Here is a 56,992-nt window from a genome sequence, read left to right as displayed (position 1 = left end):
CCCGCAGCACGATGGAGAACTCCAGTTCACTGTCGGTGATCCGGCAGCTCTCGGCGATGGAGGTGAAGGGACCCACGTAGGAGTTGCTGATGACGGTTCCGGAACCGATGACGGCGGGGCCGACGATGCGGGAGTTGACGATCCGCGCGCCCTCCTCCACCACCACGCGGCCGATGGTCTCCGACGCGGTGTCCACGTCGCCGTCGATCCGGCGGTCCATGCCCTCGAGAACCATGCGGTTCACCTCGAGCATGTCGCCGACGTTGCCGGTGTCCTTCCAGTAGCCCGTGATGACCGTGGAGCGCACGTCGGCGCGGGAGTCGATCAGGTGCTGGATGGCGTGGGTGATCTCCAGTTCGCCGCGCCAGGACGGTTCGATGGCGCGTACCGCTTCGTGAATTAGGGGGGTGAACAGGTAGACGCCGACCAGCGCCAGGTCGCTCTTGGGCCGGTCGGGTTTCTCCTCCAGGCTGACGACCTGGCCGGAGGGGTCGAGTTCGGCGACGCCGAAGGCGCGTGGGTCGGCCACGCGCGTGAGCAGGATCTGGGCGTCGGGCCGGTTGCCGCGGAACTCGTCGACGAGGTCGGTGATGCCGCCGACGATGAAGTTGTCGCCGAGGTACATCACGAAGTCGTCGTCGCCGAGGTAGTCCCGGGCGATCAGTACCGCGTGGGCCAGCCCGAGGGGCCGCTCCTGGGGGATGTAGGTGACCTTGAGGCCGAACTGCGACCCGTCACCCACGGCTTCCTCGATCTCCGCGGCCGTGTCCCCGACGATCATGCCCACGTCGGTGATGCCGGCCTCGGCGATCGACTCCAACCCATAGAAAAGCACGGCCTTGTTGGCCACTGGCACCAGTTGCTTGGCCGACGTGTGTGTGATCGGCCTCAGTCTTGTTCCTGCGCCGCCGGACAGCACGAGAGCCTTCATTCGGTTCACCATAGTCGTGATCCGGCGGATGTGAACATCACTTCTTTTAGTTGTCGATGCGCGGAGTTGCGACCGTCTTCACCGCGCGGCCCCCTGGGGAGCGGTCAGTCCTCGCCCCTGACGATGTTCCAGTCCGGCTCGGAGCGCGCGGTCCGGGTGGTGGCCCGGTCCTCCACGGCGGGGAGGCAGGTCCGCATCGCGGCCTTGCCGCGCAGGCGGCGTGCCTTCGACCAGCCGGTCTCGGGCCGACGGGCGACGGGCTTGTCACTGGTCTCCATGGACGTCACGACTCATCATCTTCCTTCTGCGTTCCGCTGCTGTTCGAGTCCCCCTGAACAAACCGAACAAACACGAGTCGTGACGTCTCGGCCGCGCTTCGAAGTCCCTTCCGTCGCAAGGCTGTTGCTCCCAGGCATACGACGGTCCCGCGCACAGTGCGTGCGCGGGACCGGCCGGTCGGGTGCTGTCCTCAGGTGTTGGGACGCGCGGCGCTGATGTCGCCCAGCGCCGAGTCCGGGTCGCGCTCCATGGCCATGTCGCCCAGGGAGACGATGCCCACGGGGTGGCCGTGGTCGACGACCGGGATGCGGCGCACGGAGTGCTCGCGCATCAGCTGTACCGCCTGATCCAGGTCGGCGTCGGGGCTGACGGTGACCAGGTCGTCACTGCACGCGCCGGCCACGGTGGTCTGCTCCGGGTCGCCGCCCTGGCTGATCGACCGGACCACCAGGTCACGGTCGGTGACCACACCGCGCAGGTCGTCGCCGTCCGTCACCAGGACGACGCCGAGGTCCTCGTCGCGCATGATGCGGGCCACCTCGGCGACGGAGGTCTGCGGCTCGACCGCGGCCGGATCGCTGGTCATGATGTCGCGGACATGCTGAGCCATGACGTTCCACTTCCTTCGGCTCGGGTTCTCCGTCTTGCGCCGCCCGGGTACCCGGCGAACCGGCCCGGTCACCAGGTGATCGTGGACGGTGTTCACCTCCCGAGGACCAGTTCCGCCCACACCTGCTTGCCGCCGCTGACCGGCAGGGTCCCCCACGTCGCCGACACGGCCTCGACGAGGAGGATGCCCCGGCCGCCCGTGGCCTCCCAGCCGATGCTGGCCGGCCGGACCGGGCTGCGCGGGGAGGCGTCGGCGATGGCGACGCGCAGGCGGTTGTTGATGAGCGTGAGGTCCATGCGGACCCGGCCGTCGGTGTGGACGAGGGCGTTGGTGACGAGTTCGGAGACGACGAGGAGGACGGCGTCGATGTCCTCGGTGACGCCCCAGGAGCGCAGGGTGCGCCGGGCGAAGCGGCGGGCGTGCCCGACCGCCTGCGGGACGCGCCACACCGTCCAGGTCTCCCGCAGCGGGCGCAGGTCCATGCCGTCGTAGCGCAGGAGGAGCAGGGCGACGTCGTCGCTGCGCGGGGCGTCGCCGAGGAGGGCGTCGGCCACCAGCCCCAGGTCGGCGGGGGCGGCTTCGGCCAGCCGGCCGGCGAGGCGGTCCATGCCCTCGTCGATGTCGGTGCCGGGCGTCTCGACGAGGCCGTCCGTGACCAGGGCGATCACGGTGCCGGGCGGCAGCCGGAGCGGGCCCATGGGGAAGTCGGCCCGGGTGATCACCCCGAGGGGCGGGCCGCCCTCGGCCTCCGCGATCTCGGTACGGCCGTCCGGGTAGCGCAGCACCGGCGGCAGGTGCCCGGCGCGCACGCACCAGGCGGAGCCCTCCTCCAGGTCGATGTCGACGTAGGCGCAGGTGGCGAAGAGGTCGCTCTCCATGTCCATGAGCAGCCGGTTGGCGTGCGCGACCACCACGTCGGGCGGGTGCCCTTCGACGGCGTAGGCGCGCAGGGCGGTGCGCATCTGGCCCATGAGGGTGGCGGCGCCCGCGCTGTGCCCCTGGACGTCGCCGATGATCAGGGCGACGTGGTTGTCGGGCAGCGGGATGACGTCGTACCAGTCGCCGCCGAGTTCGAGTCCGGCCGTGCTGGGCAGGTAGCGGGCGACGGCCACCGCGCCCGGCAGCCGGGGCAGGCGGCGCGGCAGCAGCTGGCGCTGGAGCATGCCGACGAGTTCGTGTTCGGCGTCGAAGGCACGGGCCCGCACCAGGGCCTGTCCGGCGAGGCCGGCGCAGGCGGTGAGCAGGGCGCGCTCGTCGGTGCCGAAGTCGTGCGGGGCGTCCCAGCCGATCAGGCAGGCTCCGGCCATGCGGTTCCCGGCGGGCAGCGGCAGGACGGCGAGACCGCCGGGGCCGACCTCGGCCAGGGAACGTTCCAGGGGGCTGCCGGCGGGCCAGATCCGGGCCCGGCCCTCGCGCAGCGCGGCGGCGAGGGTGGGCATGGCGCGCACGGGCGCGTCGGGCCACTCGCCCCGCCACTCCGTGCGCCACAGCTCGGGCCAGACCTCGGGTTCGGGCGGGTCGAGGACGGTGACGACGAGCCGGTCGCTCTCCAGCTCTGCGAGGGCGATCCGGTCGGCCCTCAGCGGCCGGCGCAGGGCGGCGACCACGGCGTTGCCGACGTCCCGGACGGTGACGGCGGTGGCCAGCGCGGTGGCCAGGCGCTGGACCCGGGCCACGTCGGTGACGTCGGAGCGCAGCGTGGAGGCGTCGGCGACGGTGCCCACGAGCCGCGCGGGGTGGCCCTCGCCGCCGGGCAGGAGACGCCCGCTCAGCCGGAGCCACTTCGGCGGCCCGGTGGGCTGGAGCACGCGGAACTCCAGCTCCCGGTCGCCGATGGACATGTGGTCCGCCTCCACGACGGACATCAGCGAGGGCAGGTCCTCCGGCACGGTCATGCCGAGCAGGGTCTCGACCCGCCCGTCGAACTCCACGGGGTCCAGGCCGAACAGGTCCAGCAGCTCGTCGCCGACCCGGACGCGGCCGGTGTCCATCGCGAGGCTGAAGGCGCCCGGCGGCAGTTCACCGCCCTCGGCGAGCGCGGCCGGAGCGGTGACGGCGACCGCCTCGGAGATGAGTTCCAGGCACGTGCGGTCGTCGGTGTTGAACCCGGCGGGGCTCTCGCTCACGGCGAGCAGGCAGCCGCCGCCGTTGTGCACCGGCAGGGCGACCAGGTGGAAGTCCCGGGACGGCACGCGCCGCGCCTGGGCGTGCTCGGCGAGTTCGGCCGGGCCCATCGAGACCGGCCGCCCGGCGCGGTGGGCCTCGGCGACCGGGGACCGCCCGGCGCGCGGGTAGCTGTCGCGCAGCCCGTACAGCGTCCTGGGCACCCCGGCCGACTCGACGAGGCAGAGCAGTTCGCCGTCCTGACCGGGCGTGTACACGGCGACGAACGCGGCACCGGCGAAGACGAGCGCCTGTTCGAGGGCACGGTGCACGCGTTCGGGCGACCCCTGATCGACCGCGATCGCTTCGAGGGCACCTACGGCACGCAGCGTTCGCGTTCCGCGCTCTTGGGCGCCCTCACTGACCACGTTGGCCATTAGAGCGCTTATGAGACACCTGCGCAGCCCCTGTGACCGTTCCGTGGAGGCGGGCCGGTGCAGGCGCTCGAAAGCCACCGAACATGTCTTTACCCATGCGTTCCGCACGGTGTTCTCGTGACAGGCGTGACTGTCCGGGCCCGTCGCGTGGCTGGAAAGCTCGGTGCCCGTCACGGAGGGGGACGCATGGACAAGCGGTACGAGGTGTACGCGCTCGCCGACCGGCATTTCTACGAGACGCCGGACCGGCTGGCGCGGGGCGGGCAGGAGGCCGCGCAGGGGGCGGCCGCGCACCTCTACGAGACGGCCCGCCGGCCGGTGCCCGAGGGCTGGGAGGCGGCGCGGATCGGCGACTGGCTGACGATGACGCCGCTCGGCCCGGACGGGAAGCCGGCCGAGGGCCCGGCGCAGGGCTGGAAGATCCACGCCTCGGCGACCCGCGCGAACGCGGAGCAGATCGCCGGGATCGTGTGGGACTACTGCGTCGAACGGCGGATCCCCTTCAAGTTCGTGCCGGGCCCGCACCTGCTGCACCTGCGCAACACCAAGTACGCGCCGCGCGACGGCAGCGGCAAGTTCGTCACCGTCTATCCGGCCGGCGAGGAGCAGCTGCACGAGGTGCTGCGCGAGCTGGGCGCGCTGCTGGAGGGGTTCGAGGGGCCGTACATCCTGACCGACCTGCGGTGGGGCGAGGGCCCGCTGTACGTCCGGTACGGCGCCTTCGCGCGCTCGTTCGTCGTGGACGACCGGGGCTCGCTGGTCCCGGCGGTGCGGGACGGCGAGGGGCGGCTGGTGCCGGACCGGCGGGCGCCGTCCTTCCAGGTGCCGGAGTGGGTGACGCTGCCGGAGTTCCTCACGCCTCATCTGGACGCGCGCAACAACACCACGACGGGCGACCTGCCGTACCGCATCGAGAAGGCGCTGCACTTCTCCAACGGCGGCGGTGTGTACGCCGGCACCGACACACGCGACGGACGCAAGGTCGTGCTCAAGGAGGGCCGGCCGCACGCGGGGCTCGCCTCGGACGGCGCCGACGCGGTCGCCCGGCTGGAGCGGGAGAAGCAGGCGCTGGAGCAGGTCGCGGGCACGGGTGTGGTCCCGGAGGTGCGCGACTGGTTCGAGCTCGGCGGCCACCGTTTCCTGGTGATGGACTTCCTCGAGGGCCGTCCGCTCAACTCGTTCTTCGCCGAGCGGCATCCGCTGCTCGCCCAGGACCCCGAGCCGGAGGCCGTCGCCGCGTACACGGCGTGGGCGCTGCGCATCCACCGCAGGGTGGAGGAGGCCGTGGCGGCGGTGCACGCGCGCGGCATCGTCTTCAACGACCTGCACGTCTTCAACATCATGGTCGCGCCGGACGAGGAGTCGGTCTTCCTCCTCGACTTCGAGGCCGCGGCCCCGGTCGGGGAGAACGGCCGCCAGGTCGTCGCCCACCCGGGGTTCTTCGCGCCGCCCGACCGCCGGGGCGCCGACGTCGACCGCTACGCCCTGGCCTGTCTGCGGCTGGCCCTGTTCCTGCCTGTCACCACGCTGTTCGTGGTCGACCGCGGCAAGGCGGCGCATCTGGCCGAGGTGATCGGGGAGCAGTTCCCGGATGTGCCGCGGGAGTTCCTCGACGAGGCGGTCGCGGAGATCACGCGGGAGGTGTCCGGCCGTACGGTGGCCGCTCCCTCCTCTTTGGTGGACCCCGGCGACTGGCCGTACAGCCGTGACTCGATGGTCAAGGCGATCCTGGCCTCGGCCACCCCGGAGCGCGACGACCGGCTCTTCCCGGGCGACGTCGCCCAGTTCTCCGACGGCGGCGGGCTCGGGATCGCCCACGGCGCGGCCGGGGTGCTCTACGCACTGGACGCGATCGGCGCCGAGCGGTACGAGGAGGGCGAGCGCTGGCTGCTGGCCCGGACGGCGCCGGCCCCGGTCGGCACACCGCTCGGCCTGTACGACGGGCTCGCGGGCGTCGCCCTGGTCCTGGACCGGCTCGGGCACCGGCAGCGGGCGCTGGACCTGGTCGAGGGCATCCTCGCGGAGCGGTGGCAGAACCTCTCCTCCGACCTGCACGGCGGACTGGCCGGACTGGGCCTCGTCCTGGGCCACTTGGCGCACACCACCGGGGAAGCGGTGCTGCGCGAGCGGGCCGACGAGGCCGCCCGGATCCTCGTGCGACGGCTCGCCGAGCCGCTCCCGGCCACACCCCGGCGGCGCGCCGGACTGCTGCGGGGCGCGACCGGTCCGGCGCTCCTGCTGCTGCGGCAGTACGAGTGGACCGGCCGGGCGGAATGGCTTCAGGCGGCGGCCGTGGCCCTGCGCCGGGACCTGGAGTCCTGCGTGACCCGCGAGGGCGGTGCGCTGGAGGTCGACGAGGGCTGGCGGACCCTGCCCTACCTCGGCGACGGCAGCGCGGGAATCGGCATGGTACTCGACGACCTCGTGGCCCACGCCCCGGAAACCGCCGGGGAGTTCGGCCCGGCCCGCTCCGGCGTGCTCACCGCCGCCACCTCACGCTTCTACGCGCAGCCCGGGCTGTTCCAGGGCCGCGCCGGAATGATCCTGCACCTCGGCCGCACGACCGAGCCGGGCGCGACCCCGGACCGGCTGGCCGGACAGATCGCCGGACTCGGCTGGTTCGCGATGGCCTACGAGGGCCAACTCGCCTTCCCCGGCCACCAGATGATGCGGCTGTCCATGGACCTCGCCACCGGAACGGCAGGGTGCCTGCTGGCGCTCGGCGCGGCCCTCGACCCGGCGACCGGCGCCCACCTGCCGTTCCTCCCGCCGCCGAACCGGCGGCCCACCTGAACGCGGCTCCGCGTCCCGCGGAGTCGTGACACCACCCCGTCCCCACGGATGACCACGGACGGACACCCAACGGAAGGACACACCATGGCACTTCTCGACCTCCAGACGATCGAGTCCGAGGAGCGGACGGACGGCGGCGGCGCCAGCACGGTGAGCCTGCTCTCCTGCATCAGCGCGGCGAGCGTCCTGCTCTGCCTCTGACCGACGTCCGGTCATGGCCCCGGGCGGTCCTCTCCCTTCGGGGAGGGGCCGCCCGGGGTCCGTCCCGTCCCGTGAAAGGCCCGTATGAGCACGCGTGGTGACGACGACCCGGCGACCGGACACGCCCGCACGCTGCTGCGCACGGCCACCCGGTACAGCGGTGCCCGCTGCGCGGCCCTGTGCCTGGTGAGCACCGCCGCCACCGGTGCCGGGCTGCTGCTGCCGGCCGCGCTGGGCCGGGCTCTCGACCTTCTGCTGGCGCAGGCCCCGGCGACGCGCTGGGTGCTGTACTGCGCCGGCCTCGTGCTGCTGCTCGCCCTGCTGGACGCGGCCCAGACCGTGCTGACCGGGACCGTCGACGCCCGCAGCACCGCGTGGCTGCGCCGCCGGCTGACCGGACACGTCCTGGGCATCGGCCCGCGGGCCGCCGACCGCTTCGGCTCGGGTGACCTCGTCGCGCGCCTGGTCGGCAACGCCGCCGAGGCGGGGACCACTCCGGCGGCCCGTGCGGCGCTGCTCGCCGCCCTCGCCGGTCCCGTCGGGGGTGTGGTCGCGCTCGGCCTGATCGACTGGCGGCTCGCTGCCGTCTTCCTCGCCGGGGCGCCCGTTCTGACGTTCCTGCTGCGCGCCGTGGCCCGTGACACCACTGAGAGCGCGACTCGTTACCAGGGGGCCCAGGGCCGGATCGCCACCGCTCTGGCCGAGGCCGTCGAGGGTTTCCGCACCGTCCGGGCGGCGGGTACGGAGGGCCGGGAGACGGCTCGGGTGCTGCGGCCGCTGCCCGGCCTGTCCGAGGCCGGGCACCGCATGTGGCGGGTGCAGGGACGCGCCGCAGCACAGGCGGTCGCCGTGGCACCGCTGCTCCAGCTCGGGGTGGTCGCCGTGGCCGGTGTGCTGCTCACCAGGGACCTGTTGTCGGTGGGCGAGGTGCTCGCGGCCTCGCGGTACGCGGTGCTCGCGACGGGCGTCGGCGTCCTGGTCGGCCGGCTCGCGGGCCTGGCCCGGGCCCGGGCGGCGGCCCGGCGCCTCGGCGAGGTCCGGGCCGAGCCCGCCACCGGGTTCGGCGAACGGCGGCTGCCCGACGGGCCCGGACGGCTGGAGCTGCGCTGCGTGACGGCCCGGCGCGGCGGACGCGCCGTGCTCGACGGAGTGGACCTCGTCGTACCGGGCGGCACGACCCTCGCCGTGGTGGGCCGGTCGGGCGCGGGCAAGTCGCTGCTGGCCGCGCTCGCCGGGCGGCTGGCCGACCCGGACGCGGGCGAGGTGCTCCTCGACGGGGTGCCGTTGCGCGAGCTGCCGCACGACGATCTGCGGCGCGCCGTCGGCTACGCCTTCGCCCGCCCGGCCCTCCTCGGCGACACGGTCGAGCAGGCGATCGGCCTCGGACTGGCATCACCCTCCCCCGACCGCGTCCGTGCGGCGGCCCGCACCGCCCTCGCGGACGACTTCGTCCGCCGCCTCCCGGACGGATACGACACGGCCGTCGCCGACGCCCCGCGCTCCGGCGGCGAGTCCCAACGGCTGGGCCTCGCCCGGGCGTTCGCACACGGCGGCCGGCTGCTGATCCTCGACGACGCCCTCTCCAGCCTGGACACGGTGACGGAACGCCACATCACCGACGCCCTCCTCGGCGACGGCCCGGGCAGCACACGGCTGCTGGTCGCCCACCGCAGCGCCACGGCCTCGTGCGCCGACGCGGTGGCCTGGCTGGACGAGGGGCGGGTGCGGGCGGTGGGACGGCACGAGGAGCTGTGGCGGCTCGCGGAGTACCGGGCGGTGTTCGGGGAGGGGACGGACTCCGCGTACGCCGGGGCCGGGAGCGGGGCAGAGGCATGACGGGTATGACGGACAGCCCCGTGCGGGGTGGGCTGCCTTCGCGTGGCCTTCGGTTCCTGCTGGCCCGGTGGCGGGTCCTCCTGCGGCTCACCGCCTGGTCGGTGCTGGAGACCGGGCAGACCTTCCTCATCGGGTACGGGCCCGCCCGCGCCCTGGACGACGGGTTCCTGCGGGGGCGGCCGGATGTCGGGCTGGCCTGGCTGGCGGTGGCCGGGCTCGGTGTCCTGGCCGGGGCGTACGGGACCGCACGGGTGTACGCGGCCGTCGCCGCGCTGGTCGAACCGTTCCGGGACCGGCTCGTGGAGCGCGTGGTCGCGCGCGGAGTGCGAACCGGTGACGCGGGCTCCCTGTCCGGGCTCACCCAGCAGGTGGAGATCGCTCGGGACACCTTCGCCGGGCTGGTCATGGTCTCCCGCTCCTTCGTGTTCACCGCCGCCGGTGCCCTGGCCGGGCTGTTCACGCTCGCCCCGCCGCTCCTGCTGGTCGTCGGGCCGCCCCTGGCCGCGGGGGTGGCGCTGTTCGCGGCGACACTGCGGCCGCTCGCCCGGCGGCAGGAGGCGTTCCTCGTCGCGGACGAGGCCTTCGCGGGACACCTGGGCACCGTCTGCCCGGGCCTGCGGGACATCACGGCGACCGGCGCCGAGGCGCACATCGCCGCCGCCACCGGCGAACGGGTCGAGGCGGAATTCCGGGCGGCACGCTCCCTGGCCCACTGGGGCGTACTGCGCGTGGCGTCCCTGGCGCTGGGGGGCCAGCTCCCGCTCGTGCTGCTGCTCGCCACCGCCCCGTGGCTCCTGGCCCACGGCGTCACCACGGGCGCCCTGGTCGGCGCCCTCGCCTATGTCACCCAGTCCCTGCTGCCCGCCTTGCGCAACCTGATCCACGGGCTGGGCACCAGCGGTTCCCGCCTGACGGTGGTGCTGCGCAGGCTCGCCCCGGCGGGTTCCGCCGAGAACGACGGCACGGGCGGCGACGGAACGCGGTCGCGGGCGGGCAGTCGGCCCGCGGATACGACGAACGGGAGTACGGGGCAACGCCGCGCAGACACGGCGAACCCACGCGCGGAGCACCGTCCCCCGGACACGGCACAGCAGCGCCCGGAACCCCGCCCCGCGCCCGGCACCCGCGCCGACAAGCCCCGCGGCGGGCTCCCGGGAGCCGTACGGACCGCCGACGGCACACTCCACACGCCCCTCGCATCGGCATCCGCATCCGCATCCGACGGCACAGCCCGCACCCCCACCGCGTCCGACAGCACACCGCTCACCCCCACCGCCGACGGCCGGACCATCCCCGCCGGCCATGCGCCGCCCGTTCCCTCTCCGCCCGCCCTGTCCCTCTCCTCCGTCACCTTCGCCTACGGCCCCGCCAGCGCCCCCGTCGTCGAGGACCTCGACCTGACCCTCCCGGCCGGCTCGCACCTGGCCGTCGTCGGACCCAGCGGTGCCGGCAAGTCCACCCTCACCGCCCTCGTGGCCGGGCTTCTCACGCCGGACCGGGGCACCATCGCGGTGGGCGGACACCCCGTGCCCGGGCCGGAGGCGGCCGCCGCGCGGGTGCTCATCCCGCAGGAGGCGTACGTCTTCGGCGGCACGCTGGCCGAGAATCTCGCGTACCTGCGTCCGGAGCCGGTGCCTGAGGAGGAACTGCTGGCCGCGGCGGCGGCGGTCGGCCTCGCCCCGCTGGCCGGCCGGCTCGGCGGCCTCGGCGCACGGGTCGACCCGTCCGCCCTGTCGGCCGGCGAACGGCAACTGGTCGCGCTGACCCGGGCCTACCTGTCGTACGCCCCGCTCGCCCTGCTCGACGAGGCGACCTGCCATCTGGACGCCGAGGCGGAGGAGCGCGCCGAGCGGGCCTTCGCAGCGCGGCCGGGCGGGACCCTGGTGGTTGTCGCCCACCGCATCAGCTCGGCCCGCCGCGCCGGCCGTGTGCTGGTCATGGACGGCCGGAGCACGGCCTGCGGCGGCCACGAGGAGCTGATGCGGTCCTCGGCGCTGTACCGGGACCTCGTCGGGAGCTGGGCGCCCGCACCCTCCCGGCGGCGGTCAGAGCCAGCCCTGTCCCTGCGAGATGCGGATCGCGTCGATGCGGTTGCGGGCCCCGGTCTTGCGGGTGATGGCCGCCATGTAGTTGCGCACGGTCCCGTGGGACAGGTGCAGGCTCCCGGCGATCTCCGCGATGGAGGCTCCCTCGGCCGCGAGGGATAACACGCTCAGCTCTCTGCGGGTCAGCGGCATCTCGGCCGCCTTGAGGAAACCGAACCCCAGCGAGTCGTTGACGAAACGTTCCCCCTGGGCGACCCGGCGGATTCCGCGCAGCAGGTTCTGCGGCGAACCCTCCTTGTCGACGTAGCCGAGCGCCCCCGCCTCGGCCGCCCGTTTCAGCAGTCCGGGCCTGTTCGCGGTGGCGAGCACGAGCAACCGCGGGCGCGTCCGGTCCGGGCCCGGCCGGCACAGCTCCCCCAGCGGCGGGATGCCGTAGGTGTCCGAGCACTCCAGGTCCGCCGCGCAGACGTCCGGCCGCACGGACGGCAGCAGTCCGGGAGCGCCTCGCCACGACGTGTCGTGCACCACGAGATCGGACTCCCCCCGCAGCCACTCCGCCAGCACCGATCGCACCAGACACTCGTCGTGCACCAGAAGCACCCGGATCACTGCCACCCCCTCGGCTCGCCGTACGCCATTCGTGTTGAGCGCGTGCCCCATTGTTCGCGACCGTGACCCTGCGTGGGCGCGGAGAACCGGCCATCAGGGTGCGTGGGGGCGCACGCGCGGCGCCCGTACACCCCGCCGCGCTTCGACTTCGGCGGCATGGGTCGCGGCGGTCGGGGTACGCGGGCGCCCTCTCCGGCGCCCGCGTGTGTGTGACCGACGGTAACCAGGTCCGTCCCCGTGCCGCTCGTCGTGCGCGAAGGGCCGCCAGGGAGGAGATTTGTTCGTGGGCCCGGTCGCGCGGCCGTGCGAGGAGGTGGTCGGCGTGTCCGACGGACAGTCGTCCGCGCAGGCGCCGGCAGCCGCCAGGACGCCGGTCGGCCGACCCCTGCTGTCCTTGGCGCTGGCCTCGATGATGGACGAGGTGCACGCCCACTCCGGTGCGGTCTACCTGCTGGCGCAGGACCAGCCGGTGCTGGAGATGGCGGTGATGGCGGGGCTGCCCCGGGCCTTCGCCGCGCCCTGGGAGCGGGTGGGACTGAGCGCGCCGATCCCCGTCGCCGACGCGGCGCGCGAGCGCAGACTGGTGTGGGTCGGCGGCGAGGAGGAGATGGCCCGCCGCTATCCGCGGATCGCCGTGGTGCTGCCCTATCCGTTCGCCCTGGCGGCGGTGCCGGTGGCCACCGAGTCCACCGTGTACGGCGCGGTGTTCGTGACCTGGCCGGGCGGGCATCCGCAGGAGCTGTCCGACCGGGAGCGCGACGGCCTGACCGCGGCCTGCGGCCGGCTGGCGGTCCGGCTGGAGCGGGCCGCCGAGCACAGCATCCCGCCGCACCCCGAGACCGATCTGGTCGCCTCGCCCCTGGTGGGCGGTATGGCCGGCACGCTCGGCACGGTGGAGGCGGCCCGGATGGTGAGCCGGCTGCCCTACGGGCTGGTCTCACTGGATCTGCACGGGCGGATCGGCTTCGTCAACGCGGCGGCGGCCGAGCTGCTGAACGTCCCGGTCAGCCGGCTGCTCGGCACACAGCTGTGGGCGTCGGTGCCGTGGCTCAACGACCCGGTGTACGAGGACCGTTACCGGGCCGCGCTGATGAGCCAGCACACCGCCTCGTTCGTGGCGCTGCGCCCGCCCGGCGAGTGGCTGTCGTTCCGGCTGTACCCGAGCACGACGGGCCTCAGCGTCCGGATCACCAGGTCCCGGGCCGTGACGGAGATGAACCGGGCCGCCCCGCCGTCCGACGGGACGCCGACCCGGCTGGTCACCATGTCGCAGGTGCTGGACCTGGCCAGCGCGCTAACCGAGGCGGTGGGGGTGCAGGACGTGGTGCAGCTGGTCGCGGACGAGATCGCCCCGGCCGTGGGCAGCCAGGCCCTGGTCGTGCTGGGCTCGCGGGCGAACCGGCTGCGGGTGCTCGGGCATCGCGGGTACCGGGACGCGACCGTGGTGGAACGGTTCGACGGGATGCCGCTGACCGAGCCGACCCCCGGCACACAGGTGCTGCGCACGGGCGTGCCCGCCTTCTTCGAGTCGCAGGACCAGCTGGAGCGCCTGTACCCGGCGCGGGTCGCCACGCCCGACGGGTTCGCGGCCTGGGCGTATCTGCCGCTGATCGCCCAGGGCCGGCCGGTGGGGACGTGCGTGCTCTCCTACGCCGAGCCGCACCACTTCCCGACGGAGGAGCGAGCGGTGATGACCAGCCTGGCCGGGCTGATCGCCCAGGCGCTGGAGCGGGCGCTGCTCTACGACGCCAAGCACCGGCTCGCGCACGGCCTCCAGGAGGCGCTGCTGCCGCACTCCCTGCCGTCGCTGCCCGGCATCGAGGCGGCAGCCCGCTATGTGCCGGCCACGCAGGGCATGGACATCGGCGGCGACTTCTACGACCTGGTGCGCACCCAGGGGATGGCGGCGGCGGTGATCGGGGACGTGCAGGGCCACAACGTCACGGCGGCCGGGCTGATGGGGCAGGTCCGCACCGCGGTGCGCGCGTACACGACCGTGGGCCAGGCGCCCGAGGAGGTCATGCGCAGCACCAACCGGCTGCTGCTCGACCTGGGGGCGGACCTGTTCGCCAGTTGCCTGTACCTGCGCCTGGACCCGGCGCACGGCCGGGCCGTGATGTCCCGGGCGGGTCATCCGCCGCCGCTGCTGAGACGTCCGGACGGGCGGGTGCGCGTTCTCGACCTGGCCGGCGGCCCGCTGCTGGGCATCGACGCCTCCGCGGTGTACCCGACGACGGAGGTCGCCCTCGCCCCCGGCTCCCTGCTCGTCCTCTACACCGACGGGCTGGTCGAGTCCCCCGGCACCGACTTCGAGGAGGCCCTCGCGATCCTGGGCCGCCGCCTGGCCGACGCCGGGGACCAGCCGCTGGACGAACTGGCCGACAGCCTCGTCCGCCAGGAGCCCCACCGCACGGACGGGGAGGAACGGCTCGACGACATCGCCCTGTTGCTGCTCAGGGCCGTCGGATAGGGCCCCGGAGGTTCTCCCGCGGCGCCCCGTCGGCGCGCGGATGGGCCGGCCCTCCCTCCGGAGGGCCGGCCCGGTTCCACCGCCGGCCGGAACCGCACGAGAGCGCTCAGGCCGGGGCGGCTTCGAACGCCGGTGGGCGCTGCCGACCAGGACCCGCCCGAGCACCCTCAAGCCGCTCGGCGGCCAGGAACGCGGTTGGCGCCAACGGCCCGGATCCGCGGCTGAGCCCGTCGGCGGCCGAGAACGCCGGCGAACGCCAACGACCGACACCACGGCTCAACCCCGTCAACGGCCGAGAACGCTGACGAACGCCAACGACCCGACACCACGGCTCAAGCTCAACCCGGTCAACGGCCGAGAACGCCGACGAACGCCAAACGACCCGACACCACAGCTCAACCCCGTCAACGGCCGAGAACGCTGACGAACGCCAACGACCCGACACCACAGCTCAACCCCGTCAACGGCCGAGAACGCCGGCGAACGCCAACGACCCGACACCACAGCTCAACCCCGTCAACGGCCGAGAACGCCGACGAACGCCAAACGACCCGACACCACAGCTCAACCCCGTCAACGGCCGAGAACGCCGGTGGGCCGGCCCGGTCCCGCCAGGAAGGGGGCGGAACCGGGCCGGCGGCGTCGGACCGGCTGCCGACGTTCTCGGGTCAGCGGGACTCGGTCAGACCGGAGTTGTCCTCGACTCCCTGGCCCGTGTCCTGACCGGCGCCGGCTCCGGCGCCCGCGTCCTCGCCTCCGGCCTGCTCACCGGCACCCGCACCAGCACCGGCACCGGCCTCTTCACCGGCACCGGCTTCTTCGCCCGCACCCGCACCGGCCTCGCCGCCGGCACCGGCCTCTTCACCGGCGCCCGCTTCCTCACCGGCACCGGCACCGGCGTCCTCGCCCACACCGGCTTCCTCGCCGGCACCGGCCTCTTCACCCGCGCCGCCGGCCGCACCGCCCGCGCCGAGGGTCGCGCCGACCGCCTCCAGGGCGGTGGTCACCGGCTGGAAGAACGTCTCGCCGCCGACCGTGCAGTCGCCGCTGCCGCCCGAGGTGAGGCCGATCGCGAGACCGTCCTGGGTGAACAGCGAGCCACCGCTGTCGCCGGGCTCGGCACAGACATTGGTCTGGATGAGGCCGGTGACGGTGCCCTCGGGGTAGTTCACCGTGGCGTCGAGGCCCAGGACCTGGCCGTCGGCGAGCCCGGTGGTGCTGCCCATCCGGAAGACCTCCTGGCCGACGGTCGCCTCCGCGGCCTCGGTGATCTGGACGGTCTGGTCGCCGGTGTTGACCTCGCTGGGCGCCTCGGTCGCCGGGTCGTCGTACTTCACGAGTGCGAAGTCGCCGTCGCCGGGGAAGGTGGACTGGTCGACGGTGGCGATCGGCTGACCGCCCTGCGTGTCCGACCACTCGTTGCCGCCGAGGGTGCAGTGACCGGCCGTCAGGAAGGCCGGCGAGCCGTCGCCCGCGGTGACGTTGAAGCCGAGGGAGCAGCGCGAGCCGCCCGCGAAGATGGCGTCACCGCCCGAGACGAACGGCTTGAAGGTGCCCGCGGACTTCTTGAGGGTCGCCATGCCGGAGCCGAGGCTCTGCACGGTGGACTCCAGTCTGTCCCACTTGGCGCCGGTGACGGTGCTGTCGGCCGTCACCAGGAGCTTGTTGGTGCGTGGGTCGATCGCCCAGGAGGTGCCCGCGATGGTCGCGTCCGACTTCAGGGTCTGCGCCCCGCCCTGGAGCTCCGACCAGCTGTTGTCGACCTCGCGGACCTTCGCGCCCGCGGCCTTCGCCTGCACGACCACGTTGTTGTTGTCGCCCGGTACGACGTTGACGACGAGCTGCTGGCTGTCGCTGTCGTAGTAGGAGCCGCCGAACGCCTCACCGAGGAGCCCGGAGAGCTGCGAGGCGAGATCCGAGGCGTCGCCCGCCTTCAGGGTCTTCGGCGCGGCCGCCGCGTCGTCGGACGAACCGTCCTGCGACGCGTTGGCGTTGGGGAGCAGGATCGCGGCCGCGCCGAGCGCCACCACGCTGCCCGCCGCTATCGCGGCCTTGCGCTTCGGAATTCGCTTGTGACTCAAACTTCTCTCCTCCTGGGGAACGGAGTAGGTGCCGCCGTCCGGCAGCTCTTGGGGGGCGCCTGGATGGCTGTTGGTACGCACGGGCCGTCCGGGACGTTCAATTCCGTTTGCAAGTGATCCGTTCGCATCGCGGAATCAGCCAACTCCCGCCACCCGGGCACCGACCGCACGGTCTGCGACCGCCCTGGTCACAGCGGCACGCCGGAAGGACGAAACGCGCCGACCGACGGCTCCCCCGTGGCCGGATGACGGCGTTTCAGACGCGGCCCTCGCGACGGCCATACCGAACGAACACGATCCGTATCCGATCGGAAACGATCTGTTGAGATCACTGAGCGGAATCCCACCTTCAGCGAATCTGCACATCGAATGCTCAACCCGGTCACCGAGTCGAGGGTTATCCGCGCGCCGACCGCGTCGGTCATGCCTTTGGGGCGGGAGTGCCGGATTCGCCGTTCCACGATGCAAGGGGTCGGATGGGCCGATGCCGTGCCGCATGTGAAGAAGTCGCCACGAAGGCGTGCCCACACCTGCACGCTTCGGTACTGCTGGGGCGCAAGTTGCCTGGTGAGACGGGTGGTTGATTGGAAGCTCGCGCCCGCAGCGTGCTTTGATCCATCGCACCGCGGGGGCCGCTCAGGACATTCGGAAACGGGAGTCCGGCACTCGCGGTCGCGGCCGTCATCTGTCCCCAGAGGGGGCCGCTCCCCCCTTGTGAAATACCCATACGAAGGGAAGTTCCATCATGAACTCCACCCCCCAGGTTGAGACCGTCGAGATCGCTGACGCCGAGCTCGACGCCGTCTCCGGCGGCCTGTCCGTGAACGCCGTGAACACCGTCACCGACACGGTCGACGGCATCGCCCCGGTTTCCGGCCTGGTCAACACGGCCGTCGGCACCGTCGAGGGCGCCACCGGCCTGAACACGGCCCCGGTCACCAACCTGGTCGCCGGTCTCTGATCGAGCCCCCAGTGCCGTTGACTCCCGGAGCCGCAGCCGGCGGTTCCGGGATCTTCGGGTGCCGTAACCACGTTCGCTACGGCTGTAAGTACCTCTTCTACGGGTGAGGGAAGTTCCTTGCAGTTCCGCCAACAGGCCCTCGCCAAGCTCCAGTCACCGGAAGAACTCGACCTTCCGGTGCGTTTCGCCCGCCCGCAGGGCTGGCTCGTGCTCTCGGTGACGGTGGTCGCGATGGCGGCCGCCTCGGCATGGGCGGTGACCGGCTCGGTGACCTCCACCGTCAGCGCACCCGCCATCCTCACGCACGGGCAGGGCAGTTACCTCCTCCAGAGCCCGGTGGCGGGCCAGGTCACCGCGGTGCTCGCGAAGCAGGGCGAGCGGTTGCCCGCCGACTCCCCCGTGCTCAAAGTCCGTACGCCCAAGGGCGAAACCGTCGTCCGCACCCTGGACGCGGGCCGTGTCTCCGCGCTCGCCGCGACCGTCGGGCAGATCATCCAGACGGGCGCGAACGTCGCCGCAGTCGAGAAGGTCGCCCGCACCACGGACGCGTTGTACGCGACGGTCTACGTCCCGGCCGAGAACGCCGCCTCGGTCCCCGACGACGCCGCCGTCGACCTGACCGTGCAGTCGGTGCCGACCCAGGAGTACGGCGTGCTGCGCGGCCATGTGAAGTCGGTGGACCGCTCGGCCCAGTCCCCGCAGCAGATCGCCGCGTTCCTCGGGGACAGCCAGCTCGGCGAGCAGTTCACGAAGAAGGGCAGGCCCGTGGCCGTGACGGTCCGGCTGGACAAGTCGTCCGCCACGAAAAGCGGTTACAAGTGGTCGTCCGCGGACGGGCCGCCGTTCAAGCTGAACTCGATGACACTGGCCTCGGGGTCGATCCGGCTGGCCGACCAGCGTCCCGTCGACTGGCTGCTGCCGTGACCGCGACCGCACCGGACACCCGGGGCCGGCGCCGCGCCGCCCCGCCGAAGCGCAAGGTGCCCAAGGCCGGGGCGAAGACCGTCCGCACGCCCACCGTGCTCCAGATGGAGGCCGTGGAGTGCGGCGCCGCCTCCCTCGCGATGGTGCTCGGCCACTACGGCAAGCACGTCCCGCTGGAGGAGCTGCGCATCGCCTGCGGCGTCTCCCGCGACGGCTCGCGCGCCAGCAACCTCCTGAAGGCCGCCCGCAGTTACGGCCTGACGGCCAAGGGCATGCAGATGGACCTGGCCGCCCTAGCCGAGGTGAAGTCGCCGGCCATCCTGTTCTGGGAGTTCAACCACTACGTCGTCTACGACGGCATGGGCCGCCGCTTCGGCCGCCGTGGCGTCTACATCAACGACCCGGGCAAGGGCCGCCGGTTCGTCCCCATGGAGGACTTCGACGGCAGCTTCACCGGTGTCGTGCTGGTCATGGAGCCCGGCGAGGACTTCACCCGGGGCGGCCGCAAGCCCGGCGTCCTGGGCGCGATGCCCGCCCGGCTGCGCGGCACCGCCGGCACGATGCCCGCCGCCGTCCTGGCGAGTCTGCTGCTGGTGGCGGTCGGCGCGGCGGTGCCCGCTCTCAGCCGCACCTACATCGACGAGTTCCTGATCGGGAACCAGACCTCGCTGCTGCCGACGCTGTTCACGGCGATGGCGGCGTGCGTCCTGCTCACCGTCGTCGTCACCTGGCTCCAGCAGGCCAACCTGCTGCACGGCCGGATCATCTCCTCGACCCTCTCCAGCGCCCGCTTCCTGCGCCATCTGCTGCGGCTGCCGGTCACGTTCTTCTCCCAGCGCAGCCCGGCCGACCTGGTGCAGCGGCTCCAGTCCAACGACGCGGTCGCCGAGACACTGTCCCGCGACCTCGCGGCGGCGGGCGTGGACGCTGTCGTCGTCGTCCTGTACGCAGTGCTGCTCTACACCTACGACCCGCAGCTGACGTTCGTCGGCATCGGCGTGGCGCTGCTGAACGTCGTGGCCATGCGGGTCGTCATCCGGCTGCGGGCCACGCGCACGGCGAAGCTGCGCGCTGACACGGCCCGGCTCACCAACACCGCCTACACCGGCCTTCAGCTGATCGAGACGATGAAGGCGACCGGCGGCGAGGACGGCTACTTCCGCAAGTGGGCCGGCCAGCACGCCACCACGCTGGAGGAGCAGCAGCGGCTGGGTGTGCCGAGCGCCTGGCTGGGCGTGGTCGCGCCGACGCTGGCCACCCTCAACAGTGCGCTGATCCTCTGGATCGGCGGCATGCGGGCGGTCGAGGGTCACATCTCGGTCGGCCTCCTGGTCGCCTTCCAGGCCCTGGTCACCCGGTTCACGGCCCCGCTGACCCGGCTCAACGGCGTCGCGGGCCGCATCCAGGACTTCGCGGCCGACGTGGCGCGGCTGAAGGACGTGGAGAACTTCAAGGCCGATCCGCTCTACGGCCGCCCCGAGTCCGGCGAGTCGACGCGCCGCCTCCAGGGCCACGTCGAGCTGGAGAACATCACCTTCGGCTACAGCCCGCTCGACAAGCCCCTGCTCACCGGCTTCGACCTGACGGTCGGTCCCGGGCAGCAGGTCGCGCTGGTCGGCGGGTCCGGCAGCGGCAAGTCCACGGTGTCCAGGCTGATCTCCGGCCTGTACGCGCCGTGGGAGGGCGTGATCCGCATCGACGGGCAGCGCATCGAGGACATCCCGCGCGGGGCGCTGGCCGCCTCCGTCTCCTTCGTCGACCAGGACGTGTTCCTCTTCGAGGGCACGGTCCGCGACAACGTGGCGCTGTGGGACCCGTCGATCCCGGACGATGCGGTGGAGGACGCGCTGCGGGACGCCGCCCTGCTCGACGTGATCACGCGGCGTCCGGGCGGCATCCACAGCAGGGTCGAGCAGGACGGGCGCAACTTCTCCGGCGGGCAGCGCCAGCGCCTGGAGATCGCGCGGGCGCTGGTGCGCCGGCCGAGCATCCTGGTCCTCGACGAGGTGACGAGCGCGCTGGACGCGGAGACCGAACTGGTCGTGATGGACAACCTGCGCAGGCGCGGCTGTGCCTGTGTGGTGATCGCGCACCGGCTCAGCACCGTCCGCGACAGTGACGAGATCGTCGTCCTCCAGCACGGCACGATCGTGGAGCGGGGACGGCACGAGGACCTGGTGGCGCGCGGCGGAGCGTACGCGGCACTGGTCAGGGAGCGGTGAGATGACGGCCGTTCAGGGACACGAGGGTGACCTCGTCCTCAACGCGTTCGGGCAGATGGGCTCGCGCATCGACTGTGCCGGGTTCAACCGCCTCGACCTGGAGGGCCCGCAGGTGCTGTGGCTGGTCGCGTCGGGTGCCGTCGACCTGTTCGCGGTGGACGCCGGCCAGCAGGGCCACTGGCACCACCTGGGCCGCCTGGAGGCGGGCTCGCTGGTGCTGGGGCCCGTGGCGGGGCCCCAGCACACGCTGGTGGCCCGCCCGCTGCGGGACTGCGTGGTGCACCGCATCGGCCTGCGCGAGCTGTACCAGCCCGCCAACACCGCGACCTGGTCGTACGACGAGTACGGCAACCCGCAGTACGTGCCGCCGACGACGAGCCCGCTGGAGTACGCCCTCGCCCTGGGGGTCGGCCGCAGCCTGTCCATCCTCTTCCAGGCGCCGATGGCGACCGAGCGGGCCGCCGCGCCCACGGACGACGACGTGTTCTGGATGCAGGTGCCGCCGGGCAGCGTCCAGTACGGCTCGCTGTACGGCGCGGAGGCCGCGGCCGACCTGCTGATGGACCCGGCGCTGTGGCAGACCATGGTCGACCAGCAGTACCGGCTGCTGACCACGCTGGACCGCTGGATCGAGCAGCTGGAGCGCACCCACGAGTCGCGGACGGCCGAGGGCATCAAGGCCGGTGAGGCGGTACGCGCCCAGGCCGACCGGACGCTGCTCGCCTCCATCGGCAAGCGGTCGTCGAAGCGGACCACCGCGGCCGACGCCGACGCCACGTACGCGGCGTGCAAGCTCGTCGCGCAGGCGGCCGGGATCAGCCTCACCGAGCCCACCCAGAAGGGCACCGGCGGCGACCGCCTCGACCCGGTCGAGCAGGTCGCCCTGGCCTCCCGCGTCCGCACCCGGTCCGTGCGCCTGGACGGCCGCTGGTGGCGGGACGACGTCGGGCCGCTGGTCGGCCACCGGGCCCTGTCCGGGGCGCCGGTGGCGCTGCTGTGGCGGCGCGGCGGATATGTCGCCGTCCATCCGTCGACCGGGCGTGAGACACCGATCGAGAAGGCCAACGCCGACGAGTTCGAGCCGCGTGCGGTGATGTTCTACCGCCCGCTGCCCGAGCGGCGGCTCAGCCCGCTCAGGCTGCTGCGGTTCTGCATGCAGGGCACGCGCCGCGACCTGACCGGGCTGCTGCTCAGCGGACTGGTGACGGTGGCGATCGGCGCGCTGGTGCCCATCGCGACCGGCAAGGTGCTCGGCGAGTTCGTGCCGAAGGCGCAGACGGACCTGATCGTGCAGGTGTGCCTGGCGGTGATGCTCAGCAGCGTGGTGGCGGCGGCCTTCATGCTGTTGCAGAACCTGACCATCCTGCGGCTGGAGGGCCGGGTCGAGGCCACGCTCCAGCCGGCCGTGTGGGACCGGCTGCTCAGGCTGCCGACGAGGTTCTTCACCGAGCGCTCCACCGGCGAACTGGCCAGCGCGGCCATGGGCATCAGCTCGATCCGCAGACTGCTGGCGGGTGTCGGTCCGACGGTCGCCCAGTCGGTGACGGTCGGGGCGATGAACCTGGGGCTGCTGCTGTGGTTCAGCGTGCCGATGGCGATGGCCGCGGTCGGCATGCTCGTCGTCATCGCCGCCGTGTTCCTGGGGCTCGGGCTGTGGCAGGTGCGGTGGCAGCGGCGGCTGGTCGTGCTGTCCAACAAGCTGAACAACCAGGCGTTCCAGACGTTGCGCGGTCTGCCCAAGCTGCGGGTGGCCGCCGCCGAGAACTACGCGTACGCCGCTTGGGCGTCCCAGTTCGCGCGCAGTCGTGAGCTCCAGCAGAAGGTCGGCCGCATCAAGAACCTCACGTCGGTGCTGGGCGCGGTGTACCTGCCGCTGTGCACGCTGCTGATGTTCATGCTGCTGGCGGGCCCGGCCCGGGGCTCGATGTCGGCGGCCGCGTTCCTCACCTTCAACACCTCGGTGACGATGGTGCTGACCTCGGTGACCCAGCTGACGAACGCGTTCGTCTCGGCCGTGGCCGCGCTGCCGCTGTTCGAAGAGATCAAGCCGGTGCTGGACGCGACGCCGGAGGTGCGCACGGCGAGCACGCGTCCGGGCCCGCTGTCCGGGGCGCTGGAGGCGCGGCGGCTGTCCTTCCGCTACTCGGACGACGGCCCGCTGGTCCTGGACGACGTGTCGTTCGAGGTGCGGCCGGGCGAGTTCGTCGCGGTCGTCGGCCCCAGCGGCTGCGGCAAGTCGACGCTGCTGCGCCTGCTGATCGGCTTCGACCGCCCGGTGTCGGGCAGCGTCCTCTACGACGGTCAGGACCTGGCCGCGCTCGACCAGTCGGCGGTGCGCCGCCAGTGCGGTGTGGTGCTCCAGCACGCGCAGCCGTTCACCGGCTCGATCCTGGACGTCATCTGCGGAACCGAGCCGTACACGCCGGAGGAGGCGATGGCGGCGGCCGAGATGGCCGGGCTCGCCGAGGACATCAAGCGGATGCCGATGGGCCTGCATACCATCGTCTCGGGCAGCGGCGCCGTCTCCGGCGGCCAGCGCCAGCGGCTGATGATCGCCCAGGCGCTGATCCGCCGGCCGCGGATCCTCTTCTTCGACGAGGCGACCAGCGCCCTCGACAACGAGACCCAGCGCACGGTCATCGAGAGTACGAAGGCCCTCAACGCCACCCGGATCGTCATCGCCCACCGCCTGTCGACCGTGCTGGACGCCGACCGGGTCGTGGTGATGGAGGACGGCAAGGTCGTCCAGCAGGGCCCGCCCGCCCGGCTGCTCGCCGACACCAGCGGCCGGCTGCACGAGCTGGTGCGGCGCCAGATGACGTGACGATCCGCGGTCTGCCGGGTGGCGTGTCTTCGCCGTACTCCGGGGACCGGATCGTTGGGCTCTGTCAGAAGTGGGTACCCACGGCCCATGCGAATGAGCGTGGTGGACGTGGGATCGAACACGGTCAGACTGGTGGTCGCGGACGCGGACGACGGCGTACCGCTTCCGGTGCACACCGCCAAGTGGCGGCTCAGGCTGTCCGAGCAGGTCACACCGGGGGGACCCATCCCGGAGCAGGCCGTCGAACAACTGGTGCACGCGGTCGCCGAGGCGAGCCGGACCGCCACTCGGTGGGGTGCGGCCGGTCCGCTGGCGTTCGCGACCGCCGTGGTGCGCGGCGCGCCGAACCGGCACGAGGTGCTGCACACCGTCCGGGCCCGTACGGGCGTGGACCTGTGCACCCTGCCGGGCGAGGTCGAGGCGGAACTGACCTTCCTCGGGGCCCGGCGCTGGATGGGCTGGCGGTCGGGGCCGCTCGCGCTGCTCGACATCGGCGGCGGCTCACTCGAAGTCGCCTTCGGGCGCGGCCGGTTGCCCGATTTCGTGGCGTCGCTGCCGCTGGGCGCGGGGCGGCTCACCCACGAGTTCTTCAAGGACGAGGACCCGCCGTCGCCGGAGCGGGTGCGGGCGCTGCGCCGCAAGGTCCGCCACCAGCTGCGGGACGTCGCGGCGCGGATCCGCTGGGAGGGCCCGCGCACCGCGGTCGCCACCTCCCGCACCTTCCAGCAGCTGGGACGGTTGTGCGGGACGGCTCCCGGACGCCACGGCCCGTTCGTGGACCGGAAGTTGCACCGCGCGGCGCTGCGGGAGGCGATCCCGCGGCTGGCCGCCCTGCCCGCCGCCGAACGCGCGCTGCTGCCCGGCATCTCCGCGCCCCGGGCGGCGCAGAGCCTGGCCGGAGCGGTGGTCGCGCACACCGCGATGAAACTGACCGGCCTCAGGTCCGTCACGGTCTGCCCCTGGGCGATCCGCGAGGGCGTGCTGCTGCGGCACATCGAGGACGGCCCCGCCTGGTGGGCGGAGGTCACCCGCCGCAACGAGGAGGCGGCCCCGCCCGACCCGGTGCCGCTGCGCATCGCCACCGCCTCCAGCTGAGCACCGGCGGACCATAACGGAAGCACCGAACGCAGAAGGGAGACCCCCGTGTCCCAGGACAAGAACCACGACAGCTCCGACAAGCAGACCGAGACGGCGCTGGAGGAGGTCCTGCGCGAGATCGAGGACGCCGAGAACCGCACCCAGGACTCCGCCGGACAGCGCCGCCACCGGGGCGAGGCCGGAGAGGCCATCACCCCCAACACACGCGCCCAGGAGGAGTCCCACGGGGACTGAAGGGAAGGGCCGGGCGGGCCCGGGCTACTGCGGCGGCGGGCCGAGCGGCCGCTGCGCCAGGGCCCGCGCCACGCCGAGCAGGTTGGCCGCCATGGCCCGCCCGGTCGACCGCGACCAGTCGTGGCCGCGCTCGGCGTCCAGGAAGCTGGGCCCCGGGCCCGGCCCCTGGTTCCAGTAGGTCCACGCCTGGCCGGGGATCGTGTAGCCGATGTCCTCCAGGGCGCCCGTGATCTCGTTGATCACATGGTGCGCCCCGTCCTCGTTGCCGGTGACGACCACGCCCGCCACTCGGTTGTAGGCGACCGGCCGGCCCTCGTCGTCGGTCTCGGACATCATCGCGTCCATCCGCTCCAGCACCCGCTGGGCGACGGAGGACGGCCCGCCGAGCCAGGTCGGCGAGGCGATGACGAGGATCTCCGATTCCAGCAGCCGGTCGTGCACGCCCGGCCAGGCATCGCCCTCGTGCACCGGCTCGCTGGTCACCCCCGGGCCGATGTCCAGGTCGACCGCCCGCACGACATCGACGGCGACAGCTTCCTTCTCCAGCTGCTCGACGACGATGCTCGCCAGTGCCTCGGTGTTCGAGGTCTCCGGCGACTTCTTGAGGGTGCAGTTGATGACGAGTGCCTTCATGAGGTGCCGGAGTACCCCTCCGCACCGGTGCTACGCGGGTAGGTGACCCCGGGCGCCGGCCGGGTACCCGATGCGCATGGAGCACCACCGTGAAGAACCAGGACTGCCACTCCCGCGCGGCCCGCTGAGCGAGGGCGTCGAGGCATACCTGCGGGGCGCGGGCCGGCTGCCCCGCCTCGAGGACGCCGCCCGGGCCGAGGTGTACGGCGAGGATCTCCAGCTGGCGCTCTACCTGTGCTACGAGCTGCACTACCGCGGGTTCGCGGGGGTGTCCACCGACCGCGAGTGGGACCCCGACCTGCTGCGTGTCCGGGCGGCCCTGGAGCACCGCTTCCTGTCCGCCCTGCGTGCCGACGCCCGGGCCCACGACAGCGTGGACGGGGCGCTGGCGGACCTCCTGGTCGAGCCCGTCGACGGCGCGGGTGTCACCCACTTCCTGCGCGACGAGGGCGAGCTGTGGCACCTGCGCGAGTACGCGGCGCAGCGCTCCCTGTACCACCTCAAGGAGGCGGACCCGCACGCCTGGGTGCTGCCGCGGCTGTGGGGCCGGGCGAAGGCCGCGATGGCGGCGGTGGAGTTCGACGAGTGGGGCGGCGGCCGGGCCGACCGTGTGCACGCCCGGCTGTTCGCCGACCTGATGACGGACCTGGGCCTGGACACGACGTACGGCCGCTACCTCGACGCGGCGTGCGCCGAGGCCCTGGTCACGGTGAACCTCATGTCCCTCTTCGGCCTGCACCGGGCCCTCAGGGGCGCCCTGGTCGGCCACTTCGCGACGGTCGAGATCACCTCGTCACCGGGATCGCGGCGACTCGCCGAGGCGATGCGCCGCACCGGCGCCGGGCCGGCGGCCGAGCACTTCTACGACGAGCACGTCGAGGCCGACGCGGTCCACGAGCAGGTGGTGCGCCAGGACGTCATCGGCGGTCTGCTGGCGGATGAGCCGCACCTGGCCCCGGACGTCGCGTTCGGGATCGACGCCACCGAGTTCGTCGAGGACCGCTTCGCCGCCCGGCTGCTCGCCGACTGGCGCGCGTCGCGTTCGTCACTGTCTGCCCCGCTTGCCCTGGAAGCGGCCCATACCTCCTGAATCCCCGGGTACCCGAGCACCGTGAACCCACTGGTACCCCCGGGCGTGTACGCCCCACAGGAAGACACGGAGTTGCTGGTCGGCGCCCTGTTCGACGAGCCGTTGCCGCCCGGCGCGGAGGTGCTCGACGTCGGCACCGGCACTGGCGCCCTGGCCTTGGAGGCGGCGCGCCGGGGTTTCCGGGTGACCGCCGTGGACGTGTCGCGGAGGGCGGTGTGGGCCGCGCGGCTGAACGCCGTACGGGCGGGGCTGCCGGTCCGCATCCGGCACGGGAACCTCTTCGATCCGGTGCGCGGCGAGTCGTTCGACCTGATCCTGGCCAACCCGCCGTACGTGCCGTCGCCGGGCGGTGCGGGACGGCCGCGGGGCGCGGCCCGCGCCTGGGACGCGGGTGACGACGGACGGCTGGTCGTGGACCGGATCTGCCGGGAGGCGCCTGACCTGCTGCGTCCGGGCGGGGTGCTGCTGCTGGTGCAGTCCGCGCTGAGCGGCCCGGACCTGACCGTCGGGCAGCTGCGTTCGTCCGGCCTGAAGGCCGCGGTGACGTGCCGGCGGCGGATCGCGTTCGGCCCGGTGCTGCGCGGCCGGGAACGCTGGCTGCGGCAGCGGGGGCTGCTCCCGCCCGCCGAGGACAAGGAAGAGCTGGTGGTCGTCCGTGCCGAACTCCCCGTCTGACCGGTCCGCGGCGCCGCGCCGCGTCACGGTCCAGCGCAAGGGCCCGCTGCTGATGGAGGGCCCGGTGGAGGTGGAGCTGGAGGACGGTACCGTCGTCACCTCGGACCGCTTCCGCGTGGCCCTGTGCACGTGCCGCCGCAGCCGCCGCTATCCGTGGTGCGACACGAGCCACCGCGACCGGGCCTGAGCCCGGTCGCGGTGGGCGGCAAGCCCAGGGGCCGGCGGGCGGCCCCACTCCGCCCACCGGCCCCCTCGTACGAGATCGCAGGTCCCCGCGACAGCGGCCCGGCTCCCCAGCCTCGAGCCGCTGTGTCTCACGGGAACGGCGCGATCCCGGTCTCTCAGAACGCGAAGACGCCGGAACCGTAGGCGTTCTTCACGCACTCGTTGGAGAAGGTGCGCTCGTAGGAGACGCGCTGCCCCTGCCAGACACCGTCGACGGTGACGACCACCGGGTCGTACTGCTTGGTGCACATCACGCCGTCCGTGGCGGTCAGGGCGTGGATGTCGCCGCCGACACCACGCAGTTCCGCGCAGGCCGAGGCGCTGACCGGGTGCGTGCCGGAGGGCCTCGGGGCACAGGTCAGGGTGACCGCGCGTTCCGGAGTCGCTGCTGCCGCGCTCTCACCGTGGCCCACCGTGAGAACGAGGGCCGACGGGGCGTAGAGCGCGGTGGGGGCCTGACCCGGACTGGCGAGCGCGGCCCCGGACAGGGGTCCGCAGACGGCGGTGGCCGTCAGGCCGAGGGTCATGGCCCAGCGCGCGGTGTTCCGCATTGTGTGCATCCTTCCGCTCGATTACAGGGTGTGCCGGCCCGTGCTCGATCGGTGCCCGGGGCGGCGACCGCGAGTCTGCCGAGTCCGCCTCCGAAACACACATCGACCCCACCGGTTTCAGTAACCTTGCGTGTTGAATCAGTGGCGTGAAGTTACGGAACGCGCCCGCATGAAGCCCGTAACCGCGCGGACTCCGGGATCACGAAGCGGCCAGATGGCCGATTTCCGCGTGTTCGTTAATAGGCCTGAAACATTCCGATTCCGCTCTCGGCCGACTGCTTCGCGACCCCTTGTGTTCATGGTCGGGCCGAGTAATCGTCATTACATGATTACTACAGAGCAGCGAGAGAAACTGCGCGGCTGGTTCGCCGGCCGCCTTCCCGACGACCTCTTCGAGGAGCTGACCGAGATCACGGTCGACCGCGAGGAGATCACCGTGATCGGCCGCATCCCCGAACCCCGGCTGGCCGAGGACGCCCCGGCCGCCGAGCGGGAGGCGGCCCTGGAGAGCCGGGTGCAGGACTTCCGGGAACGCACGCGTGAGGACCGGATGGCCGTGGCCCGGGAGGCGGAGCACCGGTTCCGCCGGAAGGTGTCCTGGGGCGTGGAGTGCGGCGGGCGGCGGACGCTCTTCACGCACGTGGCCGCGCCCGTGATGACGCGGCTGCGCCAGCCGGAGCGCCAGGTCCTCGACACCCTGATCGCCGGCGGTGTCGCCCGCAGCCGCAGCGACGCGCTGGCCTGGTGCGTGCGCCTGGTCCAGCGTCACACCGACGACTGGCTCGCGGAGTTGCGCGACTCCCTCGAACACGTGCAGCGGGTCCGGGCCCAGGGGCCGGACGCCGAGCCGGATCAAGCGGATCACGCCGAGCGCACGGATGACGAGGAGTGACCACAGAGTGGAGGATCGGTCCACTCACAGCACCGAGAATGGATGAACCGTCCTCTGGTGTCGTCCGTCTGCGGCGCCCTACCGTCGGCAGCACCCCAGAGGACGGGCTCCGCACGCCGCCGCACACCCACGCGCCGGCGAGCGGCCGTCCGCAACGCCGCCGCGCCACCCCGCGCTCCACCGGCCCCTTCCCCGCTGGAGCCCCTTCGTCCTCGCCGGCCGAACGTCCTCCGGGCGCCGACGTCCCCTCCCCCGCCGCGCCTCCCCCGTCCCTGACGGAGGTCGAGGCCCACGGTGTCGACCGCATCCCCGACGCCGAGCGCACCGCCACCCCGCTGGACCTGTTCCGGCTCGCCTTCGGCGGTGCCAACACCTTCTTCACTGGCCCGGACCGTCGAGGTGCCGGTGCCGACGACTACCGGCCCGGCGCGGAGGGGGCGCTGTCGGGCCCCTCGGCTAAGTTGCCGGCATGACCGACTTCGTATTGGTGGCGGGGACGTGGCTCGGGGCGTGGGCGTGGGACGAGGTGGCCGCGGAGCTGCGCGGCGCCGGGCACGACGTCCATCCGCTGACGCTCTCGGGCCTCGCCGAGAAGCAGGGTGTACCGGCCGGGCAGCGCACGCACGTGCGGGACGTCGTCGACGAGGTGGAGCGCCTCGGCCTGCGCGACGTCGTCCTCGTGGGGCACAGCTACGCGGGCATACCCGTCGGGCAGGCCGCCCAGCGGATCGGGGAGCGGCTGCGGCGCGTGGTGTTCGTCGACGCGAACGTGCCGGTGGACGGGGAGTCGTTCCTGTCGGGCTGGCCGAGCGACCCCGTGCGGCAGGCGATCGCCGGGCACGACGGGTTCTGGCCGCCGCTGGGCGCGCCGGAGTACGCGGGGCAGGGGCTGACGGACGAGCAGATCGCCCGGATCGTCGGCGGTTCCCCGCACCCGGGTGCCACACTCACCGAACCGGCCGTGCTGGCGGGCCCCTTGGGCGACCTCCCGGCGACGTATGTGAAGTGCCTCCTCGACGGGGACGAGCCGATGCCGGCGGTGGCCGAACTCCTCAAGAGTGACAGCTGGGAGCTCGTGGAGCTGGACACCGGCCACTGGCCGATGTTCTCGCAGCCGCACGCACTCGCCCGCCTCCTGGACGCGGCGGGGAGCCGCCCCTGATCCGCCGTCGCGCATACCCCTCGGTATCGTCGGCCGTCGGGCGCGGTCTCGACGAGGAGACGACGAGAGGCGGTTGCGTACGGTGGGCAAACACTGGGCGGACTTCCAGTACGAGATCTACCTGAACGGGATGACGGGTGCCGTACCGCGGCTGCCCACCGATCTGACCCGGCTGGAGGAGCTGACCGAGCAGCGGCTCGGGCCCGGCCCGGTCGGCTATGTGGCGGGCAGCGCGGGCAACGGCAGCACAACCCGCGCCAACCGGGCGGCCCTGGAGCGCCGTCGGATCGTGCCGCGCATGCTGCGGGACGTGCACGAACGGGACCTGTCGGTCGAGGTGCTGGGCCGGGCGCTGCCGGCCCCGCTGGCGCTGGCCCCGGTCGGGGTGCTGTCGATCATGCACCCGGACGCCGAGTCCGCCGCGGCGCGGGCCGCCGCCGCGCAGGGCGTGCCCTTCGTCCTGTCGTCCGCTTCGAGCATGCCCATGGAGCAGGTCGCCGAGGCGATGGGCGACGCCGAGCGGTGGTTCCAGCTGTACTGGCCCAGGGACCCCGAGGTGGCCCGCAGCTTCCTGGACCGAGCGAGGGCGGCCGGGTTCAGCGTGCTCGTGGTCACCCTGGACACGCCGCTGCTGGCGTGGCGGCCGCGCGATCTCGACCAGGCGTATCTGCCGTTCCTGCACGGCGTCGGCACGGCCAACTACTTCTCGGACCCGGCCTTCCAGGCAGGTCTGGCCAAGCCGGTGCACGAGGATCCGAACGCGGCCGTGATGCACTTCGTGGGGATGTTCGCCGACCCGGCGAAGAGCTGGCCGGACCTGGCGTTCCTGCGGGAGAACTGGGACGGCCCGATCGTCCTCAAGGGCGTTCTGCACCCGGACGACGCCCGGCAGGCCGCGGACGCGGGCATGGACGGTGTCGTCGTCTCCAACCACGGCGGGCGCCAGGTGGCCGGGTCCGTCGCGGCGGCCGACGCGCTGCCCCGCGTGGCGGACGCGGTGGGCGACCGGCTCACCGTCCTCTTCGACAGCGGCATCCGCACCGGCGACGACATCTTCAAGGCACTCGCCCTCGGCGCTCGCGCCGTCCTCGTCGGCCGCCCGTACGTCTACGGTCTCGGCCTCGACGGCCGGCCGGGCGTCGAGCACGTCATCCGCTGCCTGCTGGCCGAACTCGACCTCACCCTCGCCCTGTCGGGCCACGCCACGCCGGGCACCATCGGCCCAACCGACCTCGTCGAGGACCCGGCCTGACAGGCGGGCTGCGCGACGCGTGCGCCGCGCAGCCCCGCTCAGGCCCCGGGGCCTGTGCTCACGCCGTCCCCCCGTGGGGCACGGTCACCTGCCGGGCCGTCTGACCCTCCTGCTCCTCGATCGACAGGGAGCCCGCCGTCGTCGGCACGGGCTCGGCCTGCCAGCGCTGCTCGTCGGAGCGGTCGCGGACCTTGACGACGATGTCGGCGCCGGGGTCGTCGTTGGTGGAGGCGAGGGCGAGCTGCTCGTCCCAGCGGGGCAGCAACTGCCCTTGCACGGTGAGGTCGTAGCGCACGTCCTCGCCCCGCTCGGCGTCGTCCTCGGCGCAGGTGCCGAGGACGACGACGCCGGCGTCCTTGTGCGAGTCCAGGCACAGGCCGGGATCGGCGACGCTGCGCAGCAGCCCGTCGTTCTCGTACGTCCACTGCTGGGTCCACGCCGTCGAGCACTCCGCCAGCTCCGTCCCCGAGCCCTCCTTCGGCAGGTCCCGGACGTCGAGGCACAGGCCGGCGCCGGCGTTGCGCAGCCGCGTCACGCCCGGTGCCCCCGTGGGAAGCCGTGCCGTGTCGGGCGGCGTCACGGACTCGGCGCCGTTGCCGCCGGCGGCGCTGCTGGAGCCGGCCGGGTCGGCCCGGCCGCCGTCGTAGGACGACACGTTGATGATGAGCACGGTCGCCAGCACCCCGGCCGACACCGCGCCGACGCCCGAGAGGAGCGCCCGTGAGGAGCGCACCGCGTCCGGGATGCGCGCGCCCTGAACCCGGCGGACCTGCATGGGGATCCGGGACAGCAGGCGGTGGCGTCCGCCCTCGGATCGTCCGTCGCCCCGTCCTCCGCCGCGCCGGCCCGCACGCTTGCCCCGCGTGCCGTGCGAGGCCCGGCCCGGGCGCGAGTCGAGGTAGCGGCGGGCTCCCCAGCCGAGCACCGCTTCGGCGATCAACGGGCCCAGCCCGCCCTCGAAATGGCTCAGTTGTTCGGCCGCGTTCCGGCAGTAGCGGCACTGCGCCAGATGTTCCTGGACGTCGGGCAGCAGTGCGCCGCCCCGGCGGATCGGGACGTCGAGGAGGCGGTTGTAGAAGCGGCAATCCTGGGTGGGCGCGAGTTCGCCATGGGCACGTACACAACCCTCGCGGAATGTGTCACGCGCTTGTTCGAGTGCGGCCGACGCGATGTCGGTATCCATGCCCAGCAGGCCCGCCGGGACGCTTAAAGGATCGGCCTCGACCTCGACGTGCCAGAGCAAACAGCGCGCGGCTGCGGGAAGTGCCTGAAATGCCCGCTCCGCGAGGGCGCGATTTTCGGGCGTCATGGACGTCGCCGCGCGCAGCCCGCGCCCTCCGGCCGGTTTCTGCAAGGCCGGCAGTACGGCGGATATTCGATCGTCGCCGGACCACTCCCGGACCGTGTCGCGCACGGTCACCAGAAGCGCCGGGCGCAGCGCGACGGCCGACTCGCCGAAGGCGAGGCGGTTGAGGGTCCGGTGGAAGGCGGTCCCCGTGACCATCTCGGCGACCTGCGCCGACGAGGCGAGACAGATGACCGCGTACTGGTGCACCGGCTGCCAGTGCCGCGCCATCAGCAGCGCGACGGAATGGGCGGCGACCCCGCCCTCCGGGCTGCCTCTCAGGGGGGCGGCGAGAGATTCATCGGATTCCCCGGCATCCCCGCCGGGCGGGGGATACGGAGGACGAGGGGGGTGGGGGGTGGGCACTGAGATGGTTCCTTCCCACGCGCATGTGACACACAGAAGTCCTGCCGCCGAAAAAGGAGCCCGGTTGGTGCGTACCTCTTTTGGCGCGGCGCGGGAGGTGCGAATTCACCGACGGCGAATCGGACCCGGTCTGCAAAACGCGTGCGACACTCGGCCATTCCCCCCGCACGTCTGTTTCACTCTTGCACAACCCCCACACGGCCAACAAGGCGCCCGTACAACATCAAGCCCATTGACAGAAAGTCAGAAACGGGAACACATACGCGCCGGTCGCACCGGTTTTCGACCTTTTCAGATCTGCCAGGACCGCAGCCGGTCGGCAGCGCCGTAGACGTCGGTGGTGCCGGACATCAGGTCGCGGGCGAGGTCGACGAGGGCACCGTAGGGCGGGTCGATGCCGACGCCGCTGACGAACATGTAGGCCACGGCCGTCGCACACGCGAAGCGGGCGTTGGCCGAGGGCAGCGGGCGGAGCACGGTGATGGTGTGCAGCAGCGCGGCGGCCCGCCAGGCCGCGTCGGAGTTCACCCCGAGGCGCGGCGGATCGACGCGGTGCCGGGCGACGGCGGCGACCAGCGCGGAGAAGTCGTTGACGGTGGGCTGGTCCGGGAGGACCTCTTCGTGGCGCTGAAGCAGCCAGGGCACGTCGATATGGATGACGGGTGCCATCGGTCAGGCGGCCCGCCCTTCGCCCTTGCTGGGCGGTTCGTCGTCGGGGAAGGCGGCGGCGAACTCGTCGGCGTGGGTCGCGAAGAACCTGCGGAAGGCCTCCGCGCCCTCCTGGAGGGCCCGGTGGCGGGCTATGTCGGCCGCGGCCGCCTCGCGCACGAGTGCCTTCATGGACGTACCGCGCTCCTTGGCGATCTGCCGCAGGTCCTCAAGTTCGCGGTCGCTGAACTCCACGTTGAGAGCTGGCATGCCTTCACGGTACCGCTCGGGTACTGACTCGTAAATAGCACCAGGTCAGAGGGCAGGCCGTGCGGTACCGGAGGTGGTGCACCCCCTGTCATCCGCTGAGATCTGCATCACATCACACCGCCCGATGTCACATTCCGGGCTCCCGAGCGGCTCGCAGTAGTGACCACGTCTTTGGGAGGACCACGCATGACCGAGATCCCCGTACCCGGCACCGCAGCCCCGATCGACGAGGCGACCGGGGTGTTCGTGGACCATCGCGAGCTGCTGTTCGGCGTCGTCTACAACATGCTCGGCAGCGTGGCCGACACCGAGGACGTCCTCCAGGACACATGGCTGTCCTGGACGGCCCGCGGCAAGGGCTCTCCCCTGGCCGGCGTCGACAATCCCCGGGCCTATCTGGTCCGGGTGGCGGTCAACCACGCGCTGCGGCGCCGGGCCGTGATCAGCCGCAGGCAGGAGACGTACGTGGGTTCCTGGCTGCCCGAGCCGCTGGTCGCCGACGAGGGCGCCGACACCGCCGACGGCCCGGCCCTGCGCTCCGAGTCGGTGTCCCTGGCCATGCTGGTGGTCCTGGAGTCGCTGACCCCGCTGGAACGGGCCGTGTTCGTCCTGGGCGAGGTGTTCGGCTACCCGCACGCCGAGATAGCCGGGATCATCGACCGCTCCCCCGCCGCCGTACGGCAGTTGGCGCACCGGGCCCGGGAGCACGTGAACGCGCGACGGCCGCGGTACGAGGCGCATCCGCGGGTGCGGCGGGAGGCGACCGAACGGTTCGTGCGGGCGGCGCTCGGCGGTGACATCGCCGAGCTGATGGAGGTCCTCGCGCCGGACGTCACGGCGTGGACGGACGCCGGCGGCAAGCGCAAGCCGGCGAGCCTGCGCCCGGTGCACGGCCGGGACAAGGTGGCCCGCCTGCTCACGTCCGGACGGGGCGGCCCGAGCAACCCGGTCTTCCGCTACCGGCGGGTCAACGGCGACGACGCGGCGGTGCTGTTCGACGGCGACGCGCCGTTCGCCGTCCTGGTGCTGGACCTCACCCCGGAGGGCGACCGGGTGCGGGGCATCTACGTCGTGGCCAACCCGGACAAGCTCGCCCACCTGCCCAGGGAGGCGGCGTGAGCGCCGGACGCGGCGAGCGTCTCGCCGACTGGTTCGACGGCCGGCTGGGCACCCACACGCTCGGCAGGAAGTACCTGCGCAAGGTGTTCCCCGACCACTGGTCCTTCCTGCTCGGCGAGATCTGCCTGTACAGCTTCGTGGTGCTGGTCCTCACCGGCGTGTATCTGACGCTGTTCTTCCATCCGTCGATGAACGAGGTGACCTACCAGGGGAGTTACACACCGCTGAACGGCGTGCGGATGTCCGAGGCGTACGCCTCGACGCTGGACATCAGCTTCGACGTGCGCGGCGGGCTGCTGATCCGGCAGCTCCACCACTGGGCGGCGCTGGTCTTCGTCGCCGGGATGCTGACGCACATGATGCGGCACTTCTTCACCGGCTCGTTCCGCAAGCCGCGGGAGGTCAACTGGCTGTTCGGCTGGCTGCTGCTCTTCCTCGGCCTGTTCGAGGGCCTGTTCGGCTACTCGCTGCCGGACGACCTGCTGTCGGGCACGGGCCTGAGGTTCGTGCACGGCGCGCTGCTGTCGGTGCCGATCGTGGGGACGTACCTGGCGATGTTCCTGTTCGGCGGCGAGTTCCCGGGCGACGACATCGTGGCCCGCTTCTACTCGCTGCACGTCCTGCTGATCCCCGGGGTCATGGCGGCACTGATCGTCGTCCACGTGCTGCTGGTCGTGTACCACAAGCACACCCAGTTCGCGGGCCCCGGGCGCACCGAACGCAATGTCGTGGGCGCGCCCTTCATGCCGGTGTACCTCGCGAAGGCGGGCGGCTTCTTCTTCCTGGTGTTCGGGGTGCTCGCGCTGATGGCGGCGGTGGCGACGATCAACCCGGTGTGGTCGTACGGCCCCTACCGCGCCGACCAGGTGTCCACGGGCGCCCAGCCGGACTGGTACCTCGGCTTCGCCGAGGGGCTGGTGCGGATCATGCCCGGCTGGGAGATCACACTGTGGGGCCACACGCTGGTGCTGGGCGTGTTCATCCCGATCGTGGTGTTCCCGCTGCTGCTGCTCTTCATCGGCGTCTACCCGTTCCTGGAGGCCAGGGTCACCGGCGACCGGCACGAGCACCATCTGCTGGACCGGCCCCGCAACCGCCCGGTCCGCACGGCGATCGGGGCGGCCTGGATCAGCCTCTACCTGGTGCTGCTGGCGGGCGGCGGGAACGACATCGTGGCGACCCGCTTCCACCTGTCGATCAACACGGTGACCTGGGCGGTGCGGATCGCGATGTTCGTCGTCCCGGCGGTCGTCTTCGTCGTCACCCGGCGGATCTGTCTGGGGCTACAGCTCCGCGACCGGGAGCTGGTGCTGCACGGCCGGGAGACCGGCGTGATCAAGCGGCTGCCGCACGGCGAGTACGTCGAGGTGCACGAGCCGCTCGACCAGGCCCGGCTGCACACCCTGACCGCCCATGAGCGGCCCGGGGAACTCGTGGCTAAGAGCGGGCGCGACAGAACTCCCGGACAGTCCGGTTGAACGGCTCCGGGGCCTCGATGTTGCTGAGGTGCCCGGTGCCGGGCAGCACGACCAGGGTGGCCTCGGGGATCGCCTCCAGGAGGGGACGGGCGACGAGGTCCACCGGCGAGCGTGCGTCGAGCTCGCCCCACAGCAGCAGGGTCGGGGCCGTGATCTTGGGCAGCAGGTCGCGCTGGTCGGCCCCGGCCATGATGGTGAGCTGCGTCCGCATGCTCCGGGGCCGGGTGTCGGCGGACATCACGGACAGCAGGCGGACGGCTTCGGCCGGTGGCCGCCCGGCGAACAGGCCGGGCACGGTCGGTGCGAACTCCTCGTCCGGGACCGCGAGCATCCGCTCCGCCCCCTCGACCCGCTTGCGTACCTCCGCCGCGGGCAACGAGCCCTTCCAGCCGGCGTAGGTGTCGACGAGGAGCAGCGTCCGGACGAGCTCGGCGTGGTGCCGGTAGAGCTCCAGCACCACCGTCCCGCCCCACGACAGGCCGAGGACGTGCGCCGGACCGAGGTCCACGTCCTCGATGACGGCCGCCAGGCAGCGGGCGTAGTCCGCGAGGACGTAGGAGGGCGGTACGTCGGAGGAGCGGCCGGCTCCGGGCTCGTCCCAGGCGACGACGGTGAACTCGTCAGCCAGGTCCGCGAGCTGCGGACGCCACAGGCGGGCGTCGGTGGTGGCGCCGTGCGCGAGCACCAGGGGCGGGCCCTGGCCCACCCGGTCGTAGGCGACCTCGATGCCGTCTACCCGCACCGCGTGCATGACACCAGGCTACGCGCGGGTGCCAGAGGCGTCCTGTCGGCGGACGCTCCCGGCACCCGGCGCGCCGGGGCGGTCCCTATCCCTGGTCCGCCACGAAGGCGGCCATGCGTGTCAGGGCGGCGTTCCAGTTGATCGTGTGCTCGTTGGTCGACCAGGACTGGATGTCGTCGATGTAGCAGAACTGGCCGACGCAGCCCTGGAGTTTGCTCTGTGCGTAGGGGTCCTGGATGCTCGAGTTCGGTCCGCCCGCGAGGGTGCCCTTCGGCGGGTTCGGCTGGTTCGGGTCGAGCTGGCGGGCGTACCAGCGGCTGTGCTGGTTCTGGGCGCTGACCTCGCCGTAGCCGGTGACGTAGGAGATGTTCAGGGCGTTGCGGCCCAGGATGTAGTCCATGCTCTGGAGCGCGCCGTCCCGGTACTTCGAGGCGCCGGTGATGTCGTAGGCGGTGGCGAGGACGACGGCGTTGTTGAGGATCTGGTGGCTGGAGCCCCAGTCGTACTTGTTGCCGTCGGGGGCGTACGGCATGCCGTAGGGGTGTGCCTTCAGCGTGGCCAGGTAGCGGTCGGCGCCCTTGACGACGGACTGGCGGACCTTGTCCCGGCCGGGCAGCCTGTTCGGCACCGTGGCGAGGTCGAGCCGTCCCGCCGCGCCCGTGCGGGCCCAGTCGAAGCCGATGGGGGCGAAGATGTCGGCCGTGTGGACCGGCGACTCCAGGACGTACTCCTGGAACCGCTTCTCGCCCGTGGTGAGGTACAGCTCGGCCGCCGCCCAGTAGAAGTCGTCGGTGACGTCGCTGTCGGCGTAGGCGCCGCCGCCTATGCCGTCGCTCTCGGAGGCGTAGCGGTCGGGGTGGGCGAGCGCCGCCGACCAGGCCTTGCGGGCGGCTGCCAGGGCCCTGTCGGCGAACGCCTTGTCGTACGGCCGGTAGAGGCGGGCCGCCTGTGCGGCCGTGGCCGCGAGGTTCAGGGTGGCCGCGGTGGACGGCGGGTGCAGTTCGCGCTTCTGCGGGTCGTCACTGGGCAGCAGCGGCAGTCCGGTCCACTGCTCGTCGTGCATCTTGTGGTGGGCCATGCCGGCCAGCGGCTTGCCGTCGGGCACCTGCATCCTGAGCAGGAACTCCAGCTCCCAGCGAGCCTCGTCGAGGATGTCGGGGACCTTGTTGCCGCTCTCGGGGATGGCGAGCGTGCCGTCGCCGAGCTTGCCGGCATCGCCGGTGCGGGCGTGCAGCGCGCGTTCGTGGGTGCTCAGCACCTCCCAGGTGGAGATGCCTCCGTTGACGACGTACTTGCCGTGGTCGCCGGCGTCGTACCAGCCGCCGCTGACGTCGAGGGTGTAGTCGCAGACGCCGGGCTGGCACGGGACGTCGGTGTCGCCCTTGTTGGGGGCCACGCCCACGTGACCGGCCGGGCGGCCGTAGCCGGGCCGCAGGTCCTCGCGTATCTCGATGCCGCTGCGCTGGGTGTAGTAGTACTTCGCCGAGTCCAGCCGGAGCCGCTCGTAGGCGCTCGCGTCGATGTCGAAGGGGCGGCTGGTCTCGCCGTCGGCGACCAGCGTGAGGCCCGTGCCCTTCTTGCGGTACGCGCCGAAGTCGATCGAGTGGACGTTCTGCCCGGAGGAGGCGTCGACGCCGCGAGGCAGGGTCGTGCCCCGCGCGACCGTCTTCCCGCCGGAGGTCTTCAGCTCCCAGGGCAGTTTCGCCGTGGCGTCGGTGACCAGGGTGGCGTTCTTCGGCCCGGCGGGCAGATAGGCGACCTGGTTGACGCGGACCCGGGGCCCGGTGTCGGGCTCGTACGGCTCCGGCGCCACCCCGCCGAGCAGCGAGACGTCGTCCATGCAGAAGCGCCACGCATCCGCGCTGCCGCCGAGCTGGAAGCCGACCTGGCCCTGGGTGGTGTCGACGGGCGAGGTGAAGGTGTAGGAGTAGGTGTCGCCGGAGACGCTGAGCTGCGGTGTCACCTCGTGGTAGGTGTCGTACGGCGACACGGACAGGCCCACGATCGCCCGCACCACGTGCCCGGCGGGCGTGCCGGTCGCGCTGAAGGAAAAGCGGTAGGACTCCCCCTTCACGAGGGTGATGTCGTTCTGCCCGACGGCGGCGTCCCAGCGGTTGGTCGTGCCGCCGGGGACGTCGGCGCAGAGCCGGCCGTCGGACAGACCCGCGGTGACGTTGCTGGTCGCCCACCACGGGTCCATGGTCGTGTCGAAGGTGCCGTTCCTGACCTGCTCGGTCTCTTCGGCCCCGGCCGGTGCGGTGGGCAGCGCGGTGAGCGCGGTCGCCAGCAGGGCCGTCAGGGACAGCAGGGCGGTTCTGCGTCGTTTCACGTCCGGGCTCCTCTGGAGAGGTGCGGGTGGCGCTCGGCGTGGGAGCGCTCCCAGATGTGGATGCCCGCCATGGTTGTTGCTGATGTGACGCCTCGTCAACGGTCCGGACAGGACTGGCTGTTCGCCGCCCGTCCGGACCGTCGTGCCCGAGGGGTCAGGCGGCCGGGGTCTCCAGCCGGCTGATGCGGAGGGCGCCCCGGGCCTCGTCGGGGTGGCGGCTCGTCATCGTGAGCCGGATCCGGGAGCCGCGGACGGCCTTGAAGGTGATCACCGTCGGGGTGTCGGAGGCGGTGGCCCAGTCGATCGCCGTGTCCTCCACGGCCCGCCACGCGCGCCCGTCCCACACCGCCACCTCGACGGCCGCGGGCAGGCTGTGCGTGGCGTCCACCGTGAAGGAGACGTCCACCCGGTCGAAGCCGCGGGTGCGCCCGTGGTCGACCGTGACCCAGTCCTCGGTGCGCGCGCCGTCGAAGGCCGGCAGCAGGGCCGTGGCCTGCTTGTAGAAGCCGTTGGACCAGCCGGTGGCCGGGTCGCCGTCGAGCATGGCGGCGGGCAGCGTGTCCGGGCGGCCGGAGTAACCGGCGTCCGCGTGCGGGTAATCGACGGGCGCCGGGGGCGCCGGCCGGAAGGCGGGCGGGGCGGTCTCGGCCCGGTCCCCCGCCCGGGTGGCGCGTACGGTCGCCGTGCCGGTGCGCAGGCCGTCGGCACGGGCGGTCACCCTCAGCGTGCCCGTCTTCGTTCCGGAGCGGACGATGGCGAGGGCCTTGCCGTGGAAGGCGGTGCGGGTGCTCGCCTGGTAGCGCTCGGCGCTCTCCTGGCGGCCGTTGTCGAGCCCGGCGAGCGAGCCTCCCGCCACCCCGAAGGAGAGCAGGTGCTCCGCGTCCGGCACCACCACACCGCGCCGGTCGACCACCTCGGCGGTCACGAAGACCAGTGAACGCCCGTCGGCGGCCAGGGACTTGCGGTCCGGCGTCAGGCGTATCGCGTGCGGGGCGCCGGCGGTGCGCAGCACGTCGGTGGCGACCACCTTGCCGTCCCGCCGCGCGACCGCCTTCAGTTCGCCCGGCACGTAAGGCACCTTCCAGGTCAGGTGGAGCTTGCCGGCGCTGCCGTTCGGGCTGGTGTAGCTGCCGGGGTAGGGGCCGTCGGTGAAGGTCTTGTCGTCGCCGGTCGCCTCGGTCGTCTCCAGGTACGTGCGGCCGTCGACGGTCTTCTTGGTGTCGAACCGCCGTACGCCCAGGGACTTTCCGTTGAGGAACAGCTCGACGGTGTCGACGTTCGAGTACGCCCAGACCTCGACCGTGTCGCCCTCGGCGTGGTTCCAGGTCATCGGCAGCAGGTGGACCATCGGCTTCTCGGTCCACTGGCTCCGGAACAGGTAGTACATGTCCTTGGGGAAGCCCGCGGTGTCGACCGCGCCGAAGAAGGACGCCTTGACCGGGAAGACGTCGTACGGCGTGGGCTCGCCGATGTAGTCGATGCCCGACCACAGGAACTGCCCGGTGAACCACTTGCGGTCCCGGTCCTTCTTGTGGCCGTACTCGCCGCTCATGGTCCAGGAGGCGAGGTTGTTGTCGTAGGAGGAGGTCCCGCGCCGTCCGGGCGTGTGATTCTCGCCGGTGTTGAGGTGTTCGGGCTCCTGGTACTCGCCCCGGGTCGAGGTCTCCGAGGAGGACTCGGACTCGAAGAGGAAGAGGTGCGGGTAGGCCGCGTGCAATTGGTCCACCGACTTGGCGGTGTTGTAGTTGAGGCCGAGGCCGTCCAGCTTGGCCAGCATCAGGTCGGCCGCGGAGCCCTTGGCGGGGAGGCGGCGGTACTTGTCGGAGCCTATGACCAGCGGGCGGGTGTCGTCGGCGGCCCTGATCGCGGCGATGATCCGGTCGGCCATGGCGAGACCGGCGGTGGAGGTGGAGTCGGGGACCTCGTTGCCGATGGACCACATCAGCACGGCGGGCGAGTTGCGGGCCGCCAGCACCATCTCGGTGGCGTCCTTCTCGCACCACTCGTCGAAGAACCGGCCGTAGTCGTACCGGTTCTTCCCGGTGCGCCAGCAGTCGAACGCCTCCACCAGCATGACGACGCCCAGCTCCTCGCAGACCTGGATCACCTCGGGCGCGGGCGGGTTGTGGGAGGTGCGCAGGGCGTTGACGCCCATGGACCGCATGATCTCCATCTGGCGGCGGACGGCGTCGATGCTGACCGCGGCGCCGAGCGCGCCCAGGTCGTGGTGGAGGTCGACGCCCTTGAGCTTGTGGTGGGTGCCGTTGAGGAAGAAGCCCTCGTCCGGGTCGAAGCGGAAGGTGCGGAAGCCGAAGGGCGTGCGGCAGGTGTCGGTGGTCCTGCCGCCGACGCGCAGTTCGGTGTGCAGGGTGTAGCGGTGCGGGGCCGCGATGTCCCACAACTCGGGGCGCCGGACCGTGAGTTCGTGGGTCTCGGTCCTCTCGCCGGTGACGGCGGTCGTGGAGGAGGTACGGGCGACCGTCCGGCCCTTCGGGTCGACGATCCGGGAGACGACCTCGACGTCGGCGCCCGCGCCCGACGCATTGACGACCGACGTGTCGACCCGTACGACGGCCCGTTCGGCGGAGATCTCGGGCGTGGTGACGCGGGTGCCCCAGCGGGCCACGTGCACCGGCTCGGTGATCACCAGGCGGGCCTCGCGGTAGATGCCGCTGCCCGAGTACCAGCGGCTGCTGGGGAGCCGGTTCTGGACCTTGACCGCGAGCACGTTCTCGGTGGTGCCGTCGGTGTGCACCAGGTCGGTGAGGTCGAGCGCGAAGCCGGTGTAGCCGTAGGGGTGGCGGCCGGCCTCCTTGCCGTTGCAGTAGACGGAGGAGTCCATGTAGACGCCGTCGAACTCCACCGAGATCCGCTTGCCGGCGAGGGCGGGCGGCAGCGTGAAGGCGAGGCGGTACCAGCCGAGGCCGCCGGGGAGGAAGCCGGTGCCGCTGGTGGTGCCGTGCTCGGTGGTGGGTGTCTGCTCGATGCTCCAGTCGTGCGGGACGGCGACCTCGCGCCAGCCGGAGTCGTCGTGCCCGGGAAGGTGGGCATCGGCGTAGGCGCCGGTCGGGTCGGTGATCCCGCCCGGGTTGACCAGCGCGAAGCGCCAGCCGTCGCGCAGGGCGACGGTGCGGCGGCCGGACGCGCCGCGCACCTCCTCGGCGGCCCACGCCTCCGGGGCGCCCAGCAGTGTTCCGGCCGCGGGCGCGGCGGCGGAGGCGAGCAGGACCGATCTGCGCGTGACCGACATGGCGGCTCTCTCTCATTAGGGACCAGAAGTACTCACAACTCATCGCGAACAAACAGATTCTGTCGAGGTGTCACACACGGCCGTCAAGAGTGCGGGAGCGCCGTTCTGCCCCAGTGGTCACATCGGCCGGAAATGCGCCTTGACCGCGCGCTGCCGGGCGGCCCGGGGGTTACCGGTCCACGTCGGGCGCCCACGGACTAGTCTGGAACTCAAGCGACCTCTCTGATCACTGTGAGTGTCCGTATGGAGTGGCGACGATGAGTCCGGACGAGCCGTTCGACGATGGCGTGGCCGCCCGTGCCGTCATCGCCGCCGACGGCACGCTCACCGAGTGGAGCGAGGGCGCACGCCGGCTGCTGGGCCACCCGGCCGCCGAGGTCCTGGGCCGTCCGGCCATCGAGCTGCTGGCCGACGGAGCGGAACCGCCGCCCGTGCCGGAGGACGCCCGCTGGAGCGGGACGGTCACGCTGCGTCACCGCGACGGGCACGCGGTCTCCGCGTGGGTGGTCGCCCACCGCAGACCGCCCGACGGCCCGGAGACGGCCGAGTGGCTCGCCGTGTCCCCGCCGGAGGCCCCCGTCCGGGAGCTGCCGGACGACCCGCTGGTGCGGGCGGCCCTGACGCAGTCGCCCTGCGCCACCATGATCTTCGACGAGCGGCTGCGGCTGCGCGGCGTCAACGACGCCATGGCGGCCCTCGTCGGGCTGCCGGCCGACCGGCTGCGGGGCCTGCGGCCCACCGACATCGGCAGCCGGCCGCAGAACGCGGAGCTCGAGGAATATCTGCGCCGCGTGCTGAGCACCGGCGAGCGGCAGGACATGCAGACGTACATGAAGGCCAGCGGGGAGAGCCGGGGGGCTCACGCCTGGCTGGCCCGGCTCGCACCGCTCACCGACGACTCGGGGCAGGTGCGGGGCGTATGCGTGACCGCCCACGACTTCACCGACCAGTACCGGTCAAGGGAGCGGCTCCAGCTGGTCAACGAGGCGAGCGTGCGCATCGGCACCACCCTCGACGTCACCCGTACGGCCCAGGAGCTGGCGGACGTGTGCGTCCCGGCGCTCGCCGACTTCGTCAGCGTCGACCTGCTCGACGTGCGGGAGCACGGCGGCGAGTCCGCCGGCCCGCCGACCCCGCCGGTGAGCCTGCGCCGGGCCGCCCACCAGTCGGTCAACTCGGGCAGCCCCGAGGCCGTGGCCAAGCCGGGCCAGGTGGACGTCTATCCGGAGGGCTCCCCGCAGGCCGCCTCGCTCCTCGCGGGTCAGGCCGTCGTGGCCTCCGGAGCGGACGGCGGCGACCTCGAGAAGTGGCTGGCCTGGGACCCGGTCCGGTTCCGGCGGATCCGCGAGTACGGCATCCACTCCACGATGTCCGTGCCGCTCCAGGCCAGGGGCACGACCCTCGGGGTCGCGGTGTTCACCCGCTTCCGGCGCCCGGAGCCCTTCACCGCCGACGACGTGCTGCTGGCCGAGGAGGTCACGGCCCGGGCCGCCGTCTGCATCGACAACGCCCGCCGCTACTCCCGCGAGCGCGAGACGACGCTCACCCTGCAACGCAGCCTGCTGCCCCGCACGCTGCCGCGCACCGCGGCGGTGGAGGCGGCCTCCCGCTACCTTCCCGCCACCCGCTCCGGCGTGGGCGGCGACTGGTTCGACGTGATCCCGCTGTCCGGGATGCGCGTCGCGATGGTCGTCGGCGACGTCGTCGGCCACGGCATCCAGGCCTCGGCCACCATGGGCCGGCTGCGCACCGCCGTCCGCACCCTCGCCGACATCGACCTGGCCCCCGACGAGCTGCTGACCCACCTCGACGACCTCGTCGTGCGCCTGTCCCAGGAGTCCGGCGGCGACGCCGGCACCGGGGAGGTGGGCGCGACCTGCCTGTACGCGGTCTACGACCCCGTGTCGCGACGCTGCACCCTGGCCCGGGCCGGGCACCCACTGCCTCTCGTGGTCCCGCCCGACGGCCCGGCCCGGCAGCTCGACCTGCCCTCGGGGCCCCCGCTGGGGGTCGGAGGGCTGCCGTTCGAGTCCGCCGAGGTGGAGCTGCGGGAGGGCAGCGTCCTGTCGTTCCACACGGACGGGCTGCTCGCGAACCGCGAGCGGGACGTCGACGCCGGCCAGCGGATGCTCCGCGAGGCACTGTCGGCTCCCTCCGACTCCCTGGACGAGACCTGCGACCGCGTGCTGCACGCCCTGCTCCCGCCGGGCGGCTCCGCCGACGACGTGGCCCTGCTGCTGGCCCGCACCCGCGGTCTGCCGTCCTCCCAGGTGGCGACCTGGGACATCCCCGCCGATCCGGCACTGGTGGCGCCCATCCGCAAGCAGGTCGTCGACCAGCTCGACCGCTGGGGGCTGATCGAGGCCACGTTCACCGGCGAGCTGGTGGTGAGCGAGCTGGTCACCAACGCCATCCGCTACGGCGCCCCGCCCATCCGGCTGCGGCTGATCCATGACGCGTCCACGCTGATCTGCGAGGTGTCGGACACCAACCACACGGCCCCGCACCTGCGCCGTGCCAAGACCTGGGACGAGGGGGGCCGCGGCCTGCTCCTGGTCGCCCAGCTCACGCAGCGCTGGGGCAGCAGGCACACCACCGAGGGCAAGACGATCTGGGCGGAGCTGGAACTGCTCGACGACGGGATGTAAGGAGCTCTCTTACCAACCCTTGGTTTCATGGGCGGGCACGACCTGATCACGTCGCGGAGGACGCCGCCCTGAACACCCTGCTCGCCGAAGTCCTGTCCGTGGTGCTGCTGGCCGCCGTGCTCGTCTGGGCCGTGCTCCGTCCGCGAGGGCTGCCCGAGGCCGTCCTGGCGGTTCCGGCCGCCGGGCTCGCGGTCGCCGCCGGAGTGATCCCGCCGGACCACGTGTGGGAGGAGATCCAGCGGCTGGGGCCCGTGGTCGGCTTCCTCGCGGCCGTGCTGGTGCTGGCGCACTTCTGCGACGTCGAGGGGCTGTTCACGGCGTGCGGGGCGTGGACGGCCCGCTGGGCGGCGGGGCGTCCCGCGCGGTTGCTGACCGCGGTGTTCGCGCTGGCCTCCGTCATCACGGCCGTGCTCAGTCTGGACGCCACCGTCGTCCTGCTGACACCGGTGGTGCTCGTCACCGCCACCCGGATGGGCGTCCAGGCCCGGCCGCACCTCTACGCGTGCGCCCATCTGTCGAACACCGCCTCGCTGCTGCTGCCGGTCTCCAACCTGACCAACCTGCTGGCCTTCACGGCGAGCGGGCTGAGCTTCACCCGGTTCACGGCGCTGATGGCGCTGCCCTGGCTGGTGGCGATCGGCGCCGAGTACCTGGTGTTCCGGCGCTTCTTCGACGACGAACTGGCCGCTCCTCTCCCCTCCCCCGACCCCGCCGGGCCTCCCGTGCTGCCCCTGTTCGCCCTGATCACGGTGGGCTGCACGCTCGCCGGGTTCGTCGTGGCCTCCGCGCTCGGCATCGCGCCGGCGTGGGCCGCCCTGGCCGGTGCGCTCGTGCTGGCCGTGCGGGCGCTGCTGCGGCGGCGGGCCACCCCGCTGACGGTGGTGCGGTCCGCGGCCCCGGCCTTCCTGGCGTTCGTGCTGGCCCTCGGCGTCGTCGTGCGGGCGGTCGTCGACCAGGGGCTCGCCGACGCGCTCCACCGGGTGCTGCCCGGCGGATCGGGCCTGCTCACGCTGCTGGGCGTGGCCGCGCTGGCCGCCGTCCTGGCGAACCTCGTCAACAACCTGCCCGCGGTACTGGTGCTGCTGCCGCTGACCGCCGGAGCCGGTCCCGGTGCCGTGCTGGCGGTGCTGCTCGGCGTGAACATCGGCCCCAACCTGACCTACGCAGGATCCCTGGCGACCCTGCTGTGGCGGCGGATCGCGCAGCAGCACGGACACCGGGTCGGGCTCGGGGAGTTCACCCGGCTCGGACTGCTCACGGTGCCGGCCGCGCTGGTGCCGGCCGTGGTGGCGCTGTGGCTGTCGCTGCGCGTCGCCGGGGTCTGAGCGCGCGTCCGGTCAGCGGTGGCCACCACCGCCGTCACCGTAGCCGCCATAGCCGCCGTCACCGTAGCCGCCATAGCCGCCGTACCCGTAGCCGTAACCGGGGTAGCCGGAGCCCGGGTAGCCGTAGCCGGGATAGCCGTACCGGCCGTCTCCGTCGCAGGGATGGCCGTAGCGGTCGCAGGCCGAGTCGGTGGGGGCCGCGCTGGTCGGCGTCGGCCGCGGTGTCGCCGACGGGGTGGCGGGCGGGGTCGGTGTCGCCGTGGGCGTCTTCGAGGGAGTGGGGGTGGGGGTGGAACGCGGCACCGGGGCGGCGGCGTTCCAGTTGACGGCCTCCATCTGGAGATCCGCCTTGGAGGTGTCGATCGCCCAGCGCTGGACCTCCGCGTCGGCCCGGGCCTTGAGGACGAGGGCTCCCGAGCCGTCGGTCGCGGCCGGAGCCAGGGCGAGGTCCTGGTTCCAGCGGGGCACCAGGGCGCCCTGGAGGGTGAAGTCGTAGCGGATGTCCCTGGTGTCCGGCCGGGACGCTCCGGTGCACGGGGCCAGCCGCACCGAGTAGCCGAGGTGCGAGTCCAGGCACAGATCGGGGTCGGCGCCGTTGCGCAGCAGGCCGTCGGTCTCGTACGTCCACTGCTGGGCTGCGGCCGAGGAGCAGGCGGTGAGTTCGGCCTCCGCGTCCTCGACGGCCTTGTCGCCCTCGATGCCGACGCACAGTCCCGAGGCCACGTTGTGCAGCCGGCCGCGCAGGGCTCCCTTCTCGGCGTCGCCCGCCCCGACCCAGGACGAGTCGTTCGTCGACTCGCCGGCATCCGGGCCGGGCGTCTCGGAGGGCCGTCCCGTACCGGACTGCGGGGAGCCCTCGCCGGAGTTGCCCAGGGACCACAGGACCAGCGGGAGGACGACCAGGCCGCTGACGGTCAGGACGCTCACGCCGACGGTGCGGCGGCGGGAGGCGCGGCGGGCCGCCTTGTGAGCGGATCTGCGGGCCGCTGTGCGGTGGCCTTCGGGGCGCGGGCCAGGGGTGGTTCCACTGGCCGGTGGGGCGTCGGGCGGGGCGGGGAAGCCGTCGTGGGAGGGTGCCTGCGTCGCGTGCTCCGTCGCGGGGGCGGGTGGCGCGGCCGCCGTGCCGACCGGGTCGGTGAACGACTCCCCGACCATGCCCGCGAGGACGACGGGGTCGGGGAAGGCCTCTCCGGCCACATCGCCGGGGAGCTCCCTCTCCGCGGTGGCCGTCTTCGTGCCGGGCCGCGGGGCGCCGGTCACGTCGCTCTCCGCCGCGCCGCTCGGTCTGCTCTCCGCGTACTCTCGTCCGCCCCAGCCCAGCACGCCCTCCGCCAGGGCGAGACCGAGCCCGTGGTTGAACTGGTCGAGCTGGTCCGCGGCCGCTGCGCAGTGCCCGCAGCCCTGGATATGCGCGCGTAGATCGGGGTCGAGGTCGAGGGCGCCACGCCGGTACGTCACGTCGAGCAGCCGCAGATAGCGACGGCACTCCTCGTCGGGCGCGAGTTCGCGGTGCAGTTGGAGGCTTTCCTCGCGCAGCCGGTCCCGGGCCCGGCCCAGTTCGACGCGGGCGCCCTCCTCGTCCAGGCCGAGCAACCCGGCGGGGACGGAGAGCGGTTCGGCCTCGACCTCGACGTGCCACAGCAGGCAGCGCGCGGACTGGGGCAGCCGCTGGAAGGCACCGGACAGCAGGCGCCGGTGCTGCTGGGGCAGCAGCCGGGCGGCCACCCGCTCCCCCTCGCCGGCCCCGGACAGCAGTTCCGGGTGCAGCATGTCGCGTCTGTGGTCGGTGGCCCACTCGGCCGCGATGCGCCGTACGGTGACGAGCAGATGGGGCCGCCACGCGGAGGTGGGGCCGGTCTGGCGCAGGGTTTCGCCGAAGAGCCGGGTGAATGCGGCGGTGGTGAGTATTCCGGCGGAACGCGGGCCGTCGGTGCACAGCCGGGCGTAGGCGGAGGCCGCCTCCCAGTGCCGGTCCAGCAGTTCGCCGACGGGGTGAAGTGCGGGGGTCGCCCCCGTCCACTTCCTGAGCTCGGCGCTCAGTTGCTCGTCCGTCGCGCCGATCCTGCGGGCCGGACCCGGGGAATTCGACGGGCCTGCGTCGTTCACGGCTGCATTCCTCTCACGGACATGCGGAAGAAAGTCCATACCAAGGGGTATGTCGACCCGGTGGCTCGCGCACACGAAGAAAGGCGTGTGATCCGGACGCCGACAACGCACACCTTTGCACAGGTCAGCGACAGGGAACAAGGGATCTCACGGTTTCGTGCATTGCGTACGCGGCCAGGGCTTTTTGACAAAGTGTCAACGTGCGGCGCGAAAGGGATTTCCGGGCTGTCCCCTCTGTTTTTCGCGGTGTGTTTTCGCCCGGTCCCGGGCGTCGCCCGGAAACCATTGAACTGCCGCCCGCACAGCAGCTCACACCCTCGGGCCTTCCCGGCATGCCCCTTTCCAGGCCTCCTCTCGGAACCAATGACCATACCGCCGCTCAGCCCCGCCAACCGCCGTGCACCGCGTTCCGGTACGCCCCGGGAGGTGTCCCGTAGCGCTCACGGAAGACGCGATTGAAGTGGAACGGGCTGGCGAAACCCGAGGCCGCGGCGACGCGTTCCACCGGCAGATCGGTGCCCTCCAGCAGCCGGGCGGCGTGCCGCAGTCGCGCCTCGCGCAGGGCGCGCATGGGCGACCGGCCGAGCTGGCGGCTGAACAGATGGGCGAAGCGGGACGGCGACAGGGAGACCTGCTCGGCCAGCGAGCGGACGGTGTGCGGGGCGCCGGGGTCGGCGTCGATCAGCTCCTGCGCCCGTTGGATCCGTGCGTCGAGCCCGGGACGGGGTACCGCCGGGCGGGCACCGGTGGCGGTGAGGAGGACGATCTCCTCCAGTGCGCACAGGGCCAGTTCACGGGCGGCGCTGCCGTGTGCGACGGCGATCTGCCCGTCCGGGGCCACCGCGTCGGGCGGTGCCCCGGCGCCGGGGCGGCGGGCATCGGCGTGCATCCGCCGGAACGCCGCCTCGACACGGCCGTGCACTCCGGCCGGGGCGGACGTGACCACGTACACCCCGTCACCGGCTTCGTACGGCCGTAGCCATCCGGCCCACGACGGGCGGGCCTGGCAGTGCGCCCACCAGAACCGCCAGTGCCGGGCGCCGGGCCCGACCGCGTAACCGTGCGGGACACCCGGGGCGAGCACCACCAGCCGGCCCGGGCCGGCCGAGGTCTCCACGCCGCCCTGCCAGAGCCGTCCGCGGCCTGCCGTGGTCCAGGTGAACAGCCAGCTCGCGGAGCCCCGCGGCCGGTTGACGACGTATCCGGGCGGCTGGTCGAAGTGGCCGAGCACGACCAGGCCGGGCGGTGGTGCGGGGTCCCCCTCGTACCCGTGCTCAGCAGTGCCGGGCAATCCGTCAGCACGCACGGGCATCCTCCTCGACGGCTCGGTGGCCTAGCGTGTCGTGCCGGGGACACCTGACCGAGGAGTGCGCTGATGACAGTCACGGGCAATGGCGCCGCCGGCGCTCCCATCCTGGACCCCGCGGCGCTCCGGCGGTACCGGGAGCGTTTCGAGGAGGACGGTTTCACGGTCGTGCGCGGGCTCTTCGGGGCCGACGAGACCGAGCGGCTGTGCGACGAGTTCTCGGCGCTGCGTGCGGCCGGCCCGGTCCCCGGGCACTTCGAGCCGCGCTCGTCCGGGCCGGGCGCCGATCCGCTGCACGTCTGGCCGCGGGTGATGCACCCGCACGAGATCAGCGACCTCGCTCGCGACGTCCTGCTGGACGCCCGGCTGCGCACGGTTCTGGAGGTGCTGCTCGGGGAGGAGGCCCTCGCCGCGCAGAGCATGTTCTACTTCAAGCCGCCGAGGGCCCGGGGGCAGGCGCTGCACCAGGACAACTTCTACCTGCGGGTGGAGCCGGGCACCTGTGTGGCGGCGTGGCTGGCCTGCGAGGTGATCGACCGGGAGAACGGCGGGCTGGAGGTCGTGCCGGGCACGCACCGGATGGACCTGTTCTGCCCGGAGGAGGCGGACGCGGGGGTGTCCTTCGCCCGGGAGTACGTCCCGCCGCCGCCCGGGCTGGCGCCGGTTCCGGTGGACATGGAGCCGGGGGATGTTCTGTTCTTCAACGGCAGTCTGGTGCACGGGTCGCAGCCGAACCGTGCGGTGGATCGGTTCCGGCGGTCGTTCATCGGGCATTACGTGGGACGGTCGGCGGAGCGGATCGGGGGGTTCTACCGGACGTTGACGATGAACGGGGCGAGGGTGGAGTTGCCGGAGAGCGAGGGGGCGGGGCCCTGCGGGACGGAGTTCGCGCCGCAGGGGCCCCACTGAGTGCTCCGCGGGAGAGGCGGCAGTTCTGTCTGCGGCGCCGTTGTGGCTGATCGCGCCGTTCCCCGCGCCCCTATGGGCCGGTTTCAGTGACCGGCGATCGGATGCGGTGTGTAGGGCCGCTCCAATTCCTCGAGTTCCTTGTCGCTGAGCTCCAGCTCTACCGCCGCCACCGCGTCCTCCAGGTGCCGGGGCTTCGACGCTCCGACGATCGGTGCCGTCACCGTGTCCTGGTGCAGGAGCCAGGCGAGCGCGACCTGGGCACGGGGCACGCCGCGCTCCCCGGCGATGCGGGTGACCGCCTCGACGATGGTGCGGTCGCCCTCCTGGTACAGGTTGCCGCCGAAGGTGTCGGTGGCGCTGCGCTCGGTCGTGGTGTCCCAGTCGCGGGTGAGGCGGCCGCGGGCGAGCGGGCTCCAGGGCAGCACGCCGACGCCCTGGTCCGCGCACAGGGGCAGCATCTCGCGCTCCTCCTCGCGGTAGAGGAGGTTGTAGTGGTTCTGCATGGAGACGAAGCGGGTCCAGCCGTTCAGCCGGGCGGTGTACTGGGCCTTGGAGAACTGCCAGGCGTACATCGAACTCGCCCCGATGTAACGGACCTTGCCGGCCTTGACGACGTCGTGCAGGGCCTCCATCGTCTCCTCGACCGGGGTGTGCGGGTCGAAGCGGTGGATCTGGTAGAGGTCGACGTAGTCGGTGCCGAGCCGGGTGAGGCTCTGGTCGAGCTCGCTGAGGATCGCCTTGCGGGACAGTCCGCCGCCGTTGGGCCCGGGGCGCATCCGGCCGTGCACCTTCGTCGCGAGCACGATCTCGTCACGGCGGGCGAAGTCGCGCAGGGCCCGGCCGACGATCTCCTCGCTGGTGCCGTCGGAGTAGACGTTCGCCGTGTCGAAGAAGTTGATCCCCGCCTCGACCGCCTGCCGGATCAGCGGGCGCGAGGCCTCCTCGTCGAGGGTCCACTCGTGCCGGCCCCGGTCCGGCAGGCCGTAGGTCATGCACCCCAGACAGATCCGCGACACGTCCAGGCCCGTCGAACCGAGCTTCACGTACTGCATCGTTGCTGCTCCTGCCTTCGGGAGGTGTTCCAGACGGAGCGTACGTGCTCGCGTGCACTCGAAGACGTGCCCGGCCGCAGCGAGGGTCAGCGGCTGTCCGTCAGCCGCGTTCGACCAGCTCCAGCGCCCGTTCCCAGCCGAACTCCGGCCGTCCGCCGTCCTCGTCCGGCTCTCCGGCGTACGGCTGCCCGAACCGCACGCCCATCCCCCGCAGCCGTTCCAGACTGTCCCGGTAGGCGGGGTGGGAGGCCAGCGCGTCGGCCACGCACGGCAGGACGGCGATCGGCACACCGAGTCCCGCGGCCTCGCACAGGGTGCCCAGGGCGAGGGTGTCGGCGATGCCGACCGCCCACTTGTTGACGGTGTTGAAGGTGGCGGGCGCGACGACCACGGCGTCGGGTGCCGGGAACGGGCGCGGCTCACCCGGCGCGCGCCAGGCGGACCGGATCGGGCGGCCCGTCTGCGTCTCGACTGCCGCGGTGTCGAAGAAGCCGTTCATGGCGACGGGCGTCGCGATGACACCGACCTCCCAGTCGCGCTCCTGCGCTGCGGTGATCAGTTTGCTGACGTCCGCCGCGATACCGGCGGCGCAGACGACGACGTAGAGGAAGGGCTTCCGGGTGGGCTGTTCGGTCATCCCGGAAAGCCTAGTCACTCCGCCGGGCTCACCGGACGGGGAGCGTGGCTCCGCGCTCCGGCTCCGGTCGTGGGCCGAAGATGCGGCGCTCCCGCTCCTCGATCGGCACGTCGTTGATGCTCGCCTCGCGGCGGGTCATCAGGCCGTGCTCGTCGAACTCCCACAGTTCGTTGCCATAGGAGCGCCACCACCGGCCGTCGGCGTCCCGGCACTCGTACTGGAAGCGGACGGCGATGCGGTTGCCGTCGAAGGCCCACAGGTCCTTGCGCAGCGCGTACTCCTGCTCGCGCTCCCACTTCCGGGTCAGGAACTCGGCGATCTCGGCGCGGCCGGTGACGAAGGTGTCGCGGTTGCGCCAGACGGAGTCCTCCGAGTAGGCGAGGGCGACCTTGTGCGGATCGCGGGTGTTCCAGGCGTCCTCGGCGGCCTGGACCTTCTGCGCGGCGGTGTCCCGGGTGAAGGGCGGCAGCGGCGGGCGGCCGGTCATGGGTCCTCCCCTGATCGACAGTGGAGAACGAGCGTTCTCCGGGGTGCTGCTACGGTAGGAGAACGCTCGTTCTCGCGCCAAGGAGTGGTCGTACATGGACAGCGCAGTGGCCCGGGAGCGGGCGCTGGACGCCGCCGAGGAGCTGTTCTACGGGCGGGGCGTGCGGTCCGTCGGCATGGACGACGTCCGCGGCAGCTCCGGGGTCTCGCTCAAGCGGCTCTACCAGTTGTTCCCGGCGAAGGAGCAGCTGGTGGAGGCGTATCTGGAGCGGCGTGACGCGCGCTGGCGCGGGCAACTGGCCGAGTACGTCGAGCGGTACGGGGAGCCGCGGGAACGGATCCTGGCCGTGTTCGACTGGCTGGGCCGGTGGTTCGGCGAGCCGGACTTCCGGGGCTGTGCGTGGATCAACGCGTACGGGGAGCTCGGCGCGACGTCCGCGCGCGTGGCCGGCCAGGTGCGCGCCCACAAGCGGGCTTTCCGGGACTACCTCGCCTCACTGGTCGAAGCGGCAGGGCTGCCCGGCTCGCTGGCCGGGCAGCTGTTCCTGCTCGCCGAGGGTGCCATGGTCACGGCGGGTGTCACCAGGAGCGCCGAGCCCGCTGCCGAGGCGCGGGAGGCGGCCCGGCTGCTCCTGGAGGTCGCCTGATCCGGTGTCAGCCCACCGTCTCGGAGACGGTGATGGCGCTCACCGGGCACGCCCGGGCCGCCTCCCGTACCAGCGGGCTGCCGCTGCCGTCCTCCCGGCCCGGCAGCAGGGCGCTGTAGCCGTCGTCGTCCTGGGTGAACACGTCCGGGGCGGTCAGGGCGCACTGGCCCGCGCCGATGCAGACGTCCTTGTCGATGTCGATGTGCATGACTGAAGCCTCTTACCAGGTCACGGGGAGTTCCAGCATCCCCTGGATCGTGTCGCCGGGTTTGAAGGGAATTTCCTCGGCGGGAGCGGCCAGGCGCAGCGTGGGCAGCCGGTGGAAGAGGGTGTGCAGGGCGATCTCCAGTTCGGCGCGGGCGAGGTTCTGGCCGAGGCACTGATGGATGCCGAAGCCGAAGGCGACGTGGTGCCGGGCCGGGCGGCTCCAGTCGAGCGTGTCCGGATCGGGGAAGACCGTCTCGTCGCGGTTGATGACAGAGGTCGCGAAGACCACGCCGTCCCCCTTGCGGATGGTCGTCCCGGCCACCTCGATGTCCTCGACGGCCAGGCGCAGCAGGCCGTCGGCGATCGACAGCATCCGCATCAGTTCCTCGACCGCGGCCGGCAGCAGCCCCGGGTCGGCGCGCAACTCGGCGAGCCGCTCGGGGTGCTGGAGCAGGGTGTAGGTGCCGAGCGAGATCATGTTGGCGGTCGTCTCGTGCCCCGCGACCAGCAGGATGAGCGCCAGGGCGATCAGGCCGTCGCGGTCGAGCGCGCCGTCGCGCAGCTGCCGGTGGACGAGGTCGTCCAGCAGGCCGGTGCCGGGGTCCTGCTGCTTGCGGTCGATCAGCTCGCCGAAGTACGCCTCCAGCCGGTCGCGGGCGTCCTCCACGTCGGCAGTCTCCGGGCCGCGCAGCAGCCGCCGTGACTGGGTCTCGAAGAAGTCGTGGTCGGCGTACGGGACGCCGAGCAGGGCGCAGATCACCATGGACGGCACGGGCAGCGCGAAGGTGGTCACCAGGTCCGCGGGCGGGCCCTGGGCGATCATCGCGTCGAGCCGCTCGTCGACGATCTGCTGGATGCGTGGCCGGAGTTCGACGGCCCGCTTGAGGGTGAAGTCGCCGACGACCATCCGCCGCTGGGTGCGGTGCTCGGGGTCGTCGACGCCCAGCAGGGCCGTTCTGCGGTTCTTGATACCGGCGAACCGCCGGGTCGGGGCGGGGAAGCCGGGCCGGCTGCGGTTGGAGGACAGGCGCGGGTCGGCGAGCAGCGCGCGGGCGGTCGCGTGCCCGCTGACCAGCCACGCCTCACGGCCGTCGAAGAGGGTGATGCGGGTCAGGGGGCGCTCACCGCGCAGCGGGTCGTAGGCGGCGGGCGGCTGATACGGGCAGGTCCGGCTCTGGGGGAAGGCGACGGGTGCGGTCGTTTCCGTCATGAAGACCTCGCAGACGAAGTGTGCGTCGTGCCGATCTTCATTAGATGCCTCGGGCATCTATGGGGCGACGCGAAGTTCGGCCAGATCGGCGCACGCCGCAACATGGCCGAGGAATGCCGCCTTCCAGTTCGAACGCCCGGCGTCGGGGGCCGGGTGAGAGGGCTTGGCCCTCGCCGGACGCCGGGGCGCGGCGGTGCCGGTTCGAAAACCGGTTGTCGGTGGGACGGGACTGGCCCCAGGATCCAGCCATGCCTACGTTCGCCGTCCTTCTGCCGCTGTCCGACGCCGCTCCTGCCGCGCGCCTCCAGCAGCGGTCCGGCCGCCGTGGAGGGCCTATGGCGCCGCGGTCATGACGGCCGCGCTCGTCGCGGGGCTGCTCGCCGGGTACGGCATCGCCGTCCCCGTCGGCGCGGTCGGGACGTACCTGGTCTCCCTCACCGCCCGCACGTCCCTGCGCACCGGTGTCTGTGCCGCGCTCGGCATCGCGACCGCCGACGGGCTGTACGCCCTCGCGGCCACGCTCGGGGGAACGGCCCTGGCCGGCGTGTTGCGGCCGGTGCTCGGGCCGCTGCGGTGGGTCTGTGTGCTGGTGCTGCTCGTGCTGGCGGTGTGGGGCGCGGTCACCGCCGTGCGCGAGTACCGCGGCCACCGGCTCGCCACGCGGACGGCCCCCGCTCCCCCGGGGCCCGGCCGGGCCTACCTGGGGCTGCTCGGCATCACCCTGCTCAACCCCACCACCGTGATCTACTTCGCGGCGCTCGTGATCGGCTCCCAGGCGACGGGCCCGGCCGGCCCGCTGGAGCAGGGCGTCTTCGTGCTCGCCGCCTTCGCCGCCTCCGCGAGCTGGCAGGTACTGCTCGCCGGGAGCGGGGCCCTGCTGGGGCGGGCGCTGACCGGTCACCGGGGCCGGCTGGGGACGGCGCTGGTGGCGAGCGGGGTCATGACGGTTCTGGCCGTGCGGATGGCGCTTGCGCCCGGGTGAGGTGCCCGGCCGGCTCGATGTGTCGCGGTGCGGATGATTCGGAGGCGTACCGGTGTTGAATGCGGGTGCCAGTCAGCCGTGACGCGACGATGGGACGGATGCCATGCCTCTCGACGGCGAGTACGAACCCAGCCCGACGCAGTGGGTGCGCAAGCAGGTGGAACTGTACGAGAGCTCCGGCGGCACGGAGGGGACGACGCTCCAGGGCTCGAAGATGCCGGTGGTCGTCCTGACCTCACGGGGTGTCAGGAGCGGCAAGCTGCGCAAGACACCGGTGATGCGGGTGGAGCACGAGGGGCGTTACGCCGCGGTCGCCTCGCTCGGTGGCGCGCCCAAGCACCCGGTCTGGTACTTCAACATCAAGGCCGATCCGCACGTGGAGCTCCAGGACGGTCCGCTCAAGCAGGACATGATCGCCCGCGAGGTCACGGGCCAGGAGAAGGCCGACTGGTGGGAACGCGCCGTCGCGGCGTATCCGGCCTACGCCGACTACCAGAAGAAGACGGACCGGGAGATTCCGGTGTTCGTGCTGGAGCCGACTGACGGCGGGTGAGTCCCCGGGGCTCCGGGCGCGCCCCGGGGTGAATCCGGCCGGGCGGAGGTCGCCCTTCGGGCAGGCCGCCGGGCGGAGGTCGCCCCTCGGGCAGGCCGCCGGGCAGAGGTCGCCCCTCGGGCAGGCCGCCGGGCAGAGGTCGCCCCTCGGGCAGGCCGCCGGGCAGAGGTCGCCCCTCGGGCAGGCCGCCGGGCAGAGGTCGCCCCTCGGGCAGGCCGCCGGGCAGAGGTCGCCCCTCG

At 72.6% G+C, this 56,992-nt stretch carries 46 protein-coding genes and 1 pseudogene (1 of these 47 cut by a window edge); 26 read left to right on the top strand and 21 right to left on the bottom strand.

What is annotated here, in order from left to right; translation table 11 throughout:
• The 4 genes from ABFX81_RS06975 to ABFX81_RS06960 form a co-directional block, all read right to left on the bottom strand.
• Window positions 1–931: the 5' portion of a glucose-1-phosphate thymidylyltransferase gene (locus ABFX81_RS06975; RefSeq protein ID WP_086850122.1), read on the bottom strand. 137 nt of this gene lie to the left of the window's left edge; 931 of the gene's 1,068 nt are visible here — the first part of the coding sequence; its start codon is at window positions 929–931; the stop codon falls past the left edge of the window.
• 104 nt (window positions 932–1,035) lie between these two features.
• A complete protein-coding gene (locus ABFX81_RS06970; protein WP_086850124.1) occupies window positions 1,036–1,218 on the bottom strand; it encodes a hypothetical protein in 183 nt (60 codons plus the stop codon).
• Between the two features lie 182 nt (window positions 1,219–1,400).
• Window positions 1,401–1,820 carry a CBS domain-containing protein gene (locus ABFX81_RS06965; RefSeq protein ID WP_086850126.1) on the bottom strand — a complete coding sequence of 140 codons (420 nt, stop codon included), beginning with the start codon at window positions 1,818–1,820 and terminating at the stop codon, window positions 1,401–1,403.
• A gap of 92 nt (window positions 1,821–1,912) precedes the next feature.
• Window positions 1,913–4,360, bottom strand: coding sequence for a SpoIIE family protein phosphatase (locus ABFX81_RS06960; protein ID WP_346137750.1), 2,448 nt, complete (start codon window positions 4,358–4,360; stop codon window positions 1,913–1,915).
• A gap of 186 nt (window positions 4,361–4,546) precedes the next feature.
• Here ABFX81_RS06960 and lanKC point away from each other — a divergent pair, with 186 nt between their 5' ends.
• The 4 genes from lanKC to ABFX81_RS06940 all read left to right on the top strand — a co-directional run bounded on the left by lanKC (window position 4,547) and on the right by ABFX81_RS06940 (window position 11,397).
• Window positions 4,547–7,153: a class III lanthionine synthetase LanKC gene (gene lanKC, locus ABFX81_RS06955; RefSeq protein WP_086850128.1), complete on the top strand. Its 2,607-nt coding sequence runs from the start codon at window positions 4,547–4,549 to the stop codon at window positions 7,151–7,153.
• 84 nt (window positions 7,154–7,237) lie between these two features.
• Window positions 7,238–7,354: a SapB/AmfS family lanthipeptide gene (locus ABFX81_RS06950; protein ID WP_010040504.1), complete on the top strand. Its 117-nt coding sequence runs from the start codon at window positions 7,238–7,240 to the stop codon at window positions 7,352–7,354.
• Window positions 7,355–7,438: 84 nt separating this feature from the next.
• Window positions 7,439–9,190: an ABC transporter transmembrane domain-containing protein gene (locus tag ABFX81_RS06945; protein WP_086850130.1), complete on the top strand. Its 1,752-nt coding sequence runs from the start codon at window positions 7,439–7,441 to the stop codon at window positions 9,188–9,190.
• Window positions 9,187–11,397: an ATP-binding cassette domain-containing protein gene (locus ABFX81_RS06940; protein ID WP_428837137.1), complete on the top strand. Its 2,211-nt coding sequence runs from the start codon at window positions 9,187–9,189 to the stop codon at window positions 11,395–11,397. Before ABFX81_RS06945 ends, ABFX81_RS06940 begins: the two co-directional genes overlap by 4 nt.
• On the opposite strand, the pseudogene ABFX81_RS06935 reads toward ABFX81_RS06940, so the two are convergent.
• Window positions 11,320–11,895: pseudogene (locus ABFX81_RS06935) on the bottom strand (LuxR C-terminal-related transcriptional regulator); the annotation flags it as partial. The gene ABFX81_RS06940 and the pseudogene ABFX81_RS06935 sit on opposite strands and share 78 nt — an antisense overlap.
• A 262-nt stretch (window positions 11,896–12,157) precedes the next feature.
• Between ABFX81_RS06935 and ABFX81_RS06930 the strand changes: the two are divergent.
• Window positions 12,158–14,314 (top strand): SpoIIE family protein phosphatase, encoded by a 2,157-nt coding sequence (locus ABFX81_RS06930; protein WP_086850135.1) that lies wholly within the window; start codon window positions 12,158–12,160, stop codon window positions 14,312–14,314.
• A gap of 668 nt (window positions 14,315–14,982) precedes the next feature.
• On the opposite strand, the gene ABFX81_RS06925 is transcribed toward ABFX81_RS06930, so the two are convergent.
• Window positions 14,983–16,395 (bottom strand): S1 family peptidase, encoded by a 1,413-nt coding sequence (locus ABFX81_RS06925; protein WP_346137749.1) that lies wholly within the window; start codon window positions 16,393–16,395, stop codon window positions 14,983–14,985.
• Between the two features lie 745 nt (window positions 16,396–17,140).
• On the opposite strand from ABFX81_RS06925, the gene ABFX81_RS06920 reads away from it, so the two are divergent.
• The 6 genes from ABFX81_RS06920 (at window position 17,141) to ABFX81_RS06895 (ending at window position 24,658) form a co-directional block, all read left to right on the top strand.
• Window positions 17,141–17,356 carry a type A2 lantipeptide gene (locus ABFX81_RS06920; RefSeq protein WP_086851420.1) on the top strand — a complete coding sequence of 72 codons (216 nt, stop codon included), beginning with the start codon at window positions 17,141–17,143 and terminating at the stop codon, window positions 17,354–17,356.
• A gap of 117 nt (window positions 17,357–17,473) precedes the next feature.
• A complete protein-coding gene (locus ABFX81_RS06915) occupies window positions 17,474–18,280 on the top strand; it encodes a biotin/lipoyl-containing protein (RefSeq protein WP_086851423.1) in 807 nt (268 codons plus the stop codon).
• Window positions 18,277–20,502 carry an NHLP family bacteriocin export ABC transporter peptidase/permease/ATPase subunit gene (locus ABFX81_RS06910; protein WP_346137748.1) on the top strand — a complete coding sequence of 742 codons (2,226 nt, stop codon included), beginning with the start codon at window positions 18,277–18,279 and terminating at the stop codon, window positions 20,500–20,502. The genes ABFX81_RS06915 and ABFX81_RS06910 overlap by 4 nt, the downstream gene beginning before the upstream one ends.
• Window position 20,503: 1 nt before the next feature.
• On the top strand, window positions 20,504–23,326 hold the full coding sequence (locus tag ABFX81_RS06905; protein WP_086851425.1) for an NHLP bacteriocin export ABC transporter permease/ATPase subunit: 2,823 nt from the start codon (window positions 20,504–20,506) through the stop codon (window positions 23,324–23,326).
• A gap of 87 nt (window positions 23,327–23,413) precedes the next feature.
• On the top strand, window positions 23,414–24,421 hold the full coding sequence (locus ABFX81_RS06900; protein WP_086851428.1) for a Ppx/GppA phosphatase family protein: 1,008 nt from the start codon (window positions 23,414–23,416) through the stop codon (window positions 24,419–24,421).
• Window positions 24,422–24,469: 48 nt separating this feature from the next.
• Window positions 24,470–24,658, top strand: coding sequence for a hypothetical protein (locus tag ABFX81_RS06895; protein WP_086851430.1), 189 nt, complete (start codon window positions 24,470–24,472; stop codon window positions 24,656–24,658).
• Window positions 24,659–24,682: 24 nt separating this feature from the next.
• Here the strand turns inward: ABFX81_RS06895 and ABFX81_RS06890 are convergent, their stop codons facing one another.
• Entirely contained in the window at window positions 24,683–25,291 is a 609-nt protein-coding gene (locus ABFX81_RS06890; protein ID WP_086851433.1) for an NAD(P)H-dependent oxidoreductase, read from the bottom strand.
• A 76-nt stretch (window positions 25,292–25,367) separates the two neighbouring features.
• On the opposite strand from ABFX81_RS06890, the gene ABFX81_RS06885 reads away from it, so the two are divergent.
• From ABFX81_RS06885 to ABFX81_RS06875, 3 genes are read left to right on the top strand one after another with little or no spacing between them, the layout of a single operon-like run.
• Window positions 25,368–26,381, top strand: coding sequence for an iron-containing redox enzyme family protein (locus tag ABFX81_RS06885; protein ID WP_086851450.1), 1,014 nt, complete (start codon window positions 25,368–25,370; stop codon window positions 26,379–26,381).
• Between the two features lie 21 nt (window positions 26,382–26,402).
• The gene (locus ABFX81_RS06880) at window positions 26,403–27,056 is read left to right on the top strand and encodes a HemK2/MTQ2 family protein methyltransferase (RefSeq protein WP_346137747.1); all 654 of its coding nucleotides are present in this window, start codon (window positions 26,403–26,405) and stop codon (window positions 27,054–27,056) included.
• The gene (locus tag ABFX81_RS06875; RefSeq protein WP_086851441.1) at window positions 27,037–27,243 is read left to right on the top strand and encodes a CDGSH iron-sulfur domain-containing protein; all 207 of its coding nucleotides are present in this window, start codon (window positions 27,037–27,039) and stop codon (window positions 27,241–27,243) included. Before ABFX81_RS06880 ends, ABFX81_RS06875 begins: the two co-directional genes overlap by 20 nt.
• 154 nt (window positions 27,244–27,397) lie before the next feature.
• Here ABFX81_RS06875 and ABFX81_RS06870 read toward each other — a convergent pair whose 3' ends face one another.
• Window positions 27,398–27,832 carry a protease inhibitor gene (locus tag ABFX81_RS06870; RefSeq protein WP_086851444.1) on the bottom strand — a complete coding sequence of 145 codons (435 nt, stop codon included), beginning with the start codon at window positions 27,830–27,832 and terminating at the stop codon, window positions 27,398–27,400.
• A 325-nt stretch (window positions 27,833–28,157) separates the two neighbouring features.
• On the opposite strand from ABFX81_RS06870, the gene ABFX81_RS06865 reads away from it, so the two are divergent.
• The 4 genes from ABFX81_RS06865 to ABFX81_RS06850 all read left to right on the top strand — a co-directional run bounded on the left by ABFX81_RS06865 (window position 28,158) and on the right by ABFX81_RS06850 (window position 31,138).
• Entirely contained in the window at window positions 28,158–28,724 is a 567-nt protein-coding gene (locus tag ABFX81_RS06865) for a hypothetical protein (RefSeq protein WP_086851446.1), read from the top strand.
• Window positions 28,725–28,762: 38 nt separating this feature from the next.
• Window positions 28,763–29,197, top strand: a complete 435-nt coding sequence (locus ABFX81_RS06860; RefSeq protein ID WP_346137785.1) for a hypothetical protein — start codon at window positions 28,763–28,765, stop codon at window positions 29,195–29,197.
• Window positions 29,194–29,886 carry an alpha/beta fold hydrolase gene (locus tag ABFX81_RS06855; RefSeq protein ID WP_086854358.1) on the top strand — a complete coding sequence of 231 codons (693 nt, stop codon included), beginning with the start codon at window positions 29,194–29,196 and terminating at the stop codon, window positions 29,884–29,886. The genes ABFX81_RS06860 and ABFX81_RS06855 overlap by 4 nt, the downstream gene beginning before the upstream one ends.
• An 82-nt stretch (window positions 29,887–29,968) precedes the next feature.
• Window positions 29,969–31,138, top strand: a complete 1,170-nt coding sequence (locus ABFX81_RS06850) for a lactate 2-monooxygenase (protein ID WP_346137746.1) — start codon at window positions 29,969–29,971, stop codon at window positions 31,136–31,138.
• Window positions 31,139–31,196: 58 nt separating this feature from the next.
• Here ABFX81_RS06850 and ABFX81_RS06845 read toward each other — a convergent pair whose 3' ends face one another.
• The 3 genes from ABFX81_RS06845 to ABFX81_RS06835 form a co-directional block, all read right to left on the bottom strand.
• Window positions 31,197–32,849 (bottom strand): RICIN domain-containing protein, encoded by a 1,653-nt coding sequence (locus ABFX81_RS06845; RefSeq protein WP_346137745.1) that lies wholly within the window; start codon window positions 32,847–32,849, stop codon window positions 31,197–31,199.
• Between the two features lie 291 nt (window positions 32,850–33,140).
• Window positions 33,141–33,518, bottom strand: coding sequence for a toxin Doc (locus ABFX81_RS06840; protein WP_086604073.1), 378 nt, complete (start codon window positions 33,516–33,518; stop codon window positions 33,141–33,143).
• Window positions 33,519–33,521: 3 nt separating this feature from the next.
• Window positions 33,522–33,767, bottom strand: coding sequence for a hypothetical protein (locus ABFX81_RS06835; protein ID WP_003994883.1), 246 nt, complete (start codon window positions 33,765–33,767; stop codon window positions 33,522–33,524).
• A gap of 186 nt (window positions 33,768–33,953) precedes the next feature.
• On the opposite strand from ABFX81_RS06835, the gene ABFX81_RS06830 reads away from it, so the two are divergent.
• Window positions 33,954–34,886: a sigma-70 family RNA polymerase sigma factor gene (locus tag ABFX81_RS06830; RefSeq protein ID WP_086851801.1), complete on the top strand. Its 933-nt coding sequence runs from the start codon at window positions 33,954–33,956 to the stop codon at window positions 34,884–34,886.
• On the top strand, window positions 34,883–36,364 hold the full coding sequence (qcrB, locus tag ABFX81_RS06825; protein ID WP_086851799.1) for a cytochrome bc1 complex cytochrome b subunit: 1,482 nt from the start codon (window positions 34,883–34,885) through the stop codon (window positions 36,362–36,364). The genes ABFX81_RS06830 and qcrB overlap by 4 nt, the downstream gene beginning before the upstream one ends.
• Here qcrB and ABFX81_RS06820 read toward each other — a convergent pair.
• From ABFX81_RS06820 to ABFX81_RS06810, 3 genes are all read right to left on the bottom strand, one after another.
• Window positions 36,324–37,115 (bottom strand): alpha/beta fold hydrolase, encoded by a 792-nt coding sequence (locus ABFX81_RS06820; protein WP_086851797.1) that lies wholly within the window; start codon window positions 37,113–37,115, stop codon window positions 36,324–36,326. The two genes, qcrB and ABFX81_RS06820, sit on opposite strands and share 41 nt — an antisense overlap.
• Before the next feature lie 76 nt (window positions 37,116–37,191).
• Window positions 37,192–39,435, bottom strand: a complete 2,244-nt coding sequence (locus ABFX81_RS06815) for a glycoside hydrolase family 9 protein (protein WP_086851795.1) — start codon at window positions 39,433–39,435, stop codon at window positions 37,192–37,194.
• Between the two features lie 154 nt (window positions 39,436–39,589).
• The gene (locus ABFX81_RS06810) at window positions 39,590–42,685 is read right to left on the bottom strand and encodes a glycoside hydrolase family 2 TIM barrel-domain containing protein (RefSeq protein WP_086851793.1); all 3,096 of its coding nucleotides are present in this window, start codon (window positions 42,683–42,685) and stop codon (window positions 39,590–39,592) included.
• Between the two features lie 257 nt (window positions 42,686–42,942).
• Here ABFX81_RS06810 and ABFX81_RS06805 point away from each other — a divergent pair, with 257 nt between their 5' ends.
• A complete protein-coding gene (locus ABFX81_RS06805) occupies window positions 42,943–45,333 on the top strand; it encodes a SpoIIE family protein phosphatase (RefSeq protein ID WP_086851791.1) in 2,391 nt (796 codons plus the stop codon).
• A gap of 98 nt (window positions 45,334–45,431) precedes the next feature.
• Window positions 45,432–46,658 (top strand): SLC13 family permease, encoded by a 1,227-nt coding sequence (locus ABFX81_RS06800; protein WP_346137744.1) that lies wholly within the window; start codon window positions 45,432–45,434, stop codon window positions 46,656–46,658.
• A gap of 12 nt (window positions 46,659–46,670) precedes the next feature.
• Here the strand turns inward: ABFX81_RS06800 and ABFX81_RS06795 are convergent, their stop codons facing one another.
• Complete coding sequence (locus tag ABFX81_RS06795; protein ID WP_346137743.1) at window positions 46,671–48,764, bottom strand: ricin-type beta-trefoil lectin domain protein; 2,094 nt, start codon at window positions 48,762–48,764, stop codon at window positions 46,671–46,673.
• Window positions 48,765–49,143: 379 nt separating this feature from the next.
• Window positions 49,144–50,076, bottom strand: a complete 933-nt coding sequence (locus tag ABFX81_RS06790) for a helix-turn-helix domain-containing protein (RefSeq protein WP_346137742.1) — start codon at window positions 50,074–50,076, stop codon at window positions 49,144–49,146.
• Between the two features lie 63 nt (window positions 50,077–50,139).
• On the opposite strand from ABFX81_RS06790, the gene ABFX81_RS06785 reads away from it, so the two are divergent.
• Entirely contained in the window at window positions 50,140–50,979 is an 840-nt protein-coding gene (locus ABFX81_RS06785; RefSeq protein WP_086854834.1) for a phytanoyl-CoA dioxygenase family protein, read from the top strand.
• Window positions 50,980–51,062: 83 nt separating this feature from the next.
• Here the strand turns inward: ABFX81_RS06785 and ABFX81_RS06780 are convergent, their stop codons facing one another.
• From ABFX81_RS06780 to ABFX81_RS06770, 3 genes are all read right to left on the bottom strand, one after another.
• Window positions 51,063–52,031, bottom strand: a complete 969-nt coding sequence (locus ABFX81_RS06780; RefSeq protein ID WP_086854835.1) for an aldo/keto reductase — start codon at window positions 52,029–52,031, stop codon at window positions 51,063–51,065.
• 100 nt (window positions 52,032–52,131) lie between these two features.
• On the bottom strand, window positions 52,132–52,668 hold the full coding sequence (locus ABFX81_RS06775) for a flavoprotein (protein WP_086854836.1): 537 nt from the start codon (window positions 52,666–52,668) through the stop codon (window positions 52,132–52,134).
• Between the two features lie 28 nt (window positions 52,669–52,696).
• On the bottom strand, window positions 52,697–53,155 hold the full coding sequence (locus ABFX81_RS06770) for a DUF1348 family protein (RefSeq protein WP_086854837.1): 459 nt from the start codon (window positions 53,153–53,155) through the stop codon (window positions 52,697–52,699).
• Between the two features lie 94 nt (window positions 53,156–53,249).
• On the opposite strand from ABFX81_RS06770, the gene ABFX81_RS06765 reads away from it, so the two are divergent.
• Entirely contained in the window at window positions 53,250–53,801 is a 552-nt protein-coding gene (locus tag ABFX81_RS06765; protein WP_086854838.1) for a TetR family transcriptional regulator, read from the top strand.
• A 7-nt stretch (window positions 53,802–53,808) separates the two neighbouring features.
• Here the strand turns inward: ABFX81_RS06765 and ABFX81_RS06760 are convergent, their stop codons facing one another.
• Window positions 53,809–54,009, bottom strand: a complete 201-nt coding sequence (locus ABFX81_RS06760; protein WP_086854839.1) for a ferredoxin — start codon at window positions 54,007–54,009, stop codon at window positions 53,809–53,811.
• Window positions 54,010–54,021: 12 nt separating this feature from the next.
• Window positions 54,022–55,218 carry a cytochrome P450 gene (locus ABFX81_RS06755; protein WP_086854840.1) on the bottom strand — a complete coding sequence of 399 codons (1,197 nt, stop codon included), beginning with the start codon at window positions 55,216–55,218 and terminating at the stop codon, window positions 54,022–54,024.
• A gap of 349 nt (window positions 55,219–55,567) precedes the next feature.
• Here ABFX81_RS06755 and ABFX81_RS06750 point away from each other — a divergent pair, with 349 nt between their 5' ends.
• Together ABFX81_RS06750 and ABFX81_RS06745 are read left to right on the top strand one after the other, a co-directional pair.
• Window positions 55,568–56,200: a LysE family transporter gene (locus ABFX81_RS06750; RefSeq protein ID WP_086854841.1), complete on the top strand. Its 633-nt coding sequence runs from the start codon at window positions 55,568–55,570 to the stop codon at window positions 56,198–56,200.
• 103 nt (window positions 56,201–56,303) lie between these two features.
• Window positions 56,304–56,753, top strand: coding sequence for a nitroreductase/quinone reductase family protein (locus ABFX81_RS06745; protein ID WP_086854842.1), 450 nt, complete (start codon window positions 56,304–56,306; stop codon window positions 56,751–56,753).
• The last annotated feature ends 239 nt before the right edge of the window (window positions 56,754–56,992 follow it).

This window comes from Streptomyces coeruleofuscus, assembly GCF_039532725.1.
Lineage (GTDB): Bacteria > Actinomycetota > Actinomycetes > Streptomycetales > Streptomycetaceae > Streptomyces > Streptomyces coeruleofuscus.
The sequence above is the reverse complement of the archived record's forward strand: the minus strand, read 5'-3'. Positions and strand labels throughout refer to the sequence as shown.

What these genes read in the sequence shown, in the direction of transcription:
- ABFX81_RS06965 (WP_086850126.1), bottom strand. Translation starts at nt 1,820, where the DNA reads ATGGCTCAGCATGTCCGCGACATCATGACCAGCGATCCGGCCGCGGTC.
- ABFX81_RS06960 (WP_346137750.1), bottom strand. Translation starts at nt 4,360, where the DNA reads ATGGCCAACGTGGTCAGTGAGGGCGCCCAAGAGCGCGGAACGCGAACG.
- lanKC (WP_086850128.1), top strand. Translation starts at nt 4,547, where the DNA reads ATGGACAAGCGGTACGAGGTGTACGCGCTCGCCGACCGGCATTTCTAC.
- ABFX81_RS06950 (WP_010040504.1), top strand. Translation starts at nt 7,238, where the DNA reads ATGGCACTTCTCGACCTCCAGACGATCGAGTCCGAGGAGCGGACGGAC.
- ABFX81_RS06945 (WP_086850130.1), top strand. Translation starts at nt 7,439, where the DNA reads ATGAGCACGCGTGGTGACGACGACCCGGCGACCGGACACGCCCGCACG.
- ABFX81_RS06940 (WP_428837137.1), top strand. Translation starts at nt 9,187, where the DNA reads ATGACGGGTATGACGGACAGCCCCGTGCGGGGTGGGCTGCCTTCGCGT.
- ABFX81_RS06920 (WP_086851420.1), top strand. Translation starts at nt 17,141, where the DNA reads ATGAACTCCACCCCCCAGGTTGAGACCGTCGAGATCGCTGACGCCGAG.
- ABFX81_RS06905 (WP_086851425.1), top strand. Translation starts at nt 20,504, where the DNA reads ATGACGGCCGTTCAGGGACACGAGGGTGACCTCGTCCTCAACGCGTTC.
- ABFX81_RS06900 (WP_086851428.1), top strand. Translation starts at nt 23,414, where the DNA reads ATGCGAATGAGCGTGGTGGACGTGGGATCGAACACGGTCAGACTGGTG.
- ABFX81_RS06890 (WP_086851433.1), bottom strand. Translation starts at nt 25,291, where the DNA reads ATGAAGGCACTCGTCATCAACTGCACCCTCAAGAAGTCGCCGGAGACC.
- ABFX81_RS06885 (WP_086851450.1), top strand. Translation starts at nt 25,368, where the DNA reads ATGGAGCACCACCGTGAAGAACCAGGACTGCCACTCCCGCGCGGCCCG.
- ABFX81_RS06870 (WP_086851444.1), bottom strand. Translation starts at nt 27,832, where the DNA reads ATGCGGAACACCGCGCGCTGGGCCATGACCCTCGGCCTGACGGCCACC.
- ABFX81_RS06865 (WP_086851446.1), top strand. Translation starts at nt 28,158, where the DNA reads ATGATTACTACAGAGCAGCGAGAGAAACTGCGCGGCTGGTTCGCCGGC.
- ABFX81_RS06860 (WP_346137785.1), top strand. Translation starts at nt 28,763, where the DNA reads ATGGATGAACCGTCCTCTGGTGTCGTCCGTCTGCGGCGCCCTACCGTC.
- ABFX81_RS06855 (WP_086854358.1), top strand. Translation starts at nt 29,194, where the DNA reads ATGACCGACTTCGTATTGGTGGCGGGGACGTGGCTCGGGGCGTGGGCG.
- ABFX81_RS06840 (WP_086604073.1), bottom strand. Translation starts at nt 33,518, where the DNA reads ATGGCACCCGTCATCCATATCGACGTGCCCTGGCTGCTTCAGCGCCAC.
- ABFX81_RS06835 (WP_003994883.1), bottom strand. Translation starts at nt 33,767, where the DNA reads ATGCCAGCTCTCAACGTGGAGTTCAGCGACCGCGAACTTGAGGACCTG.
- ABFX81_RS06830 (WP_086851801.1), top strand. Translation starts at nt 33,954, where the DNA reads ATGACCGAGATCCCCGTACCCGGCACCGCAGCCCCGATCGACGAGGCG.
- ABFX81_RS06820 (WP_086851797.1), bottom strand. Translation starts at nt 37,115, where the DNA reads ATGCACGCGGTGCGGGTAGACGGCATCGAGGTCGCCTACGACCGGGTG.
- ABFX81_RS06810 (WP_086851793.1), bottom strand. Translation starts at nt 42,685, where the DNA reads ATGTCGGTCACGCGCAGATCGGTCCTGCTCGCCTCCGCCGCCGCGCCC.
- ABFX81_RS06805 (WP_086851791.1), top strand. Translation starts at nt 42,943, where the DNA reads ATGAGTCCGGACGAGCCGTTCGACGATGGCGTGGCCGCCCGTGCCGTC.
- ABFX81_RS06790 (WP_346137742.1), bottom strand. Translation starts at nt 50,076, where the DNA reads ATGCCCGTGCGTGCTGACGGATTGCCCGGCACTGCTGAGCACGGGTAC.
- ABFX81_RS06785 (WP_086854834.1), top strand. Translation starts at nt 50,140, where the DNA reads ATGACAGTCACGGGCAATGGCGCCGCCGGCGCTCCCATCCTGGACCCC.
- ABFX81_RS06780 (WP_086854835.1), bottom strand. Translation starts at nt 52,031, where the DNA reads ATGCAGTACGTGAAGCTCGGTTCGACGGGCCTGGACGTGTCGCGGATC.
- ABFX81_RS06775 (WP_086854836.1), bottom strand. Translation starts at nt 52,668, where the DNA reads ATGACCGAACAGCCCACCCGGAAGCCCTTCCTCTACGTCGTCGTCTGC.
- ABFX81_RS06770 (WP_086854837.1), bottom strand. Translation starts at nt 53,155, where the DNA reads ATGACCGGCCGCCCGCCGCTGCCGCCCTTCACCCGGGACACCGCCGCG.
- ABFX81_RS06765 (WP_086854838.1), top strand. Translation starts at nt 53,250, where the DNA reads ATGGACAGCGCAGTGGCCCGGGAGCGGGCGCTGGACGCCGCCGAGGAG.
- ABFX81_RS06760 (WP_086854839.1), bottom strand. Translation starts at nt 54,009, where the DNA reads ATGCACATCGACATCGACAAGGACGTCTGCATCGGCGCGGGCCAGTGC.
- ABFX81_RS06755 (WP_086854840.1), bottom strand. Translation starts at nt 55,218, where the DNA reads ATGACGGAAACGACCGCACCCGTCGCCTTCCCCCAGAGCCGGACCTGC.
- ABFX81_RS06750 (WP_086854841.1), top strand. Translation starts at nt 55,568, where the DNA reads ATGACGGCCGCGCTCGTCGCGGGGCTGCTCGCCGGGTACGGCATCGCC.
- ABFX81_RS06745 (WP_086854842.1), top strand. Translation starts at nt 56,304, where the DNA reads ATGCCTCTCGACGGCGAGTACGAACCCAGCCCGACGCAGTGGGTGCGC.